The sequence below is a fragment of the Micromonospora sp. NPDC049081 genome, assembly GCF_040648835.1.
GTDB lineage: Bacteria > Actinomycetota > Actinomycetes > Mycobacteriales > Micromonosporaceae > Micromonospora > Micromonospora antibiotica.
On the sequence record NZ_JBEZEK010000003.1, the window covers coordinates 1 to 52,728 of the forward strand.

Below are 52,728 nucleotides of genomic sequence, written 5' to 3' on the forward strand. Positions count from 1 at the left end.
TCCTCGCAAAGGACCGCGACAAGTAACACGAAACGACCACCGGGGGTCAATCCCAATCCGTCGTTAGGGGGTCAGTTCCAGTCCGCCGTTGACAGCACTGGGCGAAGCACAGCGCGCGGCTGCTGCATGACGCGCACCTCATTCACGTCAACGACCAGCGCGCCCTGGACCTGCACGCCGGGGAGGTGCCGTCGTGACCCGCCGCTACTGGTCTCCGCTCGGTGCCCGAACGAACTGCGCGGTGCCCGCCGCCGGCAACCTCATCGCCCACGAACACGCCGTGTGGCGTGTCACCGCCGTCAACGACCTGCCCCTATCCGACGCCGACCGTGACGTGTGGCTGGACGCCGGAATGCCCGACCTCGCCACCTGGCATGGGCGACCGCAACGCCTCGACGTGCAGTGGATTGGCGGTGCCCGACCCCAGTGGGCAACCCTCGACGGCCCCGTCCAGGAAGCCCACCTGAACCTGCCAGCCGCCACCTACCGCCCCCACGACTGGCACATCTATCCGTCAGACCGGTGGCCGATGTGCTCTTGCTGCGGTGAACCCATGCCGTGCCGCGCCGAACTACAGGACCGGGAGGTCGCAGCCAGCCTGACCAAGGTTGAAGAGTTCGTGTCCCGCCGGCCGGGCACCTGCTGGGGGTGCGGTGAGCCGATCAACCGCCGGCAGAAGTCGGTGCACTATCCGGGCGGCAACCTGGACATGCCGGGCGGGCACGACGTCCACTTCCACACCCGCGAGTCGTGCCGAAGTCTGGCGAAGAAGTATGAGCTGCGGTGGATTGCGGAGGACCCGCGTCGGGAGCGGATCCTGACCTACCCGAAGTGTGGCGGCATCCTGATTGTTCACGCTGACGGGTCGTCGGAGTGCCAGTCGGGGCGTGATCCGCTGGGCACGGAGGCGGTGGGTGAGCCGGAGTGCCGGGGCCACCTCACGCATGATCATGGGGCGTACGCCGCCTGCTACGTGGGCGACGAGTGGTTTGAGCATCCGTCGCGGATGCCCGGCTGCCCGCGCGGCTGCTCCCGGGACGGGCATCCGGGCACGCGGACGAGCCGCCGGCCGGAGCGTCGCCGCCAGTCGTCGGGGGCGGAGCTTCCGCTGTGACCGCCCTGCCGTGGGGTACTCACCCCGACCCTGACGACCCGCACCCCGACTGCGGCCACGAGTTGCACGGTGCCGACGGTGGACCCTGCCCCCGCTGCGGTTGGGACTCCCACCCCATACCCGACCGGCCCGCCGAACCGCCACCGCTGATGCCGTGGGACCTCATCGACGACTGCGGAAAGTGCGCGATGGTGGCTGCCCTCGGCGGCCCGATGCGCGCCGTGCGGGTGGATCGCCCCGTCCACAGCTTTGGTGGCGGCCTGCCGGCTGTCACCTACCCCAAACCCTGACCCAAACCCGAGCCTGAGGAGGCAACCCGTGCTCGACACCGACAACCTGCCGCCCACCCAATACCTGATCCTCGAAGTCCTCGCCGCACGCCACCGCCTCGGCGAACACTGCTGGACATTCCCGTCACGGCCCGGCATACGAACAGCCGTAGCCGCCCTGACCGTCGCCGGCCTGGTCACCTGGAAGTCGTCTCCCGCCCAGCGTTCCGTGCTGGTGTGGCTGACCGACACCGGCCGGGCTGCCGCCCTCGATGAGTCGTACATCCCGCCGATCAACCGCACCGCCGCCTGAGGAGGCCGCCATGACCGACACGACCACCCCCGCCGACCACCTGCACGCCCTGATCGCCGCCGCCGCCCAACGCGAATACGAAGACTCCACCACCACCGCCGGCACGATCGCCAACCCCGAACACCTCGGCTCCCGCATCGCCGCCGAAGTCATGAAGCTGTTCGGGGGCGACATTCAGGAGCGGTGGGAGGTGCGCGGTACCGACCCCGACTTCGACGGCGGCTGGTACTCGTACGTCCGCAACCAGCGTGCCGCCGTCAGGCGTGTCAGTGCGGCGAGGGAGAAGCCGGGTAGCACGGCATCCGCGTATCGGATGCTGCTGTTGGAAACGGTTGGCGAGCCGGTGGAGGTGCAGCCGTGACTGCCGTCTGCACACCCTGGACGTGCACCATCTGCGGCAACCCCGCCGGCATCTGCGACGGCATCGTCGGCGCGTACCTGTGCGATAGCGAAGCCTGCTTACTTGCCGCCTACGGCCGACGTGCGGGTGAGCGCGCCCCTGACGCGCCATCGCCCGACCAGACCATCACCGCCGACAGCAGCACCCGCGGCCTGGTAGCCAGCCGACGCGGCGTCCGCGTGGACACCGAAACCGGCTGGTCCTCCCCCGTTGCCTACACGCCGGAAGACTGCGAGCAGTTCGCCGCCGCGTTCACCGCCATGGCTGACCGGCTTCGCCAGCGGCCCGACGTCGTTGAGGAGTGGGACAGGCTGGCCGACCTGGACGTGGGCGACGCCCAGCGCGACGACATCCCGGAGGCGATGGTGCGCGCCGACGAACGGGAACAGCTCGCCGAGGCAGGGCGACTACTTCCCGACGGCAGCACCATCACCGTTGAGGCCAGCATCGACTGGACCGACGACCGGGCCGCGCACAGTCGCCACGTCCACGGCATCGATTACTCGTGGCCGGCAGGCGAGTTCGACACCCGACTTGCCCGTGAGGTGGCCGCCGCGCGCAGGCTGCACCGGGTGCCGCTCGATGGGCGCAGGCGGACGGTGACGGAGTTCCCGGACGGGTCCGTGGTGACCGGCCCGTGGACGGCATTCGAGGTGACGCCGTGACCGGGCAGCCCTACACCGACGCCGACGTGGAACTGATCGAAGCTGCCTGGGACGAGCATCGCGTCGCCTTCTACGACGGGCTGATCGCCGAATGCCGCTGCGGTTCACGGGAGGACAACCACGCCGAGAAGGTTGCGCTCGCCGCCTTGGCTGCCGCCGGCCGGCTTCTGCCCGCCGGCACCGAGACGGTGGAGCAGTTCGCCGCCCGCATCATGATCGACGGGGAGCCCGTGTTTCCGTGGCCCGACCCGATCACCCGGCAGGGCGCAAAGGCGATGGTGAAGGCCCACAAGCGGGAACGCGCCTACGACCCCCAATGGCGTGGCACCGCCGAACTGGTCCACCGCCACCAGCACACCACCCCCTGGACGCCCGCAGAGGAGACGCCGTGACCGCCCCACAGCCGATCGCCTACGACCCCGACAAGCACGACCCTCCACCCAACTTCGACATTCACCACGTGGCCCTGCAAGTAATCGACCGGGTGGTGGGCAACGAACTGACCCTCGACGAGGAGGACACCGCCTGGCTGCGGCGAATCGTCTTCGCCGCGCTTGCTGTACACCCCCAGCCACCGGCTGAGGAGGTTCGGCCGTGACCGACACCCAGCCCGCAGACGACCGCACCACCGCCATGCTGGCCGCCCCCTGGACGGCGGTGGTCAACGACGAGATCGGCGGCTGGTCGGTCACCCACAACGGCCTGGGTCCGCTCAACGGTGGTCCGATGCCCGCCGACATGGTGTGGTCCCGGGAGATCGCCGAACACATCGCCGCCGCGCACAACTGGTGGCTTGCCCGCGAACAGGAGGCCCCGTCCGGCCCGCTGTGCGCGTCCACAGCGGCCGAACGCGTCGCCGTGGTACCCGAGTCCACCCCCAACCCCGCACAGGACGACTGAGCCGATGACACTGCCGTTGCTGCCGGGTGCACCCGAACCCCGCGAATGCCGCTGCGGACGACCCGTGCCCAAGGGTCCGCTCGTCCACGGTTGGGGATCTTCGTGCGCCCGGCAGCACGGCGTCGTCGACCCACCGGCACCCAGGTCGGCCGCGCAGGAAGGGCCGGACCTGTTCGACGCCGCCGGGGTTCCCGTCATGTTTCCACCCACCCTGCACAGTGCAGGCGGCGACGAAAACCCACCCGAAATGCTGATGTGAATGATCGTGCACCACATGCATTGAGCAGGTAGAATGTGGTCAGGAGGTGACGTATGCCCACCGGGCGGAAAGAACGACCGAGGCGCAGCGTCAACTTCCTCGCCTCATGGACGGCAGTCGACGTCATCGAACAGCTCGCCCGGGACGAAGGCGTTGTGGACGAAGACGGCGAACCCAACCGCTCCGAGATGATCCGCATACTGCTCGCCTACGCTGTCCGCCACCGGCCGAAAGGATGGAGGCCGTAACCATGGTCTATGACCTGATGAACTGGCTGACCGCCCAATTCGACGCTAGCGAGCGATGGGCGCAGGAAGCATCCCGTCACGGCGACCGGTACACGCCAACCGGCGAACACTGGCGGTGGGAATGCGAAGACACTGACACGGCAGTCACCGTCGATCCGATGCTCTCCGAATACGTTGAAGGCGTAGACGGTGCGCCCGTCGGGCTGCGAAGCGTTGAAGGCTACCCGTCCACGTGGGGAGCGACACTCCACCACATAGCGATCCGGGGACAGGAAGAACTGCCAGCCGGCGTGGCCGGGCACATCGCCCGGCAGGACCCGGCACGAACTATCCGTGCGGTCGCCGCCAAGCGGCGCATCTTCGAACGTCACGGCCCGATCCTCAACGACCTCAACCCGTACCCGGTGTGCATGTGCTGCCCCAACCTGGACGACGACACGAACACGGAAGGCGAGCGCTGGCCGTGTCTGACGGTTCGGCTGCTGACGGTGGAGTACGACGACCAGCCCGGATACCGACCCGAATGGGGTCCGCAGTGACCGACCTGCACGCGTTGCCGACCTTCACAGGCCAGTGGTTCATCGCCCACCCCGACACCACCCCGCCCGCCATGACCGCGAACCACGGACAGTTTGTGGACCCGTGGCCCGAAACGTGGATTCCCGTCGGCCCGCCCAACCTGCCCGCCGTCGTTGAGTACGGTGCAGGAACCGGCCACACCCTCCGGTTCCTCAACGACCCCTCGGTTGCATGGGCCGCCGCCAACATCGGAGCAGTGTTCGCGCTCGGCGGCGACAACCCCACCACGCGGCAGCGCATCATCTTCCCCAAAGTCACCCAAGACCACATGCTCGGCGGGCTGCGCCTTCTACGGACCGACAGCACCGCGTTTCAACTGTTCGTCGCCGCCCCGCACCTACCGACGGATCATGGAGACGTCATGGCCATGTGCACCCGCTGCGGGCGACAACTTCACACTGACATGTGGGGCCGCTGGGTCGACCCGCATCTCTGGGCCACTTGCGGCGGCGACCGGCCGCACAAGCCAACCGTCCGCACCTGACACGACGACGGCGGCCCGCCCTCCCCAGACCGGACCGCCGCCACCCACAACCACCCCACCGCCGTGGAGTCCCCGACAGCGTACCCGCGCCAAGATCGGAGACCCCCACACCATGCACGACACCACCGACACCGACACCGGGCGGCACTGCGTCTCCGACACCCGCTGCCGAGACTTCAACCCCACCGGCAAGCACGCCGCACCCGTCACCGGCTGCCCCCTCTGTGACGCCTGCCTGGCCGCCGCCGAACGGGACGTCCGCTCCCTCGTCTACGACTACGTCGACCTGGCGCAGCTACAGTCCCCCGCCCTTTCTCAGGCGTTGAACATGCAGCCAGCCGGCAAAGCCGCACCCCCCATGCCGCTCAACGGCCACGCCGAAGCGTTGCAGGCCGAGATCGTGCACGTCGCCACCACCTGGGAAGAGGTCATCCGCGACCACTGCGGCCTTAGCACCTGGGTACCCGACCAACCACGCCGCCCCGGTCGCCGACTCGACGACGCCGTTCGCGTCCTACTCCCCCGCCTCCGAACCCTCGCCGGGCTACGCGAAACCGACGTGTACCCCACTGGCTGCGAAGACACCATCACGGCAACCGCCGGGTGGGAAGCCATCCACCACTTGCAACACCTCCACCAGCGCGCCCGAGGCATGCTCGGCCGCACCCACCGCACCACCCACCTGCCCGGCACCTGCTCCGGCTGCGGCCTCAACGAACTCCGCCGCGACGACCCCCGCCACGAAGACGACCCCTGCGACGTGTACTGCGCCGCATGCCACACCACCTGGCCCCACACCGACTACCAGCAATACGTCACCCAGCTCGTCTGGCCACAGCGGGCCGGAGCCGCAGCATGACCCCCGACTACGACCGGCAAACCAACCCCCGGTGGCCCAACTTCACCGACGGGCCCACCGACCGATCGCGGGCCGTCGCCCGCATGTACCGGCAGATCCTCCACACCGCCCGCCCCGACCTGTGCCAGCAAGCCGACGACACCGCCACCGGATTCGGCGAAACATGGATGCTCGAACAACCCGAGGTCATCAACCCCGACCAAGAACTCACCGCCGCCGAAGCCGCCGCCCTCATCAACGTGCCCCCCAACACCCTCCACAAATGGGCAGCCATGAACCACCCCGACCACCCCGACCGGCCCCTCCTACCCCGCTTCGGGAAACGCGGCAGGGAGCGCACCTTCATCGCCGGCAAAGTCCTCGAAGCCGCCGTCGCCATCCAACGCACACGACACACCTAAACCCCGGATCTTGCGTTCATTCGTGCTTCGTGCATAATTCCAGCCAGGACCACTGTCTCCGCAGCCCGCCAGAGCCCCGCTCGGCGGGCTTTCGGCATTCTCGGGAATCCACCGCCCCGCCCGGCCACGTCGGGAGAACCGCATGGCAGCCCCCGCACGCCTCACCCTCTGGGACTGGGTGCGCTCCAACCTGCGAGACGACACCCAACAACAGCAGCTCGACCGAATGGAGCAGACCATGGCCACCGCCGCCGAACAACTCAACACCCTCACCACCAAGGTCGACGACGTCATGGCCGACGTCCGCGCCGCCCTCGACACCCTCCGCCAGGACCGGGAGAACCTGTCCGACGCCGGGCAGGCCGCCTTCGACAACCTGTCCGCGAAGGTCGACGCGTTCGACACGGAGATCGGCGACGCCGACGGCTCCGACACCCCCACCGAGCCCACCGAACCGGGCACCAGCACCTTCTGACCTTCATCCCTCCGGTGAGGGCGGCTGCCCGGCCGCACCAAGTGCCCGCCGGGCAGCCCCCGCCCCACCAAACCCGGAGCGCAAACCATGGCCGACCCCACCGCCGAACGCATCACCTCTGCCATCAGCGAAGCCATCCGCCACGGCGAACTCGGCAACACCAACACCGGTATGCCCGCAGGATGGGTACTCGTCGCCAACTACCACGACGAAGACGGCGACATCCGCACCGCATTCCTCACCGCCGACGGGCAACGCCTCCACGAAACCCTCGGCCTACTCGACACCGGCCAAACCGTGTGGCGTGAACAACTCCGCCGCTGGGTCCTCGGCGACGAGTAGCAGCCGTCACCGCACCGTCTTCACCACGCTCCCCACCCCGGTCAGGGTGAACGGGTCACGGATGCCATCCGCCGACGGCAGCTTCACCTGCACCGTCAAATCCTGCACCGCCCCGGCCGGCACCAACCCAGACTCCACAAACGTGGCCCTCCCGCCCACCGGGATACGGGTACCACCGTCCCGCTGCAAACCCTTCCGCCGACCCTCCGCAGGGTCCGGATAGCTGAACCCGGCCACCGGGTCCGCCTCCTCACGGTTCGGCCCGTACAACAGATCCATCTCCCGGGTCATCGGCTCCACCGGCAACACCGCACCCGTCCCGTTCGACACCTCCAACGTCAACCGGACGATCACCAAGGATCGCGGCACATCCGACGCCCACGACGACGGCACCCGCTCCACCGCCGTCAACCGTGCCGACAACCCGTCAGGCCATCGGGCACCCGACGACACCGGCCCCTCCAACACGGCAGGCGACGACGGCTCAACCGCGTCCCCGCTCGACCCGGCAGACGGCGTAGAGGACGGCGCGGCGGCAGGCTCCGGCTTCGACGAGCAACCAGCCAACGCGCCAAGCACAACGACGACAGAAACTGTGGCGGTAAGTAAACGCATCCGCACAGACTGCCCAGTGGTCGCCGACCACGCATCCCCGAAGCGGGCCAAGCAACTGTCGCCAACCCGTCAACCACGGAGGTGAGGACGTGTGCCACCCCGCATCCCCGACCCCGTGCGCGCAGCCATCCTCGCCGACATCAACACCGGCACCAAAGGCCGCAACCAGATAGCCCGCGACCACAACGTGTCCGTCAGCACCGTCACCAACATCGCCAAAGCGGCCGGTGCCACCGACGCGTTCGACCGGTCGCAAACCGAAAAAGCTACGCGCGCGGTCATGGAAGACAGCCGATCGCGCCGGGCCAAACTTGCCGCCGCGCTGCTCGACGATGCGGAGCGGTTCCGCGAGCGGGCGTGGTCGACGTACACGTACTACGAGCGGGGCGTCGAAGGACCGGAGTTGGTTAGCCTCGACAAGCCGCCGCTCAAGGACGCCAAAGAGGCGTATGTCGCCATCGGCATTTCCATCCAAAGGCACCTGGACTTGGAGAAGTTCGACGCCGACCGGGGCTCCGAGGGTGCGAAGTCGATGCTCGGCCAGCTGGCGCAAGCCCTCGACGATGCGACCCGCGCCGCAGGCGAGCATGGCTAACCTCGACGGACTGCCGCTGTCCCGCAAGCAGATCCTGTCGATCGCGGCGTCTGCTCACGCACGGACCACGATCTGGTCTGGGGCGGTGCGGTCGGGTAAGACGATCGCGTCGCTGGTGGCGTTCCTCATCCAGGTGTCGCAGGCCCCCCCGTCTGGGTTGGTGCTGATCTGCGGGCGCACGTTGCAGACGATCGAGCGGAACATTCTCGAACCGATGCAGGACCCGGCGCTGTTCGGGGCGGTCGCCGACCTGGTGCATCACACGCGCGGTGCGCCGACGGCGACGATCCTCGGCCGCACCGTCCACCTGATCGGCGCATCCGATGCGCGGGCGGAAGGCCGACTACGTGGTTTGACCGCATGCCTGGCCCTGCTCGACGAGGGGACACTGGTTCCGGAGGGTTTCTTCAACCAACTACTGGCCCGCCTGTCAGTGCCCGGCGCGAAGTGTCTGATCACCACCAACCCCGACGGCCCCGGGCATTGGCTGCGGAAGAACTTCATCCTCCGCTCCGCCGACCTGGGTATCGCCCACTTCCACTTCACCCTGGACGACAACCCGGCCCTCGACCCGGCGTATGTGGCGGCGATCAAAGCCGAGTATGTGGGGCTGTTCTACCGCCGGTTCGTGCTCGGCGAGTGGTGCATGGCCGAGGGTGCGATCTACGACATGTGGGATGCGGACCAGCATGTGGTGGACACGGTGCCGCCCATCTGGAAGTGGCTCGCGGCCGGCGTCGACTACGGAACCACCAACCCGCTCCATGGGGTGCTGGTCGGCATGGATGCGTCGCAGACGCTGTACGTGGCGAGCGAGTACCGGTACGACTCGAAGGAGCATCGTCGGTCGTTGACGGACACCGAGTATTCGGCAGCGTTCGGTCGATGGCTGGCCAGGTACCGGCAAGACAACATGCCGTCAACGGTTGCCGGTGTGCGCCCGGAGACGGTGGTGGTTGACCCGTCAGCGTCGTCGTTCATCCAGCAGTTGTGGCGTGACGGCTGGTCGCCGACGGCAGCGAACAACGCCGTGGCGGACGGTATCCGCACGGTGTCGACGCTTCTTGCTGGCGGCAAGTTGAAGGTGCACCGTTCGTGCCGCGCTCTGATCGACGAGTTTCCGTCCTATTCGTGGGACGAAACAAAGGCGCTTCGCGGTGAGGACGTGCCAATCAAGGTTGAGGATCACGGGTTGGATGCGCTGCGGTACGCCGTGCACACCACGGAGGCGTCGTGGCGGTTGCCGCACATGGCTGATCCTCTGCAATGGCGTCGGGCACCTGACGGTCTGGACTTGGCGACGGTTCCGCTGTAGCTGCCGATGGGGGTGTCCTGGTGACTGCCCCCACCCGCATGATCGGCATGGTCGATGACACCCAGTACGGGACGATCGTCGGTGACGTCTACGAGCACATTCCCGACCTGTACTACCCGACGTCGGTTCGGGTGTTCTCGGAGATGCGCCGCGACTCCCGGCTAGCAGCGATCATCGACGGGTACGGGTTGCAGCTCCGCCGGGCGCAGTGGCAGTTGGACGGGTCCGGTTGCCGGCCGGAGGTGACGCAGCTTGTCGCCGACTGTCTCGGCCTCAACGTCGTCGGCGTGGACCGGGCCGGTGGTGCTCGTCGTCGGGGTGTGTCGTGGAATGACCATCTGCGGTCGGCGCTGCTGTCGCAGGTGTTCGGGCATTACGCGTTTGAGATGGAAGCGGAGGTGGGCACGGATGGCCGCGCCCGGCTAACGACACTCGCCGAACGTATCCCCGCGACGATCGCCGCGATTCACGCCGACCCAAAGACGGGTGCCCTGCTCGGCATCGACCAGCAGTTGACCACCCGGCAGCGGTCCCCGCAGATCCCCGCCGACCGGCTCGTCTTCTACAGCCGGGACCGTGAGGGCGCGTCCTGGCAGGGCACGTCCCTGATCCGGGCCGCGTACGCGCCGTGGCTTCTCAAGCGGGAAATGATCAGGGTTGCGGCGATCTCCAACCGCCGATGGGGTGCAGGGGTGCCGGTGGCGGAGGCCGCACCGGGCACGAATCCGACGCAGGCGCAGTTGCAGGCCGCGCAGCAGATGATGTCGCAGGCCCGCGCAGGCGATCAGGCGGGGGTGGCCGCACCACCCGGCTTCCTGGTGAAGATCGTCGGGTTGTCGGGGTCGGTGCCGGACACGGTCGGGTTCATCCGCTTCCTCAACCAGGAGATCGCCACGTCAGTTCTGATGGGGCATCTGGACCTGGGCACCACCGAGACGGGGTCGCGGGCGTTGGGCACCGCGTTCATCGACAGCTGGACGTTGTCGTTGGAGGCGGAAGGCGAGAGCATCGCCGACACCGCCACCCGGCAGGCCGCCGCCCGCATCGTCGACTGGAACTGGGGTGAAGACGAACCGGTCCCCCGGGTGGTGGTGTCGGGGATCGGCTCGCGTCGTGAGGTGACCGCCGAATCCCTGCAACTGCTGCTCAATTCGGGTGCCCTGTCGGCCGATCCGGGCCTTGAGGCGTGGGTGCGGCGGGAGTATCGGCTGCCGGAGCGTACGGGTGCGCCCGTCCCAGCCCCGACGGCGCGCGGTGGCACCCCACGGCCTACGGCAACCCCAGCGGCTGATCCTGGGGCGGACGTCGTCACGGATGGTCCGAAGGTGGCTGCCGCCGCACCGGACGCCGCCGGCCTGGATGCGGCACACCAGCAGGCGGTGCAGGACATGACCGCCGGGTGGGAGCAGGAATCCCCGCCGCTGGTGGAGGCAATGACCGAGACCGTGTCTTCCGAGCTGGCCGCCGGGATGATCGTCGGTGTTGGCGCACTGGTGGTTCCACCGGCAGTGACCGCCGCCCTGGCTGGTGTGGTGTCGGCCGGCATGCTGGCCTTGGCCGAGTCTGCTGCGGCAGGCGCGGTCAAGGAAGCCGGCCGGTCGGGTCTGTCCGCTGCTCTACCGAAGGATGCTCGGGAGCGGATCGACCAGCAGGCGCAGGCGACCACCGACCTGATTGTGGCCGGGTTCGCGTCGGCTGCCACACGTACTGCTCTCGGGCAGGCGGGCGCGGACACCGACCCTGTGCAGGTGGCGGGTGCGGTGCGTGCCGCACTCACTGACCTGGCGCAGGCGAAGGACTCCGGGCTGGTCGCCGGGAACCTTGCGGCTGCGGCCACGACGGCGCAGGGCATCGGCCGTGAAGTCGTCTTCTACCAACTGCCAGCCGGCACCCGCTTCAAGGCAACCGAGGTCAACGACCGGCACCGCTGCGAACCATGCACTGAGGTTGACGGCACCGAGTACGACAGCCTCGCTGACGCGCTCGCCGACTACCCGACCGGACGGTACCGGGCGTGCCTCGGCCGGGACCGGTGCAGGGGCTTCCTCCACCCCATCACCGAAGGCGAGGGTTGATGGACACTCAATTCGCCCGCCGTGAAGGCGTGGAGCTGATCCGCACCGGCACGTGGAACATCTCCACCGGGAAGTGGACGGCCAACCGGCTCGACCTCAACGCCGCCGTAGCCGCAATGTCCTGCCCCGCCATCCAGAGACCCATCGTCAAGATCGGCCACACGGATAAGCGGTTCACCCCCGGCGACGGGGAACCCGCGATCGGCTGGTACGAGAATCTGCGGACCACCGACGGTGGGCACACCTTGGTCGGTGACCAGGTGGCCCCGCAGTGGATCAGCAATGTGCAGGCGGCGGCGTGGCCGAACCGGTCGGTGGAGGGCACGTACAACTACCGGTGCGGCCTCGGACACACCCACCCGTTCGTGTTGACGGCTGTGGCACTGCTCGGTGTCACCCCACCCGGCGTGTCGACCCTGGCCAGCTTGAACAGCCTCGACGACGTGCGTGCCCTTTACGGAATGGCGGCTTCGGCGCGTCAGCCGGGTGTGGGTGAGGTGCGTATCGCCGCATCGGTGAGTGCCGCCGGTGATGACGAGCACTCCCTAAAGCACTACTGGACGAAGACCGCTGAGGGCCTTGGAAAGTGGCGGGACAAGCCGCACCCCTGGACGGCCCTCTACCACCACCTGCGTAAGCACGTCGGCGACGAACGCGCCAAGCGCATCGCCTCCGAGTGGTTCCACGACGTATTCGGCTACTGGCCCGGCTCGAAGCAGCACAGGGGCGTGAAGGCCGCAACGGACGGAGATGACATGCCCAACCCTGAGCCCAGCCTGACCGAGCGCATCCACACGGCGTGGAACGCCTCGAATCCGCCGCAGCAGCAGTGGATCGTCGAGGCGGCCCCCGACGAGGTGATCGTCATGGACAACACTGACCGTTCGTTGATGCGGTTCCCGGTGACCGTGGACGGCGACTCGATCGTGTTCGGTGACGGCGAGCGGGTGCGCCCGGCGTATGTGCCTGCCGGCGAGCCGGTGGCGGCGTCGCGGATGGTGTTCGCTTCGGCGGACGAATCCCGCCCCACCCCGGCCCCGACTGCTGTGCCGCCGGTGACGCCGCTGCACAGCCTGCCCGCCGATCGAGGAACCACCACGGAGGCGTCCCCCGGTGTGCTGGAGCCAACGCCCACCGAACCGGCCCCCGCGCCGACCCCCGAACCCCCGGCCGCCGAGCCGGAGACCGCACCATCAACCGACCCGAAAGGAGCGGACCCTGTGTCCACTCTGAGCACCGACGTGCGCTCGCGGCTCGGCCTCACCGACGACGCCACCGAGCAGGACATGCTCACGGCGATCGACGCACTGAAGTCGAAGGCCAACACCGCCGACACCGTCGCCGCATCTGCGGCCGAAGCCGACGACCTCCGCAAGGAGGTGCAGGTACTCGCCTCGCAGGTGCAGACCATGAGCACCAAGCTCGCCGCCAGCGAAGCGGAGAAGGTCGCCACCGTCAAGGCAACCGTTCTCGATGCCGCCGTCAAGCAGGGCAAGATCGCCCCCGCCGACCGGGAGCAGTGGGAACGCGACTACGACGACGCCCCGGCCGCGATCACCCGCGTCCTCGCGTCCATCGCCGCCGGCACCGCCGTGCCGGTGGCCGCGTCCGGCTACACCGGTGCCGACGACACCGCCGGCAAGGACCAGATCGACGTCGAGTACGAGCGCCTGTTCGGCGCGGAGAAGGCTGGTGCCTGACATGGCCGACTACGCCCCGCTGTACATGCCCGGTGCCGTCGTCACCGGTGTCACCTCCGGTGCGGTCACCGCCGGCCGGCTTCTCGCCGTGTCCGGTAACGGCACCGTCGCGCACGCCGCCGCCGACTCCAACGCCGTCGTCGGTGTCGCTGCGTTCGATGCCGCATCCGGCGCGAACGTCACCTACCACGGCCGTGGGCAGGTCCACGTGTCCACCGCCGCCGGTGCGATCACCGCCGCCGCCCGCCTCAACTCGGCAGCCAACGGCACCGTCGCGTCCGCGACCGCCGGGGTCGGCAACATCGGCATCGCCCTCACCACCGCCGCCGACGGCGCACTGGTGACGTGGATGGAGTGCTAACCAGCACCACCACCGCACGGCACCACACCTGAACAGCACCACCCACTCTTCCCCCGCGCCCTGCGTGTGGGGTTTTTTCATGCCCACGCAGGGCGAAAGGGGACAGGCTGATGCCTCTCCAGACGTACCCTCCGGCTCCCGCGAGCCTGTCGGGTGACCTGATCACCATCAACCGGATGCTCGCCAACCCGACGGTCATCCAGCGTCGGCTGCGGGCGCTCACCGACATCCAGTTCGTGGCCGACCGGCTGCTGCTGGCGAAGTACCGCACGTCCGGCGGTGCGGTCTCCTACGAGATCAACGACCAGCCCCTGTTCACCACCCGCAGCGTCACGGCTGTGTCGCCGGGTGCCGAGTACCCGCGTGCCCTACCCCAGTCCGGCACCGCCGCCCTGGCGAACGTGTCCAAGTGGGGTCAGGCCACCGAACTCACCGACGAGCGCATCAAGCGGTCCGTCCCGATGGGGTCGGCCGTCGACTGGGCGCTGCGCATCGTCGTCAACACGGTCGTGCAGAAGATCGACCGGCTGGCCATCGCCGCCGTCGCCTCCGGTATCACCGCCACCCCGATCACCGCCACCGCCGCCTGGAACAACTCGGGTGCGACGATCCTGCGGGACATCGAACTGGCGAAGGCCGCGATCGACGGCCAGGAGATGGGCTACCGCGCCGACACGCTCCTGATGACGAACACCAAGTACGCGTACATGGTGTCCGACGACAAGATCGCCACGCTGCGGCGTCGGGAGACCACCGACAACCCGGTCTACGGGGGTGAGGTGGAAACCATCGCCGGTCTGAGGGTGATCGTCACCCCGGTCGCGAACATGCCCGGCGGCACCGACGACGTGTACGTCCTCGACAGCCAGGCCCTCGGTGGTATGGCCGACGAGACGGAGATGGACCCCGGCTACGCCATGTCGGAGAACGGGGTGCAGGTGCAGACCCGCCGGGTCGCCGAGCGGGATGTGTGGCACATGTGGGCGCGGCGCATCACCGTCCCGGTGATCACCGACCCGCTGGCCGGGCGGAAGATCGCGAGCACCTGATGAGCGGCCACAAGTGGTATCAGGTCATCGCCGAATGCGCGCACGTCGTCACCTCGACGACGGGTGTGCGGTCGCAGGTGCTGCTGTACAAGGGTGCGTTCCTGCCGGACGACGTGGAGCCGGAGCGGTTGAAGTTCCTCCTCGACGGCGGGTTCGTCGCCGCCGAGGGGGATACGCCGGTCGCCCCGAACGCGGCGGTGGAGCAGGACCCGCGCCGTGGCGTCGACTCGGTCACCGCCGACGGGCTGCGCGGCGACAAGCCGGACACCGACAGCGGGTCCGCCTCGGATGTGTCCGCGACGGTCGCTGAGGTGGCTGTGGCGGAGGGCCGCATCGACAAGGCCACCGACAGTGATGGGGTGGCGGAGAAGCGTGCCGCCGCGCGAGCGAAGCTGCCGGCCGACGGGTCGATGCCGAAGTCCTCCCATGGTCAGGACGTGTGGGTGGAGTACCTGGTCGCCCAGGGCTCGAACTACGACGACCTCGCCGGCCAGGACAAGCAGGCGCTGATCGAGCTGGCGAAGTCCCGCCAGCAGTGACCCCGCACCCGACGCCACCTGCCCACGGGGGTGGGTGGCGTCGGGGTCTGGCTGAGCAGGGAGGCTCGCATGGCCAACAATCTGACGCAGCCTGAGGCGAACCGGCTGCTGGACGCGTCACTGGGCACGGCCAGTTTCACCGCCCCCACCGGACCAATGAAGTTGGCGCTGGTGACCGTGAACGGGTCGGCGTCGGCGGCTGGCACGGAGGTCACGGGCGGTTCCTACGCACGGCAGACCGTCGTGTTCGGTGCCGCGTCGGGCGGGTCCGCGTCGAACACTGCACTCATCACCTTCGCTGGCATGCCAGCGACCACGGTGGTCGGGCTGGAGGTGTACGACTCGTCCGGCACGCCGCGCCGCTGCTGGTGGGGTGCCCTGTCCGCGTCGAAGACGGTGCAGGCCGGTGACAGCGTCCAGTTCGCGATCGGTGCGGTCATCGTCGCCCTGACCTGATCTGCCTGACCGACGCCCACCACCAGCCCGTCGGGGGGGTGCCGTGGCTGTCTCCACCTTCGAGGGTTTGACCCTCGGCGCTGCTGTCGCCGGCACCGCTGGGTTTGACTTCATTTCCAACCCGGCCGGCGGCGGCGCGACCATCGTCAACACCCTGCCGTACCGGGGTGCCCAGTGCATGCAACTGGTCACGGGGACCTCGGGTGGCATCTGCTACGCAGAGCGCACCACCAGCGTGAACGTCAACTCGACGGGGCAGGTGTTCGGCCGGCTGCGGTTCCGGGTTCCGGTGCTGCCCCCGGACTCGACGGGGATGCGCATCATCCTGGTCGCCGACTCCGGGGGTAGTTTCCGGGCTGAGGTGCGGCTGATCGACAGCGGCAAACTTCAGCTCCGCAACGCCGCCGGGACGGTGCTCGCCACGTCCACGCTGACGCTCACCGCCAACACGTACGCCGATGTTGGCCTGGCCGTGCTCGTCTTCTCCACGTCCGTGGGGCAGATGGAGATGCGAATCTGGGACGCCTCCGGCAACGTCGCCGAAACCCTCACGTCGGCGGCCAGCCAGAACACCACCGGCGCGGGCGGCCTGTGCAAGTTGCAGGTGGGGGCGGTCCGCTCCGGCGTCAACAGCTACACCGTAGTCGTCGATGACGTCGACTGGTCGACGAGCGGCTACCCGTCGATCCCGTCGGCGGCAGCGGTGCAGGTTGGCCCGTGGTCGGGTGCAGTCGGGCCGTCCGGGTTCACCGCCGCGTACCGGCTCGCCAACACGACGTCGGCGCGGCTGGTCGTGTCCACCAACTCGGGTCTCACCTCCCCCGTCTACGGCAGCGCGGTAGCCCCCGACTCGGACGGCATCGTGCAACTCCCGGTGACCGGTCTGGCCGCCAACACCGCCTACTTCTTCGGGGTGGAAGCGGACGGGCTGCTGCTGTCCGCCGGTCGGGGTGAGGTCAAAACGTTCCCGGCTGCCGGGTCGCAGGCGTCGTTCTCACTGTGGTTCGGGTCGTGCCAGTTCAACACGCCCAGCGACTCCACGTACGCGGCGATCCTCGCCCGCTCTGGCCCGTACGGGCGGGCGTTGTTCGGGGCCCACATGGGCGATATGCACTACCTTGACCCGGACGGCACCACCACCGCCGCCCAACTGCTGACTCAGTACATGACGTCGTTGGGGTCGGCGAGCATGGCCCCGACGGTGGCGAAGATCCCACTGTCGTATGAGGTCGACAACCACGACTGGGGTGGCGACACCTCCGACCGGACTGCGGCAGCCGGTGATCTGGTGGCCGCGCAGTGGCGTCGCCTGTTCCCCACCTACCCGCTGCCCGCCACCAACGGCCGGGGCATGTACTTCACGTGGGTGGTCGGCCGGGTCCGTTTCATCCAGTTGGATGTGCGCTCCTACCGGGACCCGCAGGCCACCAGCAACAGCCCAGCGAAGACGATGCTGGGTGTTGAGCAGAAAGCCTGGTTCAAGGCGCAGCTTGCCGCCGCCGAACTGGTGAAGATCGTGTGCGGGAACTATCCGTGGCGGGACGACGGCGGCGGCAGCGGCCGGTGGGGCAGCTACCCCAACGAGTTCGACGAACTGTCCACCTACATGGCGGCAACCGCACCCGGCCGCGTGTATGTGATCGCCGGTGACCGGCACTACCTGTGGGCTGACGACGGCACCTCCACCGGCACACGCGGTATCCCGCAGGCCGGCGGCGCACCCATCCAACAGTCGTCGACCACCCCCACGGACACGTGGTCGCAGGGCACGTACACGCTCGGCGGCCCCACCATGCAGGCGTACGGATGGCTGGATGTCACCGACGCCGGCAGCAGCATCACCATCGACTACAAGGGCATCACGTCCCTCGACGGTGTGACCCGGGTGTCGATGACGACGGTCATCCCGTTGACGGTGGATGCTGCCGCCTCCCTGTCGGCCGGGTCGTCGTTGACGGCGGCAGCGACCCGGGTTGCACCGGCCACGGCCGCCCTGTCGGCGGGGTCGTCGCTTGCCGGTGGCGGCACGCAGGTCGCCTCGGCGGAAGCCACCCTGAGCGGCGTGGGGGGCGTGTCCGCTGGCGCGGTGGTGGTTCAGCCGGCGGCAGCAACCCTGGAAGGTGTCAGCGACTTCGACGCCGACGCGGTGACGGTAGTCGATGTCTCCGCCGGTCTGTCCGCCACCGCGCTGCTGCTCGCCGATGCGACCGTCACCGCAGGCGAGGAGGCCGGTGTGGCTCTACCCGCGTGGGCTCCGACCGTGGCCCAGGTCGCCGACCACATCCCGTACATGACGGTGGACGTGGTGACCCCCGGTTCTCAGGCGTACCTGGGGACGTTCAGTGTGGCCACCTCACCGACGGATGTGCAGGCGTCACGGCTGATTGAGGGCGCGTGGCCGCCGGTCGCCGCAGCTCTCGGTTTGGTCGCTGAGGCGGTGTACCCGCTGGCGCAGCATGTGACCGCGCTGCGGGCGGCGGCGGCGATCGTGCGCGCGTTCCCCCGTGATGACGGTGACTTGGCGAAGGCTGCCGCCCTGGATGCCCGTGCTGACGCGGACATGCTGCGGTTGATCGCCGCCAACGATGCGGCTGGTGGTGGTGCCGGTTCGGAGCCGGTGCTGTATCCCGTGTACGCGTTTCCGCCCGCGCCCGCCTGGGGCGACTGGCTGCTCTGACCCCTGAACGGAAGTGAACTCTGATGGCTGACTATGCCGCCCAAGCGCCAACGAGCGCCGGTACGACTCTCACCCAGCGCACTGGAACCGCCAGCTCGGACACGCTGCCGGCCGGCGCGCTGGTCATCGCCCGGAACACTGGTGCCGGGTCGCACACCCTCACCCTGTCGGTGGGGGCTCTGTACGACGGGCTGGCCGTCACGTCCCGCGTGGTGACGATCGCCGCCGGTGCCGCTGCCGCGATCCGGGTGCCAGCCTCCTACGCCGACGCCAACGGTCGCGTCCCGGTCGCCATCGACGGCACCGCCTCCGAGGTCACCTACTACATCGTGGGGGCGTGATCATGCGTGCACCTGCCGAGTACATCGCCCAGCAGCCCATCCAGGTCAACGGGGTCCGCGCGTACAACCCGGGTGATGACGTGCCCGCGTCGGCTGTCGAAAACCTGGGTCTGACCGTCGGCGAGCATGTGCTGCCCGCCCACCCGGGCGTGATCGAACGTCCCGCCGGGAATGCGCGCCGCGCCGACTGGGAGGTGTACTGGCTTGGTCAGGGCATGACCCGGGAGGAGATCGACGGCATGACCCGCGACGAACTGGCCGCCCGCGAGCCGGAGGTGCTGGGTTCGGCTCCGAACCCGAATGCGGCGGTGCATGTGGTGCCGAACCCGCTGCCGGATGTGGTGGCGGCGCAGGCTACCGAGCAGACCGCCGAGCCGGTGGAGCGTCCCGGCCAGAACGCCCGGAAGGCGGACTGGGTGGAGTACGCGGTGTGGCGTGGCATGCCCCGTGAGACGGCGGAAGACTCGACGATCCCGCAGCTCGCGGACGCCGACTACGACACCCTGTTCGGGCCGGAGCAGTCGTGAGCGGCGACGAGACCCCCAGCCCTGCCGTTGGGCCGGTCGCCGGTGACGTTCTGGCTGCTGACCTGATTGCGAAGGTCAACGCGGGCACACGCCTGTTCTACGCCATCTACATGCACCCGAAGGGCCCCGAACTCCTCAAGAGCGAGTTCGCCACCATGGGCTTCTTCAAGGCGTACAACGCAGCCTGCGGCGCGTTCCTTCCGCGAGGCATGTAGCCGTGGCACGGGTGGTGTGGAATCGGGCTGAGCTGCAACGGCTGCTGGCCTCCGAGTCTGGTCCGGTCGGCAGGGACCTCGCCATCAAGGGTGAGCGGGTCGCCAACGAACAGAAGCGCCTCGCCCCCGTCTCCCCCGACGGGTCGCACGGCCGCCCGCCCGGCTACATGCGGGACCGCGTCAGCTCATCGCTGGGCCGGGACGAGCGTGGCCTGCACGTCGACATCGGCACGGACGCCACCACCCCCGACGGGCACCCCTACCCCCTCGACGTGGAATTCCCCACCCGGCCGCATGTGATCCGTTCCCACGGCAACTACCCGCTGCGCAATGCGAAGACAGGTCAGGTGTTCGGCTACGAGGTGAACCACCCCGGCACCGAAGCACAGCCGTTCCTCCGCCCCTCGCTCGAAGTGCTGCGCCGCGAGTAGTCAGCGCCGACGGCGGGCACGACTACGCCGCCGGTAGGCGCTCCGCAGTCGGGTCACGTTCGGGTGCCGTCGCCGGAACAGCAGCCAAAACACGGCGGCGGAGAACCGTCCGACGGGCACTTCCATGCGGACAGTCTGGCCGCCGAGACTCAGGGCAGCATCGCCGTCTTCCGTGGGTTCATCGGACCAGTGGAATCCATCGTCGTCGGTGTGGCCCAGCGGCACCCAGCCATCACCGTCGACAGGTGTTCCGACGGGCGCGAATAGCAGTTCTGCCATACCCGAGAGCGTACGCGGGGGTGACTGGTGGCCACCTTCGTTGACGCTGAACGCGCGGTCGCCGACTGGGTCAACTCCCTCACCAGCACCCTCGTAGGTGTCGGACAGCCCCTCACCAAAGGCGCACACCTGCACCAGTTGAGGGCTGCCGCACCCACCTGCTACGCGCTCCTGTCGATGCTGCCCGGCGGGGTCGCACTCTCCCCCGAAAACCCCGACCATCGGGCGCGGATCTCCGCATCCATCTACGGCCCCACCAAAGAGGCGGCGACGGCGGCGGCGCTCGCCTACTGCGATGCGCTGCTCACCCTCGACGGCACCCCACAACCCATGGGCGCGGACGCCGTCTGCCTAGTTGTCGACCCGGACAGCATCAGCGGCCCCTACTGGGCACCCGACCAAGCCGGCCCCCGCCTCGTCGTGGACGCCGACTTCTACCTCCGGGCGGCGTAGCGCCACCCGAACCACCCGCACCACTTCGATCGCCTGGCGTAGCGCCGGGGGAAGGACACCGCCATGCCTGCTGCTGTCGCGCCGAAGAACGCCCTGTCGTTCGGCGCTGGTTGGCTCTACTGGGCTCCGCTCGGCACCAGCGTTCCCGCCTGCACCGTCTCCGGCTCCGTCTTCACCGACACATGGCCGGTCGGCTGGGTGCTGCTCGGGGTCACCCGCGAAGGCCACGAGTTCAACTACGAACTCTCCACCGAGGACGTGGAGGCCGCCGAGTACCTGGACCCGATCGCCACGGTCACCACCGGCCGCACCAGTGGCATGTCCTTCGAGATGATGCAGATCCACGCCACCAACCTCAAGCGGGCGCTCAACGGCGGGACGATCGCCACGTCCGGGTCGGGTGCCACCCTCCGGTCGGAGCTGACGCCGCCGACGATCGGGCAGGAAACCCGCTGCATGCTCGGCTGGGAGTCGCAGGATCTGACGGAGCGGCTGTACGCGGAGCAGGCGTTCCAGACGGGGTCGCTGTCGATCGCCCGCCGCAAGGGCGCGGACAACGCGGGTCTGCCGACGGAGTGGAAGTTTGAGCCCGCCGCTGACGGATTCCCGTACCACCACATCTTCGCCGGGGCTGTCCGGGGCTGATCTGACGCCGGGGATACGGGGTGGCGGCCCCACCCCGGCGCATGAACGCACATCACGATGAGGGGAGCAAGAAAGTTGACTGTGCATGAGATTCAGGCCCGCGCCGAAGGCGTGGACGTGGTGGGCGGTGGGCAGAAGGTCACCTTCCTTGGCGAGGAATACCGGATCGCCGACAAGGTTGGGCTGATGCCGCTGATGCGGTTCGCGGTCGCAGCCAAGTCGGGCATGGAGTCCGACGACATGGAGGCGTTGGCCGCCATGTACTCGCTGATCAAGGACTGCATCGACGCCACCGAATGGCCCCGGTTCGAGCGGGACGCCACCGATAAGAAAGCCGATCAGGACGACCTGCTCAAGGTCGTCACCGACGTCATTCAGGTGCTGACGGCCCGCCCTACCCGGCAGCCCACCGACTCCTCGGCTGGGCTGCCAACCACATCCCCGACCTCGAAGGGGAACTCGCCCTCAACGGGGCCGTCCCCCCGGGTACCGGAGGGGGCTGGGGAACTCGTGTCGATTACCGCACTGCTGGCAGCCCACTAGACGGCCTGACCCCACGCCTGCTGTGCAACCTGGCCTACGCATGGCTGCGTCGGGATCTGGTGCAGGCGCTGGTGATGGCCGACGGCAAAGACCGGCAGAAGGCGCTCACCTCGTTCGATGAGTGGTTGAACGCCCCCGCCGATGGTTGGGATGCCGCCGATCGGCGTCTTCGGGACCTGATCCAACACGCGTGAGGCGAGGGGGTGACCCCTCGTGGGTGTGCCCCTGGCTACCGCGTTCGTACGGGTCCGCGCCGACACCTCCGGTTTCGAGAAGGAAACCGAACGGGATGTCTCCCGCGCCGGGGATCGGTCTGGGACGGCGTTCGGGGACTCGTTTTCCCGCAGCCTGTCCGGTAAGGCCGCCGGCCTGTTCTCGTCGTTCCGGCGCACCGCCGAGGACTCCACATCCGGTGCTGGTGCTGGCGCGGGCCGCAAGTTCGGTGAGGAGTTCGTTCGGGATGCCGCCGGCAGGCTGAGGGATGGCCGGGGTCGGTTCATCACCGAAGGCGCGGGCGCTGGCAGCGGCTTCGGTGAAGGTTTCGTGCGGGACGCGTCCGGCCGCCTCCGTGATGCGCGCGGACGGTTCGTCGGCGAGGGCCGCAGCTCGGGGGAAGGGTTTAGTCGCGGTTTCTCGCGCGGCTTGATCCCGTCCATGAGCGGCATGCAGATGCTGATCGGGGCGGGCATTTCCCTCGGTCCGGCGCTCATCCCTGTCGCTGCTGCCGCCGCCGCAGCGGTCGCCGGTATCGGCACCGCCGCTGTGTCGGCGCTCGCCGGTGTCGGTGTGATCGCGCTCGCGTTCAACGGGATCGGCGATGCGTTGTCAGCGATGGGTGCCGCCGAGGATGCCGCCGCCGACAACGCCGCCTCCCTCTCCCGCGCACACAGTGCCGTCGCGGCAGCCGCCGATGGTGTGCGCAACGCGGAGCAGTCGTTGGCGCGTGCCCGGGAGCAGGCCGCCGACGGTAACGCCCAGGCCGCCCGTCAGGTCACTGAGGCGGAGCGGGATTTGGTGCGGGCGCAGCAGGATGCCCGTGAGATCGCGCTGGAGTTGAACGAGGCCCGGCAGCAGGCGAAGCAGCGCCTGGACGACCTGAACCAGTCGGTGAAGGAAAACTCCCTCTCGCAGCGGCAGGCGAACCTGGATGTTGCTGAGGCGAAGGCCGCCTTGGACAAGGTGCTTGCCGACCCGAAGGCGACGCTGGCGCAGCAGGAGCAGGCCCGCATCACCTACGAGCGTGAAGTCCTCCAGTTGGAGGATTTGCAGCGGCGCGGCAAGCAGATGACCGCCGAGCAGGCCGCCGCCACGAAGGCGGGGGTTGAGGGTTCCCGCGAGGTGGAGGCGGTTCGGAAGCGAATCGCTGACGCTGACGAGCGGGTACGCCAGGCCCAGCAGCAGGTCACCGATGCCCGCAAGGCGCAGCAGCGGCAGGAACGCGACGGTGCCCGGCAAATTCAGCAGGCCCAGCAGCAGTTGATTGCCGCGCAGCGGTCGTATCGGCAGGCAACGGTGGCTGCTGGCACGGCTGGTGCGGCGGCGATGGACAAGTTGAAGCAGGCGATGGCTGGTCTGTCGCCGGCCGGGCAGAAGTTCGCCAAGTTCCTGTTTGGGTTGAAGGACGAGTTCCGGCGGGTGCGGGACGCTGCCCAGGCGGGGCTGCTGCCGGGTGTGCAGAAGGCCATCGAAAACCTGCTGCCGTATCTGCCGCAGGTGGAGCGGTTCGTTGGCCGTATCGGTGCCACGTTGGGTGTTCTGGCGGTCAAGGCGTCGGAGGCGCTGACCGGCCCGGTGTGGAAGAGTTTCTTCGGGTTCATCGACAAGACCGCCGGCCCCGCCTTGACGGCGATGTTCGACGCGGCAATGAATGTTGCTACCGGCTTCGCGTCGATTTTGCAGGCGTTCGGGCCACTCAACGCCGACATGGGTGCCGGCCTGGTCGATCTGACGGCTAAGTTCGCGGCGTGGGCTGGGAAGTTGTCAGCCAGCAAGGGCTTCCAAGACTTCTTGGACTATGTCCGTACGAACGGGCCGTTGGTGTTGCAGCTGGTTGGCAATCTCGCCGAGGCGGGCGGCAAGCTGGTCTCGGGGCTTGCCCCGCTGGGTGCTGGTTCGCTCGGCGGACTGGTGATGTTGACCGGTGAGATGGCGAAACTGTCGCCGGAAACCTTGGCGAAGATCGCCACGGGGATCGCCGCGATCTCGGCCGCCGTAACCATATACAACGTGGGGGCGAAGGTTGCGGCGGCGGCGACCGTGCTGTGGTCGGCTGCAACTAAGGTGGCGTCTGCCGCGCAGAAGGTGTGGACGGGCATCCAGTGGGCGTTTAACGCCGCCGCTGCGGCCAACCCCATCGGCATTGTCATCGTGGCCGTTGTGGCGTTGATTGCCGCGATCGTGATTGCCTACAAGAAGTCGGACACGTTCCGGGCGATCGTGCAGAAGGCGTGGGCGGGCATCCAGTCGGCAGTGTCGTACGCCTGGGAGAACGTGATCAAGCCGGCACTGTCGGCGCTGGTGGGGTTCTTCACGGACACGATCGCCCCGGCGGCGATGTGGCTGTGGAACTCCGTTATCAAGCCGGCGTTCAACGGCATCGGGGCGGCCATCTCGTTCGTCTGGACCTCGGTCATCCAACCGGTGCTGGCGGGGTGGAAATACTGGTTCACTGAGGTTGTTGGTCCGGCCCTACTATGGCTGTGGCGTCAGGTCGTTTTGCCTGCTTGGCGTGGCATCCAGTTGGCGATCTCGGTTGCCTGGGCTGCCATCCAGATCATTTTCGGCCTGGTGCAGATCGCAGTGAAAAGCCTGTCGATCGGGTTCATGTTCTTCTGGAAGAACGTCATCCTGCCGGTGTGGGATGGCATCAAGTCGGCGACGGCCCTGTGGTGGTCGGGCATGAAGTACACCTTCGGCTTGGTGCTGGGGTTCGTGAGGAACACCCTTGGGCCGATTTTCACTTGGCTGCGTGACAACGTCATCAAGCCCGTGTGGGAGGGCATCAAGGCGACCATCTCGGCGGTGTGGGAGAAGGGCATCAAGCCTGTCTTCACCACGCTCGGTGGCTTCTTGAAGGACCATGTTGCCCCCGCGTTCAAAACGGGTGTTTCGGCGATCGAAAAGGCGTGGGAGAAAGTCAAGGACGTCGCGAAGGTGCCGGTCAAGTTCATCGTTGACACGGTCATCAACTCGGCGATCATCGACACCTACAACAAGATCGCCGAGAAGTTCGGGGTGGACAAGGTTGACCATGTGGCGTTGCCGAAGGGCTTCGCCCGTGGTGGTGTCCTGCCCGGCTACACCCCCGGTCGGGATGTGCATCGTTTCTACAGCCCGACCGGGGGGGCGCTTGACCTGTCTGGTGGTGAGGCGATCCTGCGACCGGAGGGTACCCGTGCGCTCGGCCGGGGCTGGGTGGACGGCGTCAACGCTGCTGCTCGCGCGGGTGGCGTGTCGGGGGTGCAGCGGTTCCTGGGCGGGTTCGCCGACGGCGGCATCCTTGGCACGCTGGGCAAGCTGGCGACGAAGGCCCGGAAGACGGCAGGGGATGTGATCTCCGAGGTTACCGACTTCGTCACCGACCCGGCGGGCACCCTGCGTCGTGTCGTCGACAAGGTCATCGACCTGGTGCCGGGCAAGGACACCACGTTCGGCCGGTTCGCCACGGCAATGCCCCGCAAGGCTGTGAAGGCAGTCATCGACAAGGTCAGCGGGTTTTTCCAGTCCGGGGAGGATGGCGGCAACGGGGTTGTCGGCAACTCTCCGCTGGGCGGGTCGGCGGGCATGATGCGCATCCTGCGGCAGCAGTTCCCCGGCCTGCGGCTGATCTCCGGCTACCGGCCGGGGTCGGTGACGCTAAGCGGGAACAGGTCGTACCACTCCACCAACAGGGCAGTGGATGTACCGCCAATCCATGATGTCGCCGAGTGGATCTACACGAACATGCGGAAGGTAACCCGCGAGCTGATCACCCCGTGGCCGGAGTACAACCTGCTCAACGGCAAGAAACACCGGTACACGGGGGCCGTCTGGAATCAGCACAACTTCGCTGGCGGCAACGCCCACGACCACTGGGCGGCGAGGCTGGGCGGCGTCGTCCCGCGCATGCCGGCTCGGCTGTTCGACGGCGGCGGCGACTGGCCGTCAGGCACGGTTGGCGTCAACCTCAGTGGCCGCACCGAGCATGTGTCGACGGGTGCCTCCATGGACCGGGTCGCCACCCTGCTCGAAGGGGTCCGCGATGACCTCGCGGCCCTCGGTGAGGCGGTCGGCCGGGTTCCCGGCGGTGTGGGTCGTGCCATCAACGGGGCTAGTTCGCACGCCCTGCACATGGGCCGCACCCTCTAACCCACTTCCCCTGCATGCCCGGAGCGGTGGAAGGGGGTGGCGTGTGGCGACCCTGAACCTGCGCGCGGTGTGGATCAACCTGATGTCGTCGGGTGAGTACGTGGCCGCCCCCTCCGCCGACCGGAAACGGGAACTGTCGGCGGAGGGGGAAGTCCGCGCCTACGGCGGCGGGCGGCGGCGGGCGGTCACCAGTGTTGGCCGCCGCAACACGATGGCGTTCACGCTGCGCCGGTTGACGTCCGCGCAGGTGCAGCGCCTGGAGCAGTGGATCGGCCTTGAGGTCATGTACCGCGACTACCGGGGCCAACGCTTCACCGGCGTGTTCTTCGAGCTGTCGTACCGCGAGTACAAGACCGAGGTCGACCGCTACGACCTGTCCCTGACCCTGAACGAAACGACGTGGGTTGACGGGCCGCTGGATGTGGCTCCGCTGCCCGGAGAGATCACGGTGACCTGACGTGCCGTTCACCCCCAAGGTGTGGTCGTCGACCCGCTACAAGGCCACGACCGATGAGCTGAACCGGATGGAGACCGCATTGGCCACCGCCTCCACGGATGCCGCAACCGCCGTGGCGATCGTCAGCGCATCCTCGTACCGCAGCCTCAACGTGCGCACGTGGGGCGCGACCGGCGACGATGTCACCGACGACGCCCCTGCGTTTCAGGCTGCCATCAACGCGGCGGTGCAGGGTGATGTGGTGATCGTCCCGCCGGGACGGTATCGGCTGGCGTCGCCGCTGACCCTCACCCTGGGTGTGACGTTGCAGGGTGCCGGCTGGGCACCTCATTTCGCGCCGCGCACCAACATGATCGGGTCGTTTCTCCGGCCCGCGACCGGCGGCGCGTTCGTGGGCACCGCCCTGATCCAGGTCAACCCGGCCCCAGTCAACGACAGCTACCTCGACTCGGCGTATGGCGGTGGCCCGCGCGTCGAAGGTTTGGCGATCTCCGGCCGGAATGCCACCAACTCCGTCGGCGGTGCCATCACCGGCATCAGCGTCGCCAACGGTGTGAAAGACGTCGGCATCCGCGACACCACCATCTGGCAGATGTCCGGTGGCGGTGTCGACATGGACCGGGCCGCCGGCATCAAGATGCGGAACGTGGTGGTCAGCCACTGCGGCGGCAACGGGGTGCGGCTGTGGGACTCTACCGGCGGCACCTCGGGTGCGGTGGATGCCGACCTGGTGGAGGTGTACGTCCAGGGCAGCGGTGCTGACGGAATCATCCTCAACAACCCGAACGCGGTGATGCTCACCAACTGTCGGTCGGAGTGGAACACCGGCTACGGGTATGTGGTGTCCGGGATCTGCTACAACCTTGCCATCGTCGCCTGCGACACGGACCGCTCCGGCAAGGACGGATTCCTGCTCGCCCACACCTCCGGCAGTCCGGTGCTCCTCACCAACTGCTTGGCCAAGCGTGACGGGCGCGGCGACAATGTCACCCCCGGCGGGTGGGCCGGCTACCGTGTTGCTCCGGCGTCGGGCACGAGCCCCGGCGCGATCCTCAACGGCTGTTACGCGGATGTGGCCCGCGACGACGGCTCGTCTGGCCTTCGCTCCCCCGAGTACGGCCTGTACACGGGGACGGGCGCGAACCGGGTGTCCCTGGCCGGCGGCCACTACATGGGGACGACCGCAGCGATCCAGGACACCGCGTTGGTGGTGGCCCGCGCCCCCGGCACCAACCTTGGCACCGTCAACGTGTCCACCGGTGTGATCACCATGTCGACGTCCGACCGGGCGGTGATCGTCGGCAATCAGGGGGCAGCCCGGGAGGTGCTGTTCAGCACCCGGGGCGGCGGCATCCGGTGGGCGACCCGGGCGACGGGCACCTCCGAGTCCGGGTCGAACGTCGGCTCGGACTTCGCGGTGGTGCGACACTCGGATGCCGGGGCGGAACTGGACTCGCCGCTCACCATCTCCAGAGCTACTGGCGACACGGTGTTGGGCGCGTCCCTGGATGTGGTGGCTCAGGCCCTCGGCATCTGGACCCCACGCAACGCCGGGTTGGTGGCATGGACGTTCGACCCGGCCAACGTGTCGACCGGCAAATCCACCGTCAACGGCACCCTCTACATGGTGGCGGTGCTGGTGCCTCGGGCGGCGACTGTCACGAAGATCCTTTGGGGCAACAACACCGCCGGGGTGTCCGCGACTGCCGGGCAGAACTGGGTGGGGCTGATCGGCCCTACGGGCACGATGCTCGCTTCGGCGGGGGTGGACGCGGATGTGAGCACGACCGGGCTGCGTACCACCACGATCTCCTCGACGGCTGTCACCCCCGGCCGGTATTGGGTGGCCATGCTGTTCAACGCGTCGACCCCACCGCAGGTGTACCGGGGTTCGGATCTCAACGCCACCCTCGCCAACGCCGGGCAGGCCGGGTCCAGCACGCGGTGGGCCACCAACGGAACTGGGCTGACGACGCTGCCCGGGTCGGTGACCACGGCCAGCAACACGCCATCCCAGTTCCAACTGTGGGCGGCGATCGGCTGACGTTCGGGCAACGCGGGAGAGGGGTGGGGTTGTGCAGCCGTTGACCGCCTCGCCCCGGCAGGCCATGCCCGCCGAACAGGTCACCTACCTGCTGCGTGACTCCAACGCCCTGACCGTCACAGCCGGCTGCGAGCTGGTCGACCAGAACCTTGAGGTCGTGGAGGACATCTCCACCGACCTCGTCGGTGGTTCGGTGTCCCGCAACTCCTACGCCACCCTCCACGGCACCGCCTCCCTGGCCCTGTCGCGGGAGTTGGCGTGGTCGTCGGCGCTGGTGCGCCCCTACATGGAGGTGTGCGACGAGGGAGTGAGCGCACGCTTCCACCTGGGCGTCTACTACACGTCGGTGCCCGAACGCACCTTCGGCGAGGTGCCGGTCACCTACGACGTGGCGGGGGTGGACATCCTCCACGGCTTGTACTCGCCGACCGGTGAGGCGTACGCGGTCGCCGCCGGCACCTCCTACCTGGCGGCGGTGGAGCAGATCCTGCGGGAGCAGGGCTATACCCGCTACCTGATCGACCAGACCCGGGCGGATTCGGTGTTGCCGTCGGCGCGGGTGTGGCCGTTGGATGACCAAACCCGCTGGCTGTCCATCGTCAACGACTTGCTGTCGGCGATCGGCTATCAGGGCATCTGGTCGGACTGGGATGGCCAGTTGAGGTGCCAGCCGTATCAGGTGCCCAATGATCGGGCGGTGGAGTGGGTGTACGACGCCGGGCAGCAGACGTCGATGCTGTCGCCGGCACGCACAGCGGTGCGGGATTTTTTCGAGGCCCCGAACCGGTGGGTGATCATCCGGCAGAACAACGTGGACGGGCCACCCCCGGTCGACGGGGACGGAATGTTCGTCTTCCAGAACGACTTCGAGGGGGACACGTCGGTGTCGGCCCGCAACGGGCGGATCATCACCCGCGTCGAGTACACCGACGCCGCCGACCATGAGGCGCTGGTGCGTACCGCTCTGTCGATGATCGACGCCGACATGCGCGCCCCCACCACCTTGCGGGTGGCAACGTTCCCGAACCCGCTGCACTGGCACTTCGACCGGCTGGTGCTCGACGACCCGGACATCGGCCGGTTTGCGAACGTGCTGGCCACGTCGTGGACGCTGCCGTTTGACGGCTCCGACATGACCCATGAGTGGCGGATTATCTGATGTGGGGCACCGACCTGATCAGGCTGATCGACACCCGCATCCAGGCGGCTAGGCAACTCACCACCGCCGTCGGCACTGTCGCCGACGCCAGCGGCACACCCGTGACGGTCACGTTCGACGGGTCTCAACTGCCCGTACCAGCAAAGGTTCTCACCCATGTGCAGGTGTATGCGAACGCCCGGGTGACGTTGATCCGGCACGGCTCCGATTGGGTGGTCACCGGCGTGTTCGGTGGCAGTGGCGACCTGGTGGCGGTGGCCTCCGACACCGGTAGTTCGGCGGCGGTCACCTCGGAGGAGATGGTGCTCGCCCTCGCCGGATTCACCTTCGAGGCGCAGACCGTGTACCGGCTGCGGCTGGGCGGCCAGCAGCAGGGTTCGGTGGCGAACTACAGCCTGTGGCGGGTGAGAGACCGGGCTACCGGCCCTTGGCCCGTCGACTGGGGGCAGTTCGGCCACTACCCCGCCTACTCCGGTGGCAACCCGTACGCCCTCAACGGCGAGCACTACCTAGCCAATGCCACGGACACGCCGGTCACCGATCAGACGATCGCCGTCACGGCGCAGGCATCAACCGGCACCACCACCCACATCGGCACCCCCACCACCCCCCGCTACCTCGAAGTGCACCGCATGCCCGGCAGCCCAGCCGACTGGCCGCACGCCTGCCCAATCTAGGAGGTGCGCCATGGGGTCCGTTAGCACCTCCACCCTCACCAATCCGCTCAACTATCCGCCGGTCAGCCAGATTGCCCGACAGTCGTTGAAGGGCACCCTGTGGGTGGCGGTCATCAACAACGCCTCCAACGGCGTCAACTACTTCCGGTCCGTCAACGGCGGTAGCTCGTGGACGTCGGCCGGGTCGTGGACGATCTCGGCGACAGTCAGGGAGATTTCGTCCCTGCACATCGGTAACGACGAGCAGTTGACGATCGCCTACCGCACGTCGGAGTCGAGCCAAGATCGGATCTGGTTGCGGAGGGCGCGTGCCACGCAGGTGACGTTCACCGCTGGCAGCCCGGCGTTGCTCGCGTCGCCTGGCAACGGTGGGGTCGCCGGCAGTGTGCACACCGGCCTCGACGTGCAGGTGGTGGGCATCCCCTCCGATGGGACGGCACGTGCGGTGGTGGCCGCCGGCACCGTCATCGGGGCGAGCATGGGTGTCACCCTGTATGGGGCGAACATCAGCGCCAACGAGACCATCACCGCCAACAATGCGCTGATCACGGGCAAACGGCAGTGGCTGTTCACGAGCCTGTCGACGGGCCGGTCCACGCCGTCGCTGGACATTGAGCACATCGGCGACGCCAAGACAGCGAACGTCCCGCACCTGTGGCTGGCGTTCGGCCGGGACCGCATCTATGTGATCAAACTGCCGTGGGGTGGCCGCACATGGACGGGGCCCACTGCCGGGGCGTCGTTGCAGACGATTCCCGTGCAGGATGCTCTCGCCGGACGGTGGGACGGAAAACGGTTTCTGGTTGCCGCGCCCACTGCCGGGGCTGGTGCCACAGACACGGTGACCGTGGCCGAGCGCAACCAGGCCAACAGTTTGACGGTTCAGTGGGTGACGCCGCCGCACCCGACCGGTGATGTCCGCAACTGCACCCTCGCCTACAACTCCACCAGCGGCGACTTCCGGGTGTACGCGGTCGGCACATCCGACACGGTGCTCTACTACATCGACTTTCAGCGGGCCACCGCCGTATGGACGTCGTGGGCGACGGTGACCGCCACCCCCATCGTGGGCAGCAGCGGGCAGAACTATGCGGTGCGCCGCGAGTCGTACGGGTCCGCCCGCTATGACGTGGTGACCGCGCACGCGGGCAGCCCCAACACGATCGTATCGACGCATCAGGTACTCACCTACGCGCCTGATGCACCCACCTGGCTGGTGGGGTCGACGTCGCAGGCACCGCCGAGCAACGGTGCTGCCATGGACGCCGCCGCCAGCGTTGACCTGCCGTGGCTGTTCTCCGATCCGGATCCGGTGGATGCGCAGACCGCATGGGCGTTGTCCCGGCAGATCGGCTCCGGCGCAGTGCAGTGGCTGCGCTCATCCGACGCCACCTGGCAGGGCACCGAACAGAAGAACGCGGGCGGCACGTCGCTGCGGGTGTTGCCGGCCGGGTGGGCGTCGCCGACCGATGACCCGCACACCTACCGGGTGAGGGTGTGGGACACCGCCGACACAGCCTCCCCGTACTCGGACGGCCTGGTGGTGGTTCCCGCCTCACCGGTCGACCCGACGATCACCGCACCCACCCCGGATGGGGTGACGTGGGAGTCGGACACGGTGACGGTGGCGTGGACGGTTGATGAGCAGTCCGCCTACCGGGTGCAGTTGCGGGTCGGTTCGGATGTGCTGCACGACTCGGGTTGGCAGGCGGGTCCGTCGACCTCGTACACGGTGCCGTATCCGCTGGCAGACGGCATCACGTACACGATCGTGGTGCAGACCCGCAACGCAAAGGGTCTGCCGTCAGGCGAGGTCACGACATCGATCGATGTCGACTACATTGAGCCGCCGCTGCCCACGGTGTCGGCGTCGCCGCTGCCCGCGCTGGGTGTGATCCGGGTTGTGGTCACCAACCCGTCGCCCGGTGTGGGTGAGCCGGTCCTGCTCGGCAACGACCTACAGCGCCGCGAGGCGGGGCAGCCGGATGAGGCTGCGGTGACGGTGGTGCAGGGCCTGTCGGCGGGGGCTGTTTACGACGACTGGACGGTCCGGTCGGGCCGCGACTACGAGTATCGGGCGTTGGCTCGGGGAGCGAACGGCACCACCGGATACGGCAACTGGCAGGCGTAACGGCCCTGCCTTCAATCTAGGAGGTGCCCTGATGACGACTGCCCCCGCGAATCTGCTGGCGGTCCGCAGGCTGCTGCTCGACACCATCAAGGGCCTTGACCCGGCGGCGGTGGGCGTCGTGGGTGACCCTGCCCACCGGGGCGGCTACCACTGCGGCTCCGACCGGGTGGTCACCAACGACTACTCGGTGGTGGAGTCGCCCCGGGATCGGAACGGACTCACCGGCTACGCCTCAGGGCTGGATGTGGGCACATTCAGTGTCCGCGTCGGGGGTGTCACCCACAACCTGCGGACGTTCTCCATGTGGTGTGTCGAGCAGTGCCGCGCGGGAGCGCCCGACACTCTCGACCTGCGGGAGATCATCTACAGCCCCGACGGGAAGGTGGTGCGCCGCTGGGACCGGCTGGGTCGACGTTCGACCGGCGACGACTCGCACCTGTGGCACACGCATTTCAGCTTCTTCCGCGACTCGATCAAGGCCGGGCGGGATCAAACCTCCCTGTTCCGGCGCTACCTGACCAGCATCGGCCTGTTGAAGGCCCCAACCGTGGAGGATGACATGTCCGCGACCGCTGAGAAGCAGATCGCCGAGCTGCACGCAGCGCTGCTGGGTGAGGGCAAGCCGGGCAGCAAGTACCCCGCGTCCGTGGTGCAGCAAATCCGTGACCTGGCGTGGGCGGTGGTGCAGGGCAACACCTCCACCACCTGGCTGGGGCGGACGCTGGTGACGTTGGGCGAGGCGGCCGGCATGGATGCGGCCGAACTGGCACAGATCCGCGCGGCAGCTCGTGAGGGTGCGGAGGCGGCGGCCCCGAACGTGGTGTCGGGGGTGCTGGCCGGGCTCACCCCGGAGAAGATCGCCGCCGCGATCCCGCTGACCATTGCGCAGCAGGTCGCCGACGAGTTGGGCCGGCGCATCACCAGCAGCACCGGCCAGGCCCAACGCTGATGCCCGGGTGGGGCCTGCGACACCGGGTCGGCCAACGCGGCAGGGCGCTGCTGGTGTTTGCCGCGCTGGACATCGCCTACGGGCTGCGCCTCGCCACCGCCGAACCCGATGCTCAACCCTTCTACGCCTGGCTGCACGGCATCATGCCGTTGTGGCCGTGGGCTGCGCTGTGGTTCGCGATCGCTGTCGCCTGCACCCTGGGGTCGGTGCGGGACTGTGACAGGTTGGCGTTCGGTGCGGCCATCGGCATCAAAGTCCTCTGGTTCTCCCTGTATCTGTCGGGCTGGGTTATCGGCGATGTGCCGGACGGTTGGGTCAGCGCGGTGGTGTGGGGTGCGTTCGCGATGTGTGTGTGGTTGATCGCGGGCTGGCCAGAGCCGATCACCAGCAAAGGACAACCAGCATGGACCCCACCACCCTCGGCATGATTATTGCCGCCGCGTCCTCAGGGTTGGATGCGACGACGGTCATTGTCGGTTCGATCTCGGCTGCTGCGGCGATCGCCGTGAGTGCCATCACGAATCGGGTTGCTGGCAGGGCGTCGCGGCGTGACGCCATGTTGCAGTGGGCGGCCCAGTTGCAGGCCAGCGAGCAGGCGGCCCGTAAGGAGGCGCGGGAGTCGGAGGATCGGGCCGAGCGTATCCGGGATGAGGCTGACGCGGATGTGGCCCGGCTGCGGGTGCAGGTTTCCGAGCTGGAGAGCCGTTTGGAGCGGATGACCCGGGAAATCGGCCGGTGTACTGACACGTTGACGTCGGTGGCTGCGGAGATATGGCGGCCGGAGCCGGATATTCCGGCGCTGCGTCGTCTGGTGGGGCGTCCGTCGCCGCCGGTGAATGGTCGCCCGTTGGGTTAGCGTTCGTCGCGCACCCATTGGCTGCCGTGCCGCACCCAACCGTGGCCGTGGGGTGTGCCGTCGGCCTGGTAGGTGGCGGGCACCTCGACCCACTGGCCGTGCCACATCCATTCGGTGATCTGCCGTTCGGCCTGCTCGCGGGTGGGGTGGGCGTACGACCCGACGTTCAGGTCGGTGTGCTCAGCGATCCACCGCCCGTCGCCGGCCTGGCCGAGGGTGACGTGTGCGGCGGCGTGGTGCCCGGTGTGGCCTCGCTGCCAGCGGGCGACCCGTTGTAGGCCGGGCAGTAGCCACGGCTGGACGGGTTCGCCTGTGCTGGTCATGCCGCCGATGGTACGGCGGTGTTCGTTGTCCCCGGCCTGACGTGCTGTCGGCCGGGTTTTCTCGCATTCCAACTCGCCCCTTGGAGGGGTCATGACTGACGTTCCTACCCTGCCCGTGTACGGGTTCGCCCCCAACCTGGGCGGGCTGCTGTCGCTGGCGATCACCATCGTCCTGCCGATCCTCGTTGGTCTGGTGACCCGCCAGTCGACGAGCGCCGGGGCGAAGGCCACCCTGCTTCTGCTGCTGGCTGCCGTGAACTCGGTGCTGTCGGCGTGGTTGCAGGCGGAGAACACGGCGGCGGTGTTCGAGTGGATTCCGGTGGTGTATTCGACGGCGGTGAACTTCGTGATCGCGGTGGCGGTGCACTTCGGGTTGTACAAGCCAACGGGTGTCGCTCGGGCCGCGCAGGACAGCGGCGTGAAGGACCGGCCGGGTTCGACTGCCGCCGACGTCGCCTGACCGTCCCCTGGTCTGGGTTCCGGGTTTGCTCCCCAGCACCGGCACCCTTCGGGCCGCCTCGTCTCCTGGCTCCGCCGCCACGCGGGCTAGGGGGCGGGGCGGCCTTTCTCGTGTCTGGGGTCAGCGGCGGGCGGCGAGCGCGACGAGCCGTGCCTTGTCGTCGGCGGTGAACTCCCGCTGCAAGATCGGGCCGAGGGGGCGGCTGTTGTTGTTGAGCCACCAGCGGGCGTCGGTGTGCCGCAGGGCGACCTCCCGGTAGAGGCCGATCATGCTGGCGACGAGTTCGGCGGGGGCGTTGCCGGCCGTGTTGGTGAGTTGGTCGGTGAGGCGTGCGAGGGCCGAAGTGCGGTCGCCCTCGGCGATGCGGACGAGGTCGGGGTTGGTATCGGTGAGGGCGGGCAGGGTCACGGTGTACTCCATGGTGATGGTCCAGCGGCCTCGGGTGTTCTTGGTGGCGGCGAGTTTGCCGGTGGCGCAGTGGCGCTGGATGGTGCGAATGGAGACGCCGAGCTTGGCTGCTGCCTGGGTGGTGGTCATGGTGGCCATCTCGGTTCCCCTCTCGCGTTGACAAGGACAGCTTGTCATTCACCCACCGCTCATGTCAAGCACTGCTTGTCAAACCAGCTTCGTCCCTGCATCATGGACATGACAAGCAACGCCTGACATCGGAGCAGCCATGAACCTCGACGACATCGACCCCTACCGCGCCGACGCCACCACCGACGAACGCGCCGACCACGTCATCGGCGTACTCCTCGCCGACCCCGACCCCGTCCGCCGCTACCACACCATCCAGGCACTACAGGACGGCCGACTCCGCGACGTCGTGGCCATCACCTTTCGCCAGCTCCGTGACGAGCACGGCACCACCACCGCAGCCGGCGCGGCAGTCGGCATCAGCCGGCAGGCTGTCGACGAGCTCCTCGCCAAGGCGGGCGCACCGGGGGCGCGTCAGGACCGGCTGGCACGCGACCAGCCCGCCTACCAGTACGGGCGTTACCTGGTTACCGTCCGCAGGATCGCCGAGGCCATCCCGAACGCCGCCCAACGCGAGCGGGCCACCGATCGGTGGACGCGTCTCGAAGCGCAGGCCACCCAAACTCTGGGCGTGCTGCCCGCCGTGGCGGAGGCGGCGCAGGCGTGGCTCAAAGCGGTGCGGACGCGGCGGCAGGCGGTGGCGGACGCGCTAGCCATCGACCTGGACGGGGTGGGTGCGGCGGTCGCCGAGTGGGCGGCAGGCCACGAGGGGCCGGAACTGTCCATGCAGGAACAGTCGGAGGTGTGGCTGGGCTACCACCACGAGCGGGTTCGGGTGCGGCAGCAGCGTCAGGAGGCTGACCGGGACTGAGCCGGCCACCAGGTGCGCCCCGTCCCCAGTCGGGGGGCGGGGCGTGCTCGTGTTCAGGGTCAGCGACGGCCGGCGAGTTCGGTGTCGGCTCGGAGCCGGTAGCAGCAGGGCCAGTAGGCGGCACAGTCGCGGCAGCGGCGCGGCTCCATGTCGCTGCGGCGGTGCTGCCGGGAGAGCGCCTGCCAGTGCTCGCGGTTCATGCAGGTGGTGTACCCGCCGGGCTGGTGGTTGACGCTGGGGGGGGTAGAGGAAAGCGCTTCCCTGACTACTTCCGGGCCACACAGTCAAGCCCCCACCCCGACCAGGGTGGGGGCTGTGGTGTCAGCCTGTTCAACTCCAGGTGAGGAGGTGCTTCCACTGGCCACCCACCCACACCGCGTACTCGTCGTCGAGCGCGGTGCGAAGTCCGGCGTAGGACTGCGGGGAGGTGTCGAACTGGCGGTCGGTGCGGGCGAGGTGGAGGACGCCGTCAGTGATCTGCTCGTGGGTGAGGTCGACGCGCTCGGCGAGGGTGCCGACGGGCATCCATCCGTCGTTGTGGTCGTGGCCGTACTGACTGGTCCAGGTGTTGTAGGCGCGGCGGATTTCGGTGGCGGCCCGCTCGGCGGTCATCTCGGTCATCGTCATGGTCGCCATTTCCGTCTCCCCTGTTCGCTCCCTGCTGATACCCATAGCCTAATACATGGAGTGGACGCACGTCCAGTGCGAATGAAGAATCCGAGCAACTATTTTCTCGGCAACCCCGGAATGCGCTTTCCTGTGGACTCACGTCCACTCACCATGTAGGGTTGGGGCATGGCACCCGCCCGCGACCCCCAAATCCCCGAACTACTCACCCTCCCCGAAGCCGCTGCCCGCCTCGGCTACAGCTCCCGCCAAGCCCTCCTCAACCGCTACAACCGGGGCGAGGTGCCAGGCGCGGAAGCAGGCCGAAGCATCATCTTCCGGGCCGACCTCATCGACGAGATGGCCCGCGCCGAACTCGGCGACCAGCAGTAGGAACGCACCACGCCCCACCTCCCGCATCGGGGGTGGGGCGTCGTCGTGCGCTCAGGCCAGATGCTCGCGCACCGCAGCGGTGCGCACCTGATGCTGCCAGCATCCCGACGTGCCACAGTCCGGGTCATCCCACGAGCAGACATGCCCGCGCACCCACACCCTGCCGTTGAACTCCTGCCGGTACACGGCGTACACGACGACGGTCACATCATGCTCGGCGTGCCTGCGGGGCTGAGGCCACCAGTCGACGGCACGGAACTGCATGACGGTGCCCGGCGGAATCTCGGGCAGGTCCACGGCGGTCACCGCTGCCACCGCCTCGGAATGTTCTGGGCGATGCGCTTGCCGGCGCACCCGCCGACGATGGCCGGCACATCCGGGTACAGGGGTGCGTGCGCTCCGGGGTTGCTGTGCGGGTCGGGTGGGACACGATCCCAGACACGGCTGTTGCCGTCGGGCTGCGTACTGTGCGCCACCGCCACCACCTCCGGGGGTGCGGTGGCCGGAGGGGCTGGGGACCACGCCGACCACCACACACTGTTCCGGCTACAACCGGCACCGGCCTCTGGCCTGCTACGGGCTGCGCCTCTCCACGTCGGTGAACAGCTAAGCAACTGGTACCGACATGTTCAGCGTGCCCGGTGACCGGCGGGTAGGGGTGCCCCGACGCGTCCAGAACTTGTCCAGAAACCGGAGGTCACCCGAGGGCGGACAGGGCCGTCCGATATTCGACCGTCCACGGCGCATCCTGATACTCCGGTGGCAGGCCGGTGAGCCCAGCACGCAGGTTGTCGGCGGCAGCCACCGAATCGTCTAGCGCCGTGTACGCCAAGCCGAGATTCAACCGCAGGAACGTCGGGGACAGCCAGTAGGCGGTTACGGGCGGGGCGGCATCCGCTGCCGCCGTGGTGAGATCGCTGGCCGCACCCAGCAGCCGTACCGCCTCCACCCGGTCACCGAGCAGGGCGTAGCCGTGGGCGGCTTGGATGGCGTCTCCGACTCGTTGCAGCGGGTTGGCTCCGGGCGTGTGGTAGGCGTCCAAGAAGTGCCTAATGATGCCGCGCGGGTTGCGGCGCTGCCGTTCCAACCAGCCCCGAAAGTTAGTGGCCTGGGCGGCGAGCGGACCATGGTCGATGCTGTCGGCCTGCGCGGTGGCTTCGTTGAGGAGTCGCACCGCCTCACTGTCGTTGCGGGCCTCCGCATGCAGCCAGCCCAAAAACTGGGTCCATTCGGCGGCGACCTCATGCAGCCCGTCGGCGTGGGGTCCGCGCGCCTGGGCGGCGAGGGTGTGCACGGTGCGGCAGCGGACGGCGGCTGTCGGCAGCAGCATGGGTGCGGGGAGGCTGTCGTCGAGCCGGCGCTGTTCGGCGAGGTCGGCGGCGAGCAGGGCGACAGTGGCGGCGTCAAGTCGGGTGGGGGTGCCGATGGTGTGGGCGATGCGGGCGGTGTCGTCGCTGCTTGCCGGTGGCAGGTCGGCGACCATGGCGGTGAGGGTTCCGCCGGCTTGCAGCACACCGTCCAGCTCGGCGGCGACCTCGCCGGTGGGTTTGGTGCCGCCGGTTTCAAGGTTGTGGAGGTAGCTTTTCCCGAGGTGTGCGCGGCGGGCAAGGTCACGGATGGACATGCCTCGGCTTTCGCGTAGGCGGGCGAGGGCCGCCGGGAAGCGCGGGTCAACCAGGGAGCGGATACGTGACGGCATCACAAGTCCTTCCTACGTGACGGAGACGGTTTCGGGCAGGGGCGTGTCTCGGCCGGGTCAGTAGTTCCTCCCGGTCGCGCACCCGCGCCAGCGGCCCCACCCGCAGCACCGACAGCCACTCCTCCGCTGCCGCCATCACCTCGGTCTGCCCGCACCACACCCGCACCCGCCAGCCGGACAGCCGCTCCCAGTCGGGTTCGACCCTCCACAGCTCGACGCACATGCGGTCGGCAGCCCAACGCTCGGCCGCCTGCTGCTGCTCGTACGTGTCACCCCACAGGTGGACGGTGCCGAACGACTCCGCCTCACCACGCCCGTCCAGCAGCCGCCACTGCCACACCGTGCTGGTCACCGGGTTACCCGACGCCACCAGCGGCGCACACGGCGGCGAATCGCAGTCCACGGCGCGCACACCAACACCGTCGGCAGCGCGATCCCGTAGGCGAGCCCATCAACCCAGGTGGCGACCGGACCGGACGCGGCAACCGCAGCAACCCAGCCGGCGAACAACACCACCGCCAGCCAGCGGGCCACCTGGCCGGCGAGCCTGACCCGCTGCCGCCACTCAGGCACCCGCGCCCGCCGGGCCTGACGTGTGCCACCACGTGGGTGCGGCACCCACGGCCTGGTTGCCGGCGGCTGCCAGCCCGGCTCGCGGGCCTGACGCTGCCGTACGGCCTCCCACGGCTTGATCCGCCCCGGGTTGCCCATGTTCCACTCGACGTTGTACAGGGGCCGCTCCTGCTCGATGGCGGCTCGCTCCGCAGCCTCGACCGCCGGCTTCCCGACGAACGGGGTGGGGTCAACCTCCCACCGGACGATCGTGTCTGCCCACGGCTGCGCCAGGACGTGTTCCATCAACCGCACAAACGGCATCCGGGCCGTCTCACCGATATACCCGAGCACCACCTTCCCGGTGGCAGGGTGCTGCACCCAAAACCGGTACAGGGCGCACCCACGCCGGTCGGTCGCTTGCTGGGCGGTGGCGGTCACAGCCCAACCTCCTCGTTGACGCCCAGGTGCTCGGCACCCGACTCGGTGAGGCTGTACCAGCCGCTCTTACCGTCCGGACCCGTCTCGTTGACCAACATGCCTTCGGTGACCAGCTTGTTCAGCACGTTCGTCAACGCCCGCGTCTTCACCGCCTTCACGTTCTCGTCGATCACCCCGAACTTCACCGGATCACGGTCACCGTCGATCCACCGGTCGGCGAAGTACCGCAGCACCGCCTCCCGGCCGCCCTCCTTGCCGGCCTCAGTGGTGCCGGCGGCGGGGCGGTCGATGGTGGGGATCTGCGCGCCCAGCAGCTCGGCAGGGTCCATGGAGTCGAACGCGGCGAGCCTCTTGTGCCGGTCGGCGTACAGCACCCCGGCGGACGGGCGTACCGCGTCCTCCAACTCCCTCGTGATCCCGGCGTGCATCAGGTCGTACACGTCACCCACATAGTCGGCGCGCATCCGAAGCGGCTTCTGACCAGACACGTAGCAGACACCGGCGGCGGTCTTCCCGTTCGGCCATTCGGCGGGCAGGGCGTTCGGGTCGCCGGGCATCTTCCCCGGCCACGCCGCAGCACCCGACAGGCGGTCGGCGGTGCGGAACACCGCCACCTGCCCCGACGACAACTGCGCCCGCAGCACCGAGTTCTTCAACTCCGACAGCAGCGGAGACTGGGTGATCAACCGAAGTTTGATGTTGCACTTGCGGCCCGACTTGGCGAGCAACGCCAGCAGGGCGACGATCTCCTTGCCATGCTCGGGGTCGTTCATCGGCAGGTGCGCCTCATCGCAGGTGATGGTCAGCAGCGGAAAGTCTGCGGACACCTCCACGTACTTGACGCGCCGCTCCACCACCTGCCCGTCGGGGCGGGTTTCGGTGACCCGCATGCGGGTGATGAGGACGTTGCGGGCGAGCATCACCTGCACCGCGACCCGCAGCATGATCAAGAATTCTTCGGTGGTGGGTGCGAACCAGTCGACGCCGTCGCGGATGTCACCCAGCGACTGGCCCATCTGCGGGTCGCACACCCACGACACGCACACCCCCGACTCGCGTTCCAGGGCGAGCAGCAGGTTCAGGTACTCCGACTTGCCGGACCCGGTGGCCCCGGCGATGAGTTCCATGACCGCACCCCAGCCGGGCCGCCAGAACGCGTGCTGCGCACGGTCGCCGTCGTCCACGGACAGGGTGGCGGCTTTGCCGGTGGCAAGGTCGATGCCGGTGCCGTCCCAGGGGCGGGCTTCGGACAGGGGTGAGGTGCGCTGCACCAGGATGAGTGCCCGGTTCGCGTCGAGCGGGTCGGCGGTGATGGTGACCATGGTGACGCCGACCCCGTAGGCGCGGGCGATCTTCCCGATGGTCTTGTCGGCGTCGAACTTTTCCGGGTCGAGGTCGGATTCGTCGGTGGCGACGATGATCGCCGACCAGCCGCCGAAGGTGCGGCGTACCCCTTCCAGGATGGTGCCGGGTAGTGGGCCACGTTCGGCGGAGATCCGCTGCCACCGGTCGGTGACGTAGGCGGTCAGCTCATCCAGGTCGGTGGGCGTCGCCTCGGCGGGCTGCTCCGGTGCGGGTTCGTCGACCGCCGTCGTTTGCGGGCTGGCCTGCCGGCGGGAGTCCACCCAACGCAGGTAGGGGCGGGAACCCAGCACACCGGCAGCGAGCAGCGCGGCTACGGCGGCGGTGAGGCGTTTCGGGTCGGTGGTGATGTTCAGTAGGTCGGCGATCTCCACCCACGACATGCCGGCGGCGGCCAGGTAGGCGGCGAGGCGGGCACGGCGGTCGATTTTCCGCTTCTCACGTTTCCCGGCCACCTCGTCGGCGGGGTCGAAGCCGCTGGTGCGGACAGCTTCGCGGGTGAGCCACGCCCGGGTCAGCCACCATGAGCCGCGCACCGCTGCGGGGATCGCCGCGAGCTGGATGGTGTGCCCCCACCACGGCATGTCCGCCAGGTCCACGGCCACCCCGGCGGCCCCGGTGGCAGCGAGGACGGCACCGACACGGATGCGTTCGTCGGCGGCCCGCACGATCGTCTTCCACGGCAGCAGGCCGGCGGCGGGCTTCTCCCCCGGCTTGAGCTTGCGCAGGTCCACATCGTGCAGGTCGCACATGGGGATGGTGGCGAGGGTGGCGGGCATCCACCGGCGAGACTCGGAACCGCAGGTGGGGCATTCGTATTCGTGGGCGGCGATCCTGCCCGAGGCGTTGACCGGCACGGACACCTTCGCCATCTGCTGCACGCCCTGCTCGTCGAAGTAGGTGCGCGACCAGTGGGAGGCACCCATCGGCAGTGCGCGGCGCGGGCCGGTCGGGTCGTTGGTGGCGGCGGGCCGAGCCTCGCCCGGCGGGTCCACCCGGTTCGGCAGGCTCGCCGGGCGGTGCTCGGTGGTGAACATCAGGGCAACTCCATAGGGGTCGGGGGTGCTGTGTCGGGTTGATCCCGCCACCCCCAGACGGCGAACCGGCTGGAGGCGACGGCAGCGACCCGCGTCAGCGACCGTTGAGAGCGGAACCGTCGGTGCCGCCCACCAGCTCGGCGGCCTCCTCCAGCGGGGCCAGGTTGTCGACGGTGTCGGCGACACCCTGCTTCGCGACTGCGACCGCGTCGATGAGTTCCTTGATGTGGTCCGACGACAGGGCGTCGAGGGCGGCGGCCATGCCGGGCACGCATGCGTCGGCGTTCTTCGACCGCAGCCACGCCTCGACGCTCTCGGTGGCAGCCTTTGCCTGCCGGATGGCCTCGTCAACGACGTCGAGGGCGGTGTCGACGCGGGTGAGGTCGTCGGCGAGGGCGGTGAGTTCGGTCTTGCAGGTTTCGACGTCGTGGACGTCACCGGTGGCAGTGTTCATGTCGGCTCCTTCGTTGAGGTTGCTGGACTGCTGGTTGTTGTCGGGTTGCTGCTGCACGGGTCGGCACGGGCACACCACCTGACCGTCGGTCAACCGCTGCACACGTCCGCACCGCTCGCACAGCGGGGCGTTCATTCCGGTGAACAGGCCGCCCTCGCCCATCAGCACATCGAGAACCTGCTCGGCGGTCAGGCCTCCGTCGTCCTTTCCGATGATCTGCACTCCCTCGGCTGGCGGGTTTCCGGTGTTCAAGCATCGGTGTGCGGCGGCGGCGGCCTGGGCCTCACCGTTCGTGGCGTAGTCGAAGCCTTTGCCGTTGCAGTCGGCGCGGCGGCACGACCACGCCCACTTGCCGGCCTTGGTGTAGCTGACCGACGTGTCGCCGTGCACTACGGTTGACCCGGCGTCTTCGTCGGGGTCGGGGGTCAGCCACTCCGGTTCACCGTCCGGCTCTTGTGCGGTGTTGTCGTGTGGGGTGGCGGGGCGGGGCTCCCCCACCGGGTCGATGAGCAGTCGCACCGCCCGACCCAGATAGCCGGTCTTCTCCCGCTGGCGGCGCACCTTCGACTCCACCGCACGGTCGACGACACCCGGGGTGGGCCGGCTTCCGTCGGGGCCGATCGGCGGCCGGTTGGCGCGCTTTACCCGCCGCGCCTCCAACTGGTCTTCCCACAGCCCGTGGTAGACGTCGGCGAGGTAGGCGGCCAGGCCAGGCCGGTAGGTGCCGTCACCGCCGGCCTGACGGTTGCGGCGGGCACGCAGGTCGGCGATGGCCTTACGGCGGGCCTCCGCGCGGGCGGCACGACGGTCACGGTCCTTGTCGATCAGATCCCACTGCCCGGCCTTCGACGCCCGCATCGTGGTGACGAAGTCGGACACGGCGGTGGGGATGGTCTTAGTGACCAGCCACGCCACCAGCATCGCCCCCAGGATCAGCTCCATCGGTGGTTACCGGCCCAGCCGCTGCGGGGTGGCCCGGGTCGACACCAGGAACGACAAGGCCACCGCCGCCAGGGCGAGACCGACAGTGGTGGTTCCCACCCAGTCGCCCATGGTGTTCTCCGCCCAGCCCCACAGGTCGGACAGCTTGGCGCTTACCCAGTCGGGGAAGCTGCCGTTGATGCCGACGATCAGGGACGGCAGCACGAACGCCCCGATCACCGCATGCTGGTCGGGCACCCGGTCTTTGGCGATGTCGATGCTGATGATGGTGAGAGCACCGAGGACGGCGATGATCTGCACGGCGGCGGCGAGGCCGACACCGACGAGGCCGGCACCGCCGATGATGGCGAGCACGAATCCGATCCAGGCGAGGGACTTGGTCATGGCGGGTCTCCTTCGGGGGTTAGTGGGTGGCGACGGCTGCGCCGACGCCGACAGCGGTGAGGAACAGTGGTCCGCGTACGGGGTGGATGAGGAAGAACTTGGTGGAGTCGAGGGCGGCAGCCGACAGGACCGCCGGGTACCGCCACAGGCGGCACCACGCCCGGTAGGTGGGGTCGTCGATGCCGGACAGTGCGGCGTAGTCGGTGGCCCACACCTGCCGGATGGAGGTGGAGGGTTCGCGGACGATCCACGAGTCGGCGGCGTCCAGGTACATGACACGGCCGATTCGGCGCGCTGCGACCACGGAACGGGCAGCCCCCACGCGGCGGGCACGGTCACGGGCGGTTACACTTCCCTTGACCCTCGCGCGCGCAGACGCGCGCGGGCTGTCCGACCCCCTGGATGGGCTGCCATGTGGCAGTGCCACGACACTCTCAGTCACGGTCGGCTCCTTTCGTTCAGGTCACGGGCAACCCGGCTGATCGACTCCACGACGGCCGGTGCGGCAGCCCTGCCGGCGGCCCTCGTCTCGGACATCACCCACTCCAGGGCGTGCCGTAGCTGCTCGTACGGGGATGCGGCGGCGTTGATGCGCCCCATGGCGGTGGCGGCCCGATGCTCAGCCTTACGGCGCAGGGACTTTACGGACATCACGCCACCACCGGGACACTGAACTGGTGCAGCGGGTGCCGCTCCACCCTGCCGCCGCGCATCTCGTGGATGTCCAGGTGAAACAGGTGCGCCTGCTGCCGGCCCACACCTTCCCGCTCGGCGACCGCGTACAGGTGCCGGGAGAGCAGGTCACGGGTGTGTTCCGCGTCGTCCCAGTCCAGGGCTTCGACCAGTTGGTTGACGGTGCGGACGGGACGGTTGTCCCGGTACACGCGCAGCTCGTACATCTTCGGCATCTGTGCGGGTCTCCTTGTGGTGTTTGTGCAGGTCAGGCGGGTTCGTCGGTGGTGGCGTACGTCCAGTTGCGGCCTTCGTCGTGGACCCGCCAGGCGAGAACGACACCGGCGGCGACGATCAGCCCGGTGACGGAGGCGAGCCCGTAGCCGATGCTGGTGTGTTGGGTGAGGCCGAGCAGTAGGGCGGCGGGTATGCCGGTGGTGCCGGCGGCGTAGGGGGTGCGGTCGAGCCACACCTGCATCCGGTCGCGGTGCACCTGCTGCTGGTCGATGACGGTGTGGCCGTTGTCGGTGGCGTACTGGTCGAGCAGCATGCTGCCCGTGGCCGGCACGACGGTGACGGTGTCAGTGCTCATGCGGCACCTCCCTGGGTGACGGTGTGACGGTCGTGGGCGTACAGGTGACGGACTCCGCGTAGGGCGGCGTCGGCGTCACGGGTGACGTGGCGGCGGATGTGGCGGGGCTGCCGGTGGAGCGTCAGTCCGCCGGTGATGACGGCGTCAGCGTCGACACCGTCGGCGGTGAGGTCGTGGTGGGTGACGGTGGGGTGGCGGTCCCAGCGGGCGGGGATGACGGCGTCAGGCACGGGTGTCACCCTCAGCCGTCAGTTCGCTGGCGACGCGCGCCATAGCGTCACGTAGCACCTGCTCGGCGTCAGCCACCGTCAGTTCGCCATGCCACTGCTTGGCCTTCGCCCGGCCCAGCCCCTCCCCCTTGATGCCGACCACGCGGGCCATCAGGCTGCCCTTCGGGTCAACGCCCAGGGCTAGGCAGACCAGGAAGTATTCGCGCATCCCGGCGGTCTTGTTGCCGGTGTCGGCGGCGACGGCGCGGGCGCGTTCGGCTGCGTATTCCTCGATCTGGTCGACGGTCCAGTCCCGGAATCGGGCGTCGATGAGGTCACGGGACAGGGGGCGAACCTTGCCGGGGGCGGTGGTGTCAGTGGCGGTACGGGCGGGTGACGGCGGGGTGTTGTCCTCGGTGACGTCACTGGCGGGGGGTGCGTCAGCGGTGGGGGTGGTGACGCGCGGCTGGGTGACGGGCGGGGCGGTGACGGCGGGACGCTTGGCGGGGGTGACGGCAGTCGGGGTGGTGACGGCTGGGCGGGGTGACGGTGACGGACGCTGCGTCAGGGTGACGGCCTGACGGGCGTCACTGCCACCGGCAACCGGAGCGTCACCGGGTGGCGTCACCGGCTCACCCGTCACCGGCGAGACGGTGACGGTAGGGAGCAGGCCGAGGTCCGTCAGTCGGGGGGCGTCCTTCCACGGGTTGGCTTTGCTCGCGTAGTCGACGATGACGCCGATCAGCCAGGCGGTGACGGCGGCACCGATCGCGCCGACGGAATGGCTCAGCGCCTCACCGACGGCGGTCAGGATGTCGCCGCTACCCGTCCAGCCGCCGAGCATGTTCAGAGCGACCGAGAACAGCAGCGCACCCCACTTGGTGACGTCGGCCCGCCAGTCGGTGGAACCACCGGACATCTTGAGGGTCGACTTGACGACGATGATGGAGGTGGCGACGGCGATGAGAAGCGGCTCCACAAACCAGGCGGTTGCCCAGCCGACCGAACCGGCCGTCAGGTTCAGCATGTTGACCATGCCGGCGTGGACGCCGGGGGTGCTGATGAGGGCGAATCCGACCATGACGGGAAGGCCGGCAAGCATCGTGTATCGGCGGACCTTCGCCACGCGGAGGGCGCGCATCTCGGCGGACCGCTGAATGTCGGCGCGGATGCGGGCGCGTTCGCCGGAGCGGGCGGCCCACCGGTGCAGTTGCGCGAGTTCGGCGGATTCGGCGGCGTCTCGGGTGCGTTCGCGGCGTGCCCGTTCGACGGCGGTGGACCATTCGGTGGCGTCGGCCATGGCGACGCGGTGGCGCACGTCTTGTACGTGGCGGATCTGCTCGTGGTGGCGCTTGACGGCGGTGTGTTCGCGGGCGACGGCGAGTTTGGTGCGCAGCTCGTCCATGGTGTTGCCGCTGCCAACCTGCTGGGCGGGCTGCGTGTCGCCGGTCGTGGTGTTGTCGACGCTGATGGGGGGCGGGGGTGTGGTCAGGGTGATCCAGCCGTCGCCGGCCGGGGTGGGCATGTGCCACTGGCCTGACTGTCCCGGGTCGGGGGTTCGGGCGAGGTTCGCGTGGTTGGTCACGAGTGCACCTTACCCTGTTCTATACATGATGTCTAGTACAGGCTATTCTCATGTCGTGTCCATACAGGCGATGCGAAACCTGCAAGATCGGCCGCTAGGGTGACCTGCATGAACGCCGACGCCCGCCCCCAATACGTCCAGATCGCCGACGAGCTGAGGCGGCGCATCGACGCGGGCACCATCGGCTACGGCGCACCCCTGCCCTCAGAGCAGGAGATACGGGACGAGTGGAACGTCGCCCGGAACACCGCCCGGCAGGCCGTCGAGGTGCTGCGGGAGGAGGGCCGCGTCTACACCCTGAAAGGCCGGGGATCGTTCGTACGCCCGAAGCTGGATGCGCGGCGGGTTGCCTCATCCCGCTACCGGGCTGATGTGGAGTCCACGCCGGAGAATCCGCAGACGTCGGTGACACACGACTACGGGATTCGGTTCGACAGGCACAACCCGGATGCGGTGATCACCACCGAGCCTGCGTCACCGGAGGTCGCCGAACTGTTCAACGTCGCCGCCGGCACGGGCTTGGTGCGCCGGGATCTGGTGTTCCGGCTGGACGGGTGGCCCACCCACATGTCGACGTCGTTCTACCTGGCCGACATGGTGGCGGGAACACCGGTTGCCGGGCCGGGGTCGGAGCCGGCGCAGGGCGGGGCGGTTGGGCATCTCAAGTCGTTGGGGGTGCGGGTGGTGCGGGTGGTGGAGGCGGTGGAGTCGCGGATGCCCACCGACCGGGAGGCGGAGGTGTTGCGCATGCCGTCGGGGCCGGTGTTGGCGATCACCCGGCAGATGTTCGACGACGGTGGGCGGGTGGTGGAGGTGGCCCGGGAGATCGTGTATCCGGGTGACGGGGTGCGCCTGGAGTACGAGATCAACCTGTGAGGCTGCTGCTGGCGTAGGCTGGTGGTGCAGCCGCCAAAGTTGCGTTGAGCCCCGGACCGGGTGACCGGCCGGGGCTTCGTCATGTGCGCTTCGTCAGCAGTCGATGGCCATGCGGTCTTTCACCCACCTATGCGGCCAGCCCTCCGACAACTGGATCGGCTTGTCACCGATCCAGTAGTCCTCTCCGACCATGTTAAGGACCATGGCCTTGGCTATCCTCTCCATTAGCACAGAACGCACAAACTGGCAGAGGGCTCGGCCGGTGAACCGAGTCGCACCGCCGGTGCTGCCGACGGCAATCACCTCGACGTCGGCCACTGAGGTATTGCCATCGAGCCAGCTGTCTACATTGACTTTCAGGGTGCCGGTGACGGCCCACGCCCGTGAACTCCAGCAGCCTGCATGGCTGTCCATGGAGAACTGCACCCGATGGTACCGGGCGTCATCCGTGTAGGGATTGCTCACCTTCTCGCCACGCTGCACGGCGACGCTGACGTTCTCGGGTGCCCGGTTGTCCAGCGAGGTGAGGGTGGCCTTCAGCCGACGCCACGGCCCGCTATACGACACACCCCCGAATCCGTCCGGCTCCCCGAGCACCTCCAAGGCGTCCTCCATGAGGGGGTCACCTCCTGCCGCGCGGATCGCCGTGTCGACATCGATGATCTCGAAAACGGTGGCGTGGGCGGTGCTGTTCTTCATGATTTTCTCCTTGGTCGATCGGGAACTGGCTGAAGGGTGTTCGGTCAGCGGGGTACGCGGGCGAGGGTCGCGGTGCCCACGATCCGCCCGGTGTCGTCGCGTAGCGCCGCGCCGGGCATCAATAGGTCGCTCCGGTCCGGGTGCGCCAGGGCGATCCGGGCCGGGACAATCAGGTACGTGCCGGGCGCAGGGTCGGGCAGTTCGGCGCTCTGCCCGAACGTCGTCTCCACCACCGGTATGGTTGCCCCGCCGAATGTCAGGGTGTCCACCTGCGTGGTCTGCTCGGGCAGGCGGGGGATGACGCCCGACGGGGCGATGGTGACGCCGCAGATCGTCACCGGGTGGGGGGTGAGGTTGAGCAGGGTGGTCATGGTTTCCTCCTGTGTCGATGCAGCAGTGGTTGGGGTGGGCATCCCTGGAGGGGTGATGAGTGCCGGGGCCGTGTCCCTCGCGGCTACATGTTGAACCTTACAACATCGATGTTGTAAGGTTCAACCCATGGAGCAGAGATTCTTCGGCCGCGACGCAGCCCGCCAAGCCGGCCTCACCGAAACCACCTGGCGCTCATACGGCTCTACCGGCCGACGACCCGAACCCGACGGCCAGGAAGACGGACGCCCCTACTGGCACACCAGCACCCTCAACGCATTCCGCGCCGCCCGCACCGGCCAAGGGGAACGCACCGACCTCCACGAGCAGCCCGAACCAGTCATCCGCGCACTCCTCGACTGGCTTGTCGCCGGAGACGACCGCACCCCCCGGGCCCGGTTCGACGACCTGACCGACGCGTTCAAGACTGACGAGCAGCGCGGACCATCCGACGGCTTCGCACGCTTCGGAATGACCCTCACCCAGTGGGCCGCCACCAGCAGCCAGCCCGCCGACACAGTGGACGCGCTGGCGACGTACCCGTGGCTCACCGCCACCTGGCGCACCGCAGGGCAGCTCTACTTCACGCTCATACCCAGGATCACCGCCAACCCGGAACTGGCCGCCGCCATCGCCGCCAAGAACACCTGACCCGCCGGCAGGTGTGCCCCACACTGGTCCTTGCCAGCGTGGGGCACGCCGTGCGAAACTCGGGGCATCCCCGCCGTGGCGGGGTACTCATCATCCCTAGAGGGATTGCAACACCTCGGCAGACAGAATCGGCCCCCACCCTTGCGGTGGGGGCCGATTCTTGCGTTCACGTCCAGGTCGACGAAAGCCCCCGTCAGCGACAGCCGGCGGGGGCTCCACCACGTCCAGGAAGGGCATCGCCGTCGACCGCCATGATCCGGGCAGACGGTAGGATGAAGGCACAAAAGAAGACGGGCCCGGCAGGAGTTGGCGCTCCTGTAATCCGGGCCCTTGATCGCCGTAGGAGGGCGACCCACGATGAGAGTACGAGTGTACTCCGTCCGTACTGGTGTGCGGATGACGATCAAGCCTGCTGTCGATGTGACGGCGGTGACGCCGTGATCAAGCGAGCGCCGCTACCCACCCGAGACTTCTTCATCCTCCGCAACGCTGTCGCCCGCGACAGGCGGATCAGCTACGTCGCCCGGGGAATCCTCGCCGAAGCGGTGTCCCGACCCGCGAACTGGCGGATCACCGCCGAGACCCTGGCGGCCAACACCGTCAAGGGTGAGGGCATCAAGACGATCCGTCGGGCGCTCACCGAGCTGGAGAAGGCCGGCTACCTGGAGCGGAAGCGCGTCAGGGCCGACGACGGTCGGATCGGCTGGGAGCATGTCTTCTACGACGTGTCGCAGCCGCACCTGGTAGACGTTTCCGCAGGTCGGACCATAAGTCCCAAACCGTCGGACGGTATCCCGTCGGATGGCGAAGGCTGTTCTATAGAAGAACTAGACCGAAGAACTGTGGAAGAAGATGTTCCTGTCCTGTCCTGCCCCACCTTCGCAAGCGAAGGCGGGGGAGACGACATCGAACCTGACGACAGCGGCGAGAAACCTGCCAGCGGCTACGACGCATCGGCTGGCAACTGGCGCGACGAGGACCGCGCACTGTTCCGCTCGCTTGTCGGCGAGAAGCTGACCTGCGAGGGCGGCAAGGACTCCCGTTGGCCGAAGGGCACTTGGACTGCCGACCTGTGGTACCGGGCGTTCCGCATCAACCGCCGCCCGCCCATCAAGTGGCCCGGCCGCTACTTGGAGAGCATCCACGAAGAGAATCCCCGTACCGGCGTCTTGGACTGGCTGGACAACGAAGGCTTGTCCCCCGAGTAACCCCACCTTGAAGGAGAGCGATCATGACCGACAGCAGTGAGCTTCTGGACATCGTGTGCGATGTGGACGTGCCCCGCGATGGGGAGAACACGGCGGTGCCGCAGATTTGGCTGAAAGACCTGTTCCCCGAGTACCCCACGGTTGGCCTGGTGGTGTTCCTGCTCAGCCATGATCTCGGCGAGGTGGTGCCCGGGTTGGTGTTGGCGGAGCGTGGGCACCCGAACGATCCGCCGGTGGCGGAGATGGTTCGTGAGCTGAAGCGTGGCGGCTACCTGGTGCCGGAGTCGGTGGACGGTGTGAAGCGGCTGAGGCTGGTGCATCCGGCCCGCCTGGGGCCGCTGCCTACCGCCTGACGATGGCAAGTGCCATGGCAAACGCCTAGCAAACCGGTAGCAAGTTGCCATCCTTGCTGCGGTTGCTGACGCCAGCAAACGGAAGGGGCCACCCCCACGGCGGAGGCGGCCCCAGGCGGACGTTCGTCAGGCGGTCTCGCCGGGCAGCGGGTAGTTGTGACGAACAGCGTTCGGACCATCCCACAGCGCCAGCGCGGCGGCGGCAACCGCCGAGTCGAGCAGCGGACGGACGCGGGGCCAGTCGGTGAGTTCGACTGCTGCCAACAGTCCGATCACGAGGGGTGCCCGAACGTTGGCGTCGAGGGCGTACCGCTTCACTTCGCCCGGCGTGTACATCTCCCACAGTTCGCAGACGGCGGCGGTGACTCGCATTGCGGTTTCAGCGATGTCGCCGTCGAGACGGCCGGTGAGGGCGTGGTATGCCGCGTCGTAGGCCAGCTCATCGAAGCGCAGGGCGGGGTCGAAGTGTTCGTGGTCCATGGTGCCTCCGGTGGTGTTGGTGTTGGCGAGCGTCCAGCGGGAGTCGGTCTGCGCTGCGGTCACGGCGTCTCCTTCGGGGGGCGTACGCGGACGGTGCGGGTTTCCTCCAGCCTCGGCCGGTAGGTGACGATCACGTTCTGCTTCTTCCGGCCGAGCCGGTCGGCGATCTCCTGCCAGGGGGTGTTGGGCCGGAGTGCGGCGACCAGCTGGACTTCCTGGTCGAACACTTTGGCGCGTTCGGCGTCGAGCTGTTGGCGGCGTTCGTAGACGGCGGCGAGCTGGTCGAGCA

70 protein-coding genes (1 of these 70 only partly in view) are annotated in these 52,728 nt (G+C 68.4%); 46 read left to right on the forward strand and 24 right to left on the reverse strand.

Translation table 11 applies throughout. From position 1 onward, the window contains the following. Nucleotides 1–193: 193 nt before the first annotated feature. The 13 genes from AB0B63_RS06785 to AB0B63_RS06845 all read left to right on the forward strand — a co-directional run bounded on the left by AB0B63_RS06785 (nt 194) and on the right by AB0B63_RS06845 (nt 7,308). Nucleotides 194–1,114 carry a hypothetical protein gene (locus AB0B63_RS06785; protein WP_357015192.1) on the forward strand — a complete coding sequence of 307 codons (921 nt, stop codon included), beginning with the start codon at nt 194–196 and terminating at the stop codon, nt 1,112–1,114. Between the two features lie 318 nt (nt 1,115–1,432). Further along, nucleotides 1,433–1,696 (forward strand): hypothetical protein, encoded by a 264-nt coding sequence (locus tag AB0B63_RS06790; protein WP_357015194.1) that lies wholly within the window; start codon nt 1,433–1,435, stop codon nt 1,694–1,696. Nucleotides 1,697–1,706: 10 nt separating this feature from the next. Beyond that, entirely contained in the window at nt 1,707–2,057 is a 351-nt protein-coding gene (locus AB0B63_RS06795) for a hypothetical protein (protein ID WP_357015196.1), read from the forward strand. Then, complete coding sequence (locus AB0B63_RS06800) at nt 2,054–2,761, forward strand: hypothetical protein (RefSeq protein ID WP_357015198.1); 708 nt, start codon at nt 2,054–2,056, stop codon at nt 2,759–2,761. The genes AB0B63_RS06795 and AB0B63_RS06800 overlap by 4 nt, the downstream gene beginning before the upstream one ends. Then, nucleotides 2,758–3,153, forward strand: a complete 396-nt coding sequence (locus tag AB0B63_RS06805; protein ID WP_357015200.1) for a hypothetical protein — start codon at nt 2,758–2,760, stop codon at nt 3,151–3,153. The genes AB0B63_RS06800 and AB0B63_RS06805 overlap by 4 nt, the downstream gene beginning before the upstream one ends. Then, nucleotides 3,150–3,359, forward strand: coding sequence for a hypothetical protein (locus tag AB0B63_RS06810; protein ID WP_357015202.1), 210 nt, complete (start codon nt 3,150–3,152; stop codon nt 3,357–3,359). The genes AB0B63_RS06805 and AB0B63_RS06810 overlap by 4 nt, the downstream gene beginning before the upstream one ends. Further along, complete coding sequence (locus AB0B63_RS06815) at nt 3,356–3,661, forward strand: hypothetical protein (protein ID WP_357015204.1); 306 nt, start codon at nt 3,356–3,358, stop codon at nt 3,659–3,661. The genes AB0B63_RS06810 and AB0B63_RS06815 overlap by 4 nt, the downstream gene beginning before the upstream one ends. 509 nt (nt 3,662–4,170) lie before the next feature. Further along, nucleotides 4,171–4,707, forward strand: a complete 537-nt coding sequence (locus AB0B63_RS06820) for a DUF6221 family protein (protein WP_357015206.1) — start codon at nt 4,171–4,173, stop codon at nt 4,705–4,707. Beyond that, nucleotides 4,704–5,231, forward strand: coding sequence for a hypothetical protein (locus AB0B63_RS06825; RefSeq protein WP_357015208.1), 528 nt, complete (start codon nt 4,704–4,706; stop codon nt 5,229–5,231). Before AB0B63_RS06820 ends, AB0B63_RS06825 begins: the two co-directional genes overlap by 4 nt. A gap of 112 nt (nt 5,232–5,343) precedes the next feature. Then, a complete protein-coding gene (locus AB0B63_RS06830; RefSeq protein WP_357015210.1) occupies nt 5,344–6,090 on the forward strand; it encodes a hypothetical protein in 747 nt (248 codons plus the stop codon). Continuing rightward, nucleotides 6,087–6,491 carry a hypothetical protein gene (locus AB0B63_RS06835; protein WP_357015212.1) on the forward strand — a complete coding sequence of 135 codons (405 nt, stop codon included), beginning with the start codon at nt 6,087–6,089 and terminating at the stop codon, nt 6,489–6,491. Before AB0B63_RS06830 ends, AB0B63_RS06835 begins: the two co-directional genes overlap by 4 nt. A gap of 142 nt (nt 6,492–6,633) precedes the next feature. Beyond that, nucleotides 6,634–6,966: a hypothetical protein gene (locus tag AB0B63_RS06840; RefSeq protein ID WP_357015214.1), complete on the forward strand. Its 333-nt coding sequence runs from the start codon at nt 6,634–6,636 to the stop codon at nt 6,964–6,966. An 87-nt stretch (nt 6,967–7,053) separates the two neighbouring features. Continuing rightward, entirely contained in the window at nt 7,054–7,308 is a 255-nt protein-coding gene (locus AB0B63_RS06845; RefSeq protein ID WP_357015216.1) for a hypothetical protein, read from the forward strand. Between the two features lie 6 nt (nt 7,309–7,314). Here AB0B63_RS06845 and AB0B63_RS06850 read toward each other — a convergent pair whose 3' ends face one another. Then, nucleotides 7,315–7,923 (reverse strand): hypothetical protein, encoded by a 609-nt coding sequence (locus AB0B63_RS06850; RefSeq protein ID WP_357015218.1) that lies wholly within the window; start codon nt 7,921–7,923, stop codon nt 7,315–7,317. 115 nt (nt 7,924–8,038) lie between these two features. Between AB0B63_RS06850 and AB0B63_RS06855 the strand changes: the two genes are divergently transcribed. The 13 genes from AB0B63_RS06855 (at nt 8,039) to AB0B63_RS06915 (ending at nt 20,204) form a co-directional block, all read left to right on the forward strand. Then, nucleotides 8,039–8,518, forward strand: a complete 480-nt coding sequence (locus AB0B63_RS06855) for a hypothetical protein (protein WP_357015220.1) — start codon at nt 8,039–8,041, stop codon at nt 8,516–8,518. Next, nucleotides 8,511–9,833: a terminase family protein gene (locus AB0B63_RS06860; RefSeq protein ID WP_357015222.1), complete on the forward strand. Its 1,323-nt coding sequence runs from the start codon at nt 8,511–8,513 to the stop codon at nt 9,831–9,833. Before AB0B63_RS06855 ends, AB0B63_RS06860 begins: the two co-directional genes overlap by 8 nt. Before the next feature lie 287 nt (nt 9,834–10,120). Beyond that, nucleotides 10,121–11,908, forward strand: a complete 1,788-nt coding sequence (locus AB0B63_RS06865; RefSeq protein WP_357015224.1) for a hypothetical protein — start codon at nt 10,121–10,123, stop codon at nt 11,906–11,908. Then, entirely contained in the window at nt 11,866–13,608 is a 1,743-nt protein-coding gene (locus tag AB0B63_RS06870; protein ID WP_357015226.1) for a phage protease, read from the forward strand. The genes AB0B63_RS06865 and AB0B63_RS06870 overlap by 43 nt, the downstream gene beginning before the upstream one ends. A gap of 1 nt (nt 13,609) precedes the next feature. After that, nucleotides 13,610–13,969 carry a capsid cement protein gene (locus AB0B63_RS06875; RefSeq protein ID WP_357015961.1) on the forward strand — a complete coding sequence of 120 codons (360 nt, stop codon included), beginning with the start codon at nt 13,610–13,612 and terminating at the stop codon, nt 13,967–13,969. Nucleotides 13,970–14,079: 110 nt separating this feature from the next. Continuing rightward, complete coding sequence (locus AB0B63_RS06880; RefSeq protein WP_357015228.1) at nt 14,080–15,018, forward strand: hypothetical protein; 939 nt, start codon at nt 14,080–14,082, stop codon at nt 15,016–15,018. Further along, nucleotides 15,018–15,557, forward strand: coding sequence for a hypothetical protein (locus AB0B63_RS06885; protein WP_357015230.1), 540 nt, complete (start codon nt 15,018–15,020; stop codon nt 15,555–15,557). Before AB0B63_RS06880 ends, AB0B63_RS06885 begins: the two co-directional genes overlap by 1 nt. 69 nt (nt 15,558–15,626) lie before the next feature. Further along, the gene (locus tag AB0B63_RS06890; protein WP_357015232.1) at nt 15,627–16,013 is read left to right on the forward strand and encodes a hypothetical protein; all 387 of its coding nucleotides are present in this window, start codon (nt 15,627–15,629) and stop codon (nt 16,011–16,013) included. 43 nt (nt 16,014–16,056) lie between these two features. Further along, nucleotides 16,057–18,690: an alkaline phosphatase D family protein gene (locus tag AB0B63_RS06895; RefSeq protein WP_357015234.1), complete on the forward strand. Its 2,634-nt coding sequence runs from the start codon at nt 16,057–16,059 to the stop codon at nt 18,688–18,690. Nucleotides 18,691–18,713: 23 nt separating this feature from the next. After that, nucleotides 18,714–19,031 carry a hypothetical protein gene (locus AB0B63_RS06900; RefSeq protein WP_357015236.1) on the forward strand — a complete coding sequence of 106 codons (318 nt, stop codon included), beginning with the start codon at nt 18,714–18,716 and terminating at the stop codon, nt 19,029–19,031. Further along, a complete protein-coding gene (locus AB0B63_RS06905; RefSeq protein ID WP_357015239.1) occupies nt 19,028–19,558 on the forward strand; it encodes a hypothetical protein in 531 nt (176 codons plus the stop codon). The genes AB0B63_RS06900 and AB0B63_RS06905 overlap by 4 nt, the downstream gene beginning before the upstream one ends. Further along, nucleotides 19,555–19,773, forward strand: a complete 219-nt coding sequence (locus AB0B63_RS06910) for a hypothetical protein (protein ID WP_357015242.1) — start codon at nt 19,555–19,557, stop codon at nt 19,771–19,773. The genes AB0B63_RS06905 and AB0B63_RS06910 overlap by 4 nt, the downstream gene beginning before the upstream one ends. A 2-nt stretch (nt 19,774–19,775) precedes the next feature. Then, nucleotides 19,776–20,204: a hypothetical protein gene (locus AB0B63_RS06915; RefSeq protein ID WP_357015244.1), complete on the forward strand. Its 429-nt coding sequence runs from the start codon at nt 19,776–19,778 to the stop codon at nt 20,202–20,204. Here the strand turns inward: AB0B63_RS06915 and AB0B63_RS06920 are convergent, their stop codons facing one another. Next, nucleotides 20,205–20,483: a hypothetical protein gene (locus AB0B63_RS06920; RefSeq protein ID WP_357015245.1), complete on the reverse strand. Its 279-nt coding sequence runs from the start codon at nt 20,481–20,483 to the stop codon at nt 20,205–20,207. Between the two features lie 27 nt (nt 20,484–20,510). Here AB0B63_RS06920 and AB0B63_RS06925 point away from each other — a divergent pair, with 27 nt between their 5' ends. The 13 genes from AB0B63_RS06925 to AB0B63_RS06985 all read left to right on the forward strand — a co-directional run bounded on the left by AB0B63_RS06925 (nt 20,511) and on the right by AB0B63_RS06985 (nt 34,744). Next, nucleotides 20,511–20,936: a hypothetical protein gene (locus AB0B63_RS06925; RefSeq protein WP_357015247.1), complete on the forward strand. Its 426-nt coding sequence runs from the start codon at nt 20,511–20,513 to the stop codon at nt 20,934–20,936. A gap of 63 nt (nt 20,937–20,999) precedes the next feature. Next, the gene (locus AB0B63_RS06930; RefSeq protein WP_357015249.1) at nt 21,000–21,581 is read left to right on the forward strand and encodes a hypothetical protein; all 582 of its coding nucleotides are present in this window, start codon (nt 21,000–21,002) and stop codon (nt 21,579–21,581) included. An 81-nt stretch (nt 21,582–21,662) separates the two neighbouring features. Then, nucleotides 21,663–22,124 (forward strand): hypothetical protein, encoded by a 462-nt coding sequence (locus tag AB0B63_RS06935; RefSeq protein ID WP_357015251.1) that lies wholly within the window; start codon nt 21,663–21,665, stop codon nt 22,122–22,124. Between the two features lie 59 nt (nt 22,125–22,183). Next, nucleotides 22,184–22,318, forward strand: coding sequence for a hypothetical protein (locus AB0B63_RS06940; RefSeq protein ID WP_357015253.1), 135 nt, complete (start codon nt 22,184–22,186; stop codon nt 22,316–22,318). Between the two features lie 19 nt (nt 22,319–22,337). Next, entirely contained in the window at nt 22,338–26,471 is a 4,134-nt protein-coding gene (locus AB0B63_RS06945) for a hypothetical protein (protein WP_357015255.1), read from the forward strand. Nucleotides 26,472–26,514: 43 nt separating this feature from the next. Then, complete coding sequence (locus AB0B63_RS06950; protein WP_357015257.1) at nt 26,515–26,928, forward strand: hypothetical protein; 414 nt, start codon at nt 26,515–26,517, stop codon at nt 26,926–26,928. A 1-nt stretch (nt 26,929) separates the two neighbouring features. Further along, nucleotides 26,930–28,972 (forward strand): glycosyl hydrolase family 28-related protein, encoded by a 2,043-nt coding sequence (locus AB0B63_RS06955; RefSeq protein WP_357015259.1) that lies wholly within the window; start codon nt 26,930–26,932, stop codon nt 28,970–28,972. 31 nt (nt 28,973–29,003) lie between these two features. Then, the gene (locus AB0B63_RS06960; protein WP_357015261.1) at nt 29,004–30,131 is read left to right on the forward strand and encodes a hypothetical protein; all 1,128 of its coding nucleotides are present in this window, start codon (nt 29,004–29,006) and stop codon (nt 30,129–30,131) included. Then, entirely contained in the window at nt 30,116–30,808 is a 693-nt protein-coding gene (locus AB0B63_RS06965) for a hypothetical protein (RefSeq protein WP_357015263.1), read from the forward strand. Before AB0B63_RS06960 ends, AB0B63_RS06965 begins: the two co-directional genes overlap by 16 nt. An 85-nt stretch (nt 30,809–30,893) precedes the next feature. Continuing rightward, nucleotides 30,894–32,939: a hypothetical protein gene (locus AB0B63_RS06970; protein WP_357015265.1), complete on the forward strand. Its 2,046-nt coding sequence runs from the start codon at nt 30,894–30,896 to the stop codon at nt 32,937–32,939. A 31-nt stretch (nt 32,940–32,970) separates the two neighbouring features. After that, nucleotides 32,971–33,888: a hypothetical protein gene (locus tag AB0B63_RS06975; protein WP_357015267.1), complete on the forward strand. Its 918-nt coding sequence runs from the start codon at nt 32,971–32,973 to the stop codon at nt 33,886–33,888. Nucleotides 33,889–33,941: 53 nt separating this feature from the next. Further along, nucleotides 33,942–34,316: a hypothetical protein gene (locus AB0B63_RS06980; protein WP_357015269.1), complete on the forward strand. Its 375-nt coding sequence runs from the start codon at nt 33,942–33,944 to the stop codon at nt 34,314–34,316. Further along, complete coding sequence (locus tag AB0B63_RS06985; protein WP_357015271.1) at nt 34,292–34,744, forward strand: hypothetical protein; 453 nt, start codon at nt 34,292–34,294, stop codon at nt 34,742–34,744. Before AB0B63_RS06980 ends, AB0B63_RS06985 begins: the two co-directional genes overlap by 25 nt. Here the strand turns inward: AB0B63_RS06985 and AB0B63_RS06990 are convergent. Continuing rightward, on the reverse strand, nt 34,741–35,067 hold the full coding sequence (locus tag AB0B63_RS06990; protein WP_357015273.1) for a hypothetical protein: 327 nt from the start codon (nt 35,065–35,067) through the stop codon (nt 34,741–34,743). The genes AB0B63_RS06985 and AB0B63_RS06990 overlap by 4 nt on opposite strands. 91 nt (nt 35,068–35,158) lie before the next feature. Here AB0B63_RS06990 and AB0B63_RS06995 point away from each other — a divergent pair, with 91 nt between their 5' ends. Continuing rightward, nucleotides 35,159–35,527: a hypothetical protein gene (locus AB0B63_RS06995; RefSeq protein ID WP_357015275.1), complete on the forward strand. Its 369-nt coding sequence runs from the start codon at nt 35,159–35,161 to the stop codon at nt 35,525–35,527. A gap of 120 nt (nt 35,528–35,647) precedes the next feature. Here AB0B63_RS06995 and AB0B63_RS07000 read toward each other — a convergent pair whose 3' ends face one another. Beyond that, a complete protein-coding gene (locus AB0B63_RS07000; RefSeq protein WP_357015277.1) occupies nt 35,648–36,073 on the reverse strand; it encodes a helix-turn-helix domain-containing protein in 426 nt (141 codons plus the stop codon). A gap of 130 nt (nt 36,074–36,203) precedes the next feature. On the opposite strand from AB0B63_RS07000, the gene AB0B63_RS07005 reads away from it, so the two are divergent. Beyond that, complete coding sequence (locus AB0B63_RS07005; protein WP_357015279.1) at nt 36,204–36,875, forward strand: hypothetical protein; 672 nt, start codon at nt 36,204–36,206, stop codon at nt 36,873–36,875. Nucleotides 36,876–36,934: 59 nt separating this feature from the next. On the opposite strand, the gene AB0B63_RS07010 is transcribed toward AB0B63_RS07005, so the two are convergent. Continuing rightward, nucleotides 36,935–37,075: a hypothetical protein gene (locus AB0B63_RS07010; RefSeq protein WP_357015281.1), complete on the reverse strand. Its 141-nt coding sequence runs from the start codon at nt 37,073–37,075 to the stop codon at nt 36,935–36,937. 130 nt (nt 37,076–37,205) lie between these two features. Continuing rightward, nucleotides 37,206–37,511 carry a hypothetical protein gene (locus AB0B63_RS07015; protein WP_357015282.1) on the reverse strand — a complete coding sequence of 102 codons (306 nt, stop codon included), beginning with the start codon at nt 37,509–37,511 and terminating at the stop codon, nt 37,206–37,208. 159 nt (nt 37,512–37,670) lie between these two features. Between AB0B63_RS07015 and AB0B63_RS07020 the strand changes: the two genes are divergently transcribed. After that, nucleotides 37,671–37,874, forward strand: a complete 204-nt coding sequence (locus tag AB0B63_RS07020; RefSeq protein WP_357015284.1) for a hypothetical protein — start codon at nt 37,671–37,673, stop codon at nt 37,872–37,874. A 51-nt stretch (nt 37,875–37,925) separates the two neighbouring features. Here the strand turns inward: AB0B63_RS07020 and AB0B63_RS07025 are convergent, their stop codons facing one another. The 14 genes from AB0B63_RS07025 to AB0B63_RS07090 all read right to left on the reverse strand — a co-directional run bounded on the left by AB0B63_RS07025 (nt 37,926) and on the right by AB0B63_RS07090 (nt 47,803). Further along, nucleotides 37,926–38,180, reverse strand: coding sequence for a hypothetical protein (locus tag AB0B63_RS07025; RefSeq protein WP_357015286.1), 255 nt, complete (start codon nt 38,178–38,180; stop codon nt 37,926–37,928). Beyond that, complete coding sequence (locus tag AB0B63_RS07030; RefSeq protein WP_357015288.1) at nt 38,177–38,350, reverse strand: hypothetical protein; 174 nt, start codon at nt 38,348–38,350, stop codon at nt 38,177–38,179. The genes AB0B63_RS07025 and AB0B63_RS07030 overlap by 4 nt, the downstream gene beginning before the upstream one ends. A 221-nt stretch (nt 38,351–38,571) precedes the next feature. After that, entirely contained in the window at nt 38,572–39,573 is a 1,002-nt protein-coding gene (locus tag AB0B63_RS07035; protein WP_357015290.1) for a helix-turn-helix transcriptional regulator, read from the reverse strand. After that, a complete protein-coding gene (locus tag AB0B63_RS07040; RefSeq protein ID WP_357015292.1) occupies nt 39,545–39,925 on the reverse strand; it encodes a hypothetical protein in 381 nt (126 codons plus the stop codon). Before AB0B63_RS07040 ends, AB0B63_RS07035 begins: the two co-directional genes overlap by 29 nt. Next, the gene (locus tag AB0B63_RS07045; RefSeq protein WP_357015294.1) at nt 39,922–40,566 is read right to left on the reverse strand and encodes a hypothetical protein; all 645 of its coding nucleotides are present in this window, start codon (nt 40,564–40,566) and stop codon (nt 39,922–39,924) included. The genes AB0B63_RS07040 and AB0B63_RS07045 overlap by 4 nt, the downstream gene beginning before the upstream one ends. Next, on the reverse strand, nt 40,563–42,965 hold the full coding sequence (locus AB0B63_RS07050) for a hypothetical protein (protein ID WP_357015296.1): 2,403 nt from the start codon (nt 42,963–42,965) through the stop codon (nt 40,563–40,565). The genes AB0B63_RS07045 and AB0B63_RS07050 overlap by 4 nt, the downstream gene beginning before the upstream one ends. 94 nt (nt 42,966–43,059) lie before the next feature. Next, nucleotides 43,060–44,361: a hypothetical protein gene (locus AB0B63_RS07055; protein WP_357015298.1), complete on the reverse strand. Its 1,302-nt coding sequence runs from the start codon at nt 44,359–44,361 to the stop codon at nt 43,060–43,062. A 6-nt stretch (nt 44,362–44,367) separates the two neighbouring features. Next, the gene (locus AB0B63_RS07060) at nt 44,368–44,745 is read right to left on the reverse strand and encodes a hypothetical protein (RefSeq protein ID WP_357015300.1); all 378 of its coding nucleotides are present in this window, start codon (nt 44,743–44,745) and stop codon (nt 44,368–44,370) included. A gap of 19 nt (nt 44,746–44,764) precedes the next feature. Continuing rightward, complete coding sequence (locus AB0B63_RS07065) at nt 44,765–45,019, reverse strand: hypothetical protein (protein ID WP_357015302.1); 255 nt, start codon at nt 45,017–45,019, stop codon at nt 44,765–44,767. Nucleotides 45,020–45,183: 164 nt separating this feature from the next. After that, nucleotides 45,184–45,396 (reverse strand): hypothetical protein, encoded by a 213-nt coding sequence (locus AB0B63_RS07070; protein ID WP_357015304.1) that lies wholly within the window; start codon nt 45,394–45,396, stop codon nt 45,184–45,186. Further along, nucleotides 45,396–45,653 carry a hypothetical protein gene (locus AB0B63_RS07075; RefSeq protein WP_357015306.1) on the reverse strand — a complete coding sequence of 86 codons (258 nt, stop codon included), beginning with the start codon at nt 45,651–45,653 and terminating at the stop codon, nt 45,396–45,398. Before AB0B63_RS07075 ends, AB0B63_RS07070 begins: the two co-directional genes overlap by 1 nt. Before the next feature lie 32 nt (nt 45,654–45,685). Continuing rightward, complete coding sequence (locus AB0B63_RS07080; RefSeq protein ID WP_357015308.1) at nt 45,686–46,009, reverse strand: hypothetical protein; 324 nt, start codon at nt 46,007–46,009, stop codon at nt 45,686–45,688. Continuing rightward, on the reverse strand, nt 46,006–46,239 hold the full coding sequence (locus AB0B63_RS07085; RefSeq protein ID WP_357015310.1) for a hypothetical protein: 234 nt from the start codon (nt 46,237–46,239) through the stop codon (nt 46,006–46,008). The genes AB0B63_RS07080 and AB0B63_RS07085 overlap by 4 nt, the downstream gene beginning before the upstream one ends. After that, nucleotides 46,232–47,803, reverse strand: a complete 1,572-nt coding sequence (locus tag AB0B63_RS07090) for a hypothetical protein (protein WP_357015312.1) — start codon at nt 47,801–47,803, stop codon at nt 46,232–46,234. Before AB0B63_RS07090 ends, AB0B63_RS07085 begins: the two co-directional genes overlap by 8 nt. 108 nt (nt 47,804–47,911) lie before the next feature. On the opposite strand from AB0B63_RS07090, the gene AB0B63_RS07095 reads away from it, so the two are divergent. Further along, on the forward strand, nt 47,912–48,679 hold the full coding sequence (locus tag AB0B63_RS07095; protein WP_357015314.1) for a GntR family transcriptional regulator: 768 nt from the start codon (nt 47,912–47,914) through the stop codon (nt 48,677–48,679). Between the two features lie 93 nt (nt 48,680–48,772). Here the strand turns inward: AB0B63_RS07095 and AB0B63_RS07100 are convergent, their stop codons facing one another. Both AB0B63_RS07100 and AB0B63_RS07105 read right to left on the reverse strand, forming a co-directional pair. Further along, nucleotides 48,773–49,378: a hypothetical protein gene (locus AB0B63_RS07100; RefSeq protein ID WP_357015316.1), complete on the reverse strand. Its 606-nt coding sequence runs from the start codon at nt 49,376–49,378 to the stop codon at nt 48,773–48,775. Between the two features lie 44 nt (nt 49,379–49,422). Beyond that, a complete protein-coding gene (locus tag AB0B63_RS07105; RefSeq protein ID WP_357015318.1) occupies nt 49,423–49,749 on the reverse strand; it encodes a hypothetical protein in 327 nt (108 codons plus the stop codon). 127 nt (nt 49,750–49,876) lie between these two features. On the opposite strand from AB0B63_RS07105, the gene AB0B63_RS07110 reads away from it, so the two are divergent. From AB0B63_RS07110 to AB0B63_RS07120, 3 genes are all read left to right on the forward strand, one after another. Continuing rightward, the gene (locus AB0B63_RS07110; RefSeq protein WP_357015320.1) at nt 49,877–50,398 is read left to right on the forward strand and encodes a hypothetical protein; all 522 of its coding nucleotides are present in this window, start codon (nt 49,877–49,879) and stop codon (nt 50,396–50,398) included. Nucleotides 50,399–50,835: 437 nt separating this feature from the next. After that, nucleotides 50,836–51,606, forward strand: coding sequence for a helix-turn-helix domain-containing protein (locus AB0B63_RS07115; protein ID WP_357015322.1), 771 nt, complete (start codon nt 50,836–50,838; stop codon nt 51,604–51,606). Between the two features lie 23 nt (nt 51,607–51,629). Then, entirely contained in the window at nt 51,630–51,959 is a 330-nt protein-coding gene (locus AB0B63_RS07120) for a hypothetical protein (RefSeq protein WP_357015324.1), read from the forward strand. 126 nt (nt 51,960–52,085) lie between these two features. On the opposite strand, the gene AB0B63_RS07125 is transcribed toward AB0B63_RS07120, so the two are convergent. Both AB0B63_RS07125 and AB0B63_RS07130 read right to left on the reverse strand, forming a co-directional pair. Next, nucleotides 52,086–52,502 (reverse strand): hypothetical protein, encoded by a 417-nt coding sequence (locus AB0B63_RS07125; protein ID WP_357015326.1) that lies wholly within the window; start codon nt 52,500–52,502, stop codon nt 52,086–52,088. Continuing rightward, nucleotides 52,499–52,728: the 3' portion of a hypothetical protein gene (locus tag AB0B63_RS07130; protein WP_357015328.1), read on the reverse strand. Its footprint extends 31 nt past the window's final position; 230 of the gene's 261 nt are visible here — the last part of the coding sequence; its start codon lies beyond the right edge, outside the window; the stop codon is at nt 52,499–52,501. Before AB0B63_RS07130 ends, AB0B63_RS07125 begins: the two co-directional genes overlap by 4 nt.

What these genes read in the sequence shown, in the direction of transcription:
- AB0B63_RS06795 (WP_357015196.1), top strand. Translation starts at nt 1,707, where the DNA reads ATGACCGACACGACCACCCCCGCCGACCACCTGCACGCCCTGATCGCC.
- AB0B63_RS06820 (WP_357015206.1), top strand. Translation starts at nt 4,171, where the DNA reads ATGGTCTATGACCTGATGAACTGGCTGACCGCCCAATTCGACGCTAGC.
- AB0B63_RS06830 (WP_357015210.1), top strand. Translation starts at nt 5,344, where the DNA reads ATGCACGACACCACCGACACCGACACCGGGCGGCACTGCGTCTCCGAC.
- AB0B63_RS06835 (WP_357015212.1), top strand. Translation starts at nt 6,087, where the DNA reads ATGACCCCCGACTACGACCGGCAAACCAACCCCCGGTGGCCCAACTTC.
- AB0B63_RS06840 (WP_357015214.1), top strand. Translation starts at nt 6,634, where the DNA reads ATGGCAGCCCCCGCACGCCTCACCCTCTGGGACTGGGTGCGCTCCAAC.
- AB0B63_RS06845 (WP_357015216.1), top strand. Translation starts at nt 7,054, where the DNA reads ATGGCCGACCCCACCGCCGAACGCATCACCTCTGCCATCAGCGAAGCC.
- AB0B63_RS06850 (WP_357015218.1), bottom strand. Translation starts at nt 7,923, where the DNA reads ATGCGTTTACTTACCGCCACAGTTTCTGTCGTCGTTGTGCTTGGCGCG.
- AB0B63_RS06860 (WP_357015222.1), top strand. Translation starts at nt 8,511, where the DNA reads ATGGCTAACCTCGACGGACTGCCGCTGTCCCGCAAGCAGATCCTGTCG.
- AB0B63_RS06875 (WP_357015961.1), top strand. Translation starts at nt 13,610, where the DNA reads ATGGCCGACTACGCCCCGCTGTACATGCCCGGTGCCGTCGTCACCGGT.
- AB0B63_RS06880 (WP_357015228.1), top strand. Translation starts at nt 14,080, where the DNA reads ATGCCTCTCCAGACGTACCCTCCGGCTCCCGCGAGCCTGTCGGGTGAC.
- AB0B63_RS06885 (WP_357015230.1), top strand. Translation starts at nt 15,018, where the DNA reads ATGAGCGGCCACAAGTGGTATCAGGTCATCGCCGAATGCGCGCACGTC.
- AB0B63_RS06890 (WP_357015232.1), top strand. Translation starts at nt 15,627, where the DNA reads ATGGCCAACAATCTGACGCAGCCTGAGGCGAACCGGCTGCTGGACGCG.
- AB0B63_RS06900 (WP_357015236.1), top strand. Translation starts at nt 18,714, where the DNA reads ATGGCTGACTATGCCGCCCAAGCGCCAACGAGCGCCGGTACGACTCTC.
- AB0B63_RS06920 (WP_357015245.1), bottom strand. Translation starts at nt 20,483, where the DNA reads ATGGCAGAACTGCTATTCGCGCCCGTCGGAACACCTGTCGACGGTGAT.
- AB0B63_RS06930 (WP_357015249.1), top strand. Translation starts at nt 21,000, where the DNA reads ATGCCTGCTGCTGTCGCGCCGAAGAACGCCCTGTCGTTCGGCGCTGGT.
- AB0B63_RS06975 (WP_357015267.1), top strand. Translation starts at nt 32,971, where the DNA reads ATGACGACTGCCCCCGCGAATCTGCTGGCGGTCCGCAGGCTGCTGCTC.
- AB0B63_RS06985 (WP_357015271.1), top strand. Translation starts at nt 34,292, where the DNA reads ATGGACCCCACCACCCTCGGCATGATTATTGCCGCCGCGTCCTCAGGG.
- AB0B63_RS06990 (WP_357015273.1), bottom strand. Translation starts at nt 35,067, where the DNA reads ATGACCAGCACAGGCGAACCCGTCCAGCCGTGGCTACTGCCCGGCCTA.
- AB0B63_RS06995 (WP_357015275.1), top strand. Translation starts at nt 35,159, where the DNA reads ATGACTGACGTTCCTACCCTGCCCGTGTACGGGTTCGCCCCCAACCTG.
- AB0B63_RS07000 (WP_357015277.1), bottom strand. Translation starts at nt 36,073, where the DNA reads ATGGCCACCATGACCACCACCCAGGCAGCAGCCAAGCTCGGCGTCTCC.
- AB0B63_RS07005 (WP_357015279.1), top strand. Translation starts at nt 36,204, where the DNA reads ATGAACCTCGACGACATCGACCCCTACCGCGCCGACGCCACCACCGAC.
- AB0B63_RS07010 (WP_357015281.1), bottom strand. Translation starts at nt 37,075, where the DNA reads ATGAACCGCGAGCACTGGCAGGCGCTCTCCCGGCAGCACCGCCGCAGC.
- AB0B63_RS07015 (WP_357015282.1), bottom strand. Translation starts at nt 37,511, where the DNA reads ATGGCGACCATGACGATGACCGAGATGACCGCCGAGCGGGCCGCCACC.
- AB0B63_RS07020 (WP_357015284.1), top strand. Translation starts at nt 37,671, where the DNA reads ATGGCACCCGCCCGCGACCCCCAAATCCCCGAACTACTCACCCTCCCC.
- AB0B63_RS07035 (WP_357015290.1), bottom strand. Translation starts at nt 39,573, where the DNA reads ATGCCGTCACGTATCCGCTCCCTGGTTGACCCGCGCTTCCCGGCGGCC.
- AB0B63_RS07050 (WP_357015296.1), bottom strand. Translation starts at nt 42,965, where the DNA reads ATGTTCACCACCGAGCACCGCCCGGCGAGCCTGCCGAACCGGGTGGAC.
- AB0B63_RS07055 (WP_357015298.1), bottom strand. Translation starts at nt 44,361, where the DNA reads ATGGAGCTGATCCTGGGGGCGATGCTGGTGGCGTGGCTGGTCACTAAG.
- AB0B63_RS07060 (WP_357015300.1), bottom strand. Translation starts at nt 44,745, where the DNA reads ATGACCAAGTCCCTCGCCTGGATCGGATTCGTGCTCGCCATCATCGGC.
- AB0B63_RS07065 (WP_357015302.1), bottom strand. Translation starts at nt 45,019, where the DNA reads ATGTACCTGGACGCCGCCGACTCGTGGATCGTCCGCGAACCCTCCACC.
- AB0B63_RS07070 (WP_357015304.1), bottom strand. Translation starts at nt 45,396, where the DNA reads ATGTCCGTAAAGTCCCTGCGCCGTAAGGCTGAGCATCGGGCCGCCACC.
- AB0B63_RS07075 (WP_357015306.1), bottom strand. Translation starts at nt 45,653, where the DNA reads ATGCCGAAGATGTACGAGCTGCGCGTGTACCGGGACAACCGTCCCGTC.
- AB0B63_RS07080 (WP_357015308.1), bottom strand. Translation starts at nt 46,009, where the DNA reads ATGAGCACTGACACCGTCACCGTCGTGCCGGCCACGGGCAGCATGCTG.
- AB0B63_RS07095 (WP_357015314.1), top strand. Translation starts at nt 47,912, where the DNA reads ATGAACGCCGACGCCCGCCCCCAATACGTCCAGATCGCCGACGAGCTG.
- AB0B63_RS07100 (WP_357015316.1), bottom strand. Translation starts at nt 49,378, where the DNA reads ATGAAGAACAGCACCGCCCACGCCACCGTTTTCGAGATCATCGATGTC.
- AB0B63_RS07105 (WP_357015318.1), bottom strand. Translation starts at nt 49,749, where the DNA reads ATGACCACCCTGCTCAACCTCACCCCCCACCCGGTGACGATCTGCGGC.
- AB0B63_RS07110 (WP_357015320.1), top strand. Translation starts at nt 49,877, where the DNA reads ATGGAGCAGAGATTCTTCGGCCGCGACGCAGCCCGCCAAGCCGGCCTC.
- AB0B63_RS07120 (WP_357015324.1), top strand. Translation starts at nt 51,630, where the DNA reads ATGACCGACAGCAGTGAGCTTCTGGACATCGTGTGCGATGTGGACGTG.